This window comes from Streptomyces sp. KLMMK (genome assembly GCF_036961605.1).
Taxonomy (GTDB): Bacteria; Actinomycetota; Actinomycetes; order Streptomycetales; family Streptomycetaceae; genus Streptomyces; species Streptomyces telluris.
Window position 1 is genome coordinate 1 of record NZ_JBAMDC010000010.1, and the last position, 57,671, is coordinate 57,671.

Here is a 57,671-nt window from a genome sequence, read left to right on the forward strand (position 1 = left end):
GCGGGCGCAATCCGCTACGACCCCCTCAGCGGCACCGGTACCGCCCAGGCCCTGCGTACAGCCGTCCTGGCCGCCGCCGTGATCGACTCCGCCGCCGCAGGCACCCCGGCGGACCGGTTGTGCGCCCACTACACGGCCCGCCTGCGCACCGCGTTCCGCGACCACCTGGCCACCTGCGCCCGGTTCTACCCCCAGGCGTTCGTCACCCCCGCATGGCAGCACGAGCTCGACGCCTGCCGGCCGGGGTGACGGGAGCCGGCCTGGCTGATCGGCGGCATACGCATACGGTTTCCGCTGCACCATGAACTCGCGGTCCGCTACGCGGCTACCGTCCTCGTTGCCGCCGTCAACGAGTGGTTGTGACGTACTGGTCCGACGACAACTCGAACACCCGTACTCGCCGGCCGCAGGTGGGGTTGACGGTCTCACGGACCGGATACATCCCCAGTTTGGTCATGATCCGTTCAGAGGCGTCGTTGCCCACTTGAGCGATGCTGACGATCCGCTCCAGCCCTCGCTCTTCGAACCCGAACCGTACGGCGGCCGCAGCGGCCTCGGTGGCCAGACCCTGCCCCCAGTGGGAACGTCCCAGCCGCCAGCCGACCTCAACCGCCGGCAGTACCTCCGGCAGGAAGTGGGGCACCGAAAGGCCGGTGAACCCGGCCAGCTCGCCAGTGGACCGGATCTCCACGGCGAACAGGCCGAAGCCCTGTGACTCCCACTCGCTCTCCCATGCCCGGATCCCGCCGCGCGTCTGCTGTTCGTCACGGACGCTGCCGTCACGGATCCACCGCATGACCTCGGGGTCGGCGTTGACGGCAGCCATGGGCGCCACGTCTTCCTCGCGCCAGCGACGCAGGATCAAACGGGGAGTCTCAAGCGTGACCATCCAGTCATTGTGGATCACAAATGAGCTCTCCACCATCCTCACCAGGCACGTTCGATGCCGGTCTGCGGTGCCGCGCACGTGTGCCGCCGCAGACCGGTGAGGCTCGGTGACTGCTGGTCAGTTGGTGGTCTCGGTGTCTTCGAAGTAGGAGTCGAGCGCTGTGTCCAGGTCCGTCACCCACTGCTTGAGGAGGCTCCGGCTGGGTGCCTCGATGTGAACGTCGTAGCTGCGGCGGCTGGTGGTGTACACACTGACGGAGAGCCGGCGGCCGAACCGGGGGGTGTTCGTCTCCACCGCGCCGATCTCGGACCAGTCGAACTCGGCCGTCTCGTCGTCCAGCCGGAATGTGACGCCGGTTCCGTCGACGGTGATCGAACCGCGTCGGTCGGACACCTCGAAGACCGGGCCGTCGGCAACCGGTCGCGGTTCCTGATCGGCGGCAGCCGTCTCCGTTTCCACCTCCGTTTCCACCTCCGGTTCTGAAGCAGCGCCGACATCCGCTGCAGCGTCTGCCGCATCCGCTACGTCGTCCGCTGGTACCGCTGTACGCTCCTTCGCCTCGGCCGGGCGCGGCGGGGTCAGGCCGGGGACGAACGCCGGATCGGTTCCGGCGGCGTGCACGGGCGGGGTGTTCTGGCCTATACGGTGCTCCACGGCGGGCAGTATGGCCGATGAAGCTGTGCAAGCGGTAGCCGGGCCCGGGTCGACGCGCCGCCCGCACTCCGGCCTGGCGTACGTGCAGCCGCGTATCGCCGGCCCGGACACCGGTGTCACCCTGCGCCGCTGGGTGCCCCGCCTGCGCGCTGACGCCACCGGTCCGGGCACCGTCCCGTCATGGCACGCCCTGCGGACCCGTCAGCGGTGGGCGATTCCGCGGTACCGGGCCGTGGCCCATGTCATGGCGACGGCGACGATGGCGAGTGAGCACAGCGTGCCGTACAGGAGGGCGTGCTGGGCCGGCCATCCGGCCGGCTGGGCCAGGTTCGGGGGCGTGGGGTTGCCGAACAGGGCGCGGGTGGCGTTCGCCAGGGCGGTGACCGGGTTCCACTCCGCGATCGTGGCCAGGGGCCGGGGCATCGCGGCGACCGAGACGAAGCCCGACGAGACGAAGGTGACCGGGAACAGCCAGATCAGGCCCAGGCTCTGTGCCACCTCCGCGCTGCGGGCGACCAGGCCGATGACGGCACCGGTCCAGGACATGGCGAAGGCGAAGAGCAGGAGCAGCGCGTAACCCATGACGGCGTCGAGGGGAGGGCCGTGGACGCGCCAGCCGACGGCGAGCCCGCACATGCTGGTGACCAGCAGGCTGACGGCGTTCATCGTCAGATCGGACACGGTGCGCCCCATCAGGACGGCGACGCGTGACATCGGCAGGGAGCGGAACCGGTCGATGATCCCGGTCTGGAGGTCCTCGGCCAGGCCGACCGCGGTGAAGGAGGCGTTGAAGGCGACGGTCTGGACGAAGATGCCGCCCATGAGGAACTCGCGGTAGGAGGCGCCGCCCAGGCTGCTGCCGAAGACGTATCCCAGCAGCAGGACGAACATGACGGGCTGCACGGTGCTCGCCAGGACCGCACCCGGCGTGCGCCGGATGGTGAGGAGGTTGCGCCAGGCCACGGCCCCGCTGTCCGAGGCGACGCGCGCGAGGGCGTTCACCTGCGCACCGTGTCCCGGCCGCGGCGGCCGGTCTGCCCGGCCTGCCGGGCCTGCCGGGCCTGCCGGGAACGGGTTGCAGGCGGGTCCGGTGGTGTTCCGCCGGGCCCGCGGTCGGGCGACGGCGGCTTCCCGGTCAGGGTGAGGAAGACGTCCTCCAGGGTGGCGCGGCGGAGGCCGAGGTCGAGGACCCGGATGCCGGCGGCGTTCAGGTCCTGGGCGACGGCGGCGAGCGCACGCTGGCCCTCGCCGGGCCCGACGGTGAGCTCCAGCCGCCCCGCGCGCCCTTCGGCCGGCGAGCACGTCGTCCCCCGGGCGGTCAGGATCCGCCGTGCGCCCTCCGCGTCGCGGGGGGTCGGAGACGACGACCTCGACCCGCTCACCGCCGGTGACCGCCTTGAGCTGGTCGCTCGTGCCCTCCGCGACGACCCTGCCCCGGTCGAGCACCGCGATCCGGTCGGCCAGGTGGTCGGCCTCCTCCAGGTACTGGGTGGTCAGGAGCACGGTCGTGCCGTCGCGGACGAGGTCGCGGACGACGTCCCACGTGTCGAGGCGGCTCTGCGGGTCCAGGCCGGTGGTGGGCTCGTCGAGCACCACGACCGGTGGCGCGGCGACGAGGGCACCGGCCAGGTCGAGCCGCCGGCGCATGCCGCCGGACCAGGTCCCCGCCGGGCGGTCGGCGTCGTGGTGGAGGCGGAACCGTTCGAGCAGCTCGCGCGCGGTCGCCGTGGCCCGGGCGCGCGGCATTCCGTACAGGCGCGCGACCAGACGGAGGTTCTCGAAGCCGGTCAGCTTGTCGTCGACCGCCGCGTACTGCCCGGACAGGCCGATGAGCCGGCGCACCCTGCCGGGGTGCCGGACGACGTCCGTGCCGAGGACGAGGGCCTGTCCGGCGTCGGGGCGCAGCAGTGTGGTGACGATCCGCACGGTGGTTGTCTTGCCGGCGCCGTTGGGGCCCAGGAGGGAGGTGACCCGGCCGGCCGGGATGTGCAGGTCGAGCCCGTCGAGCACGGCCCGGCCGCCGAAGGTCTTCCGCAGCCCGCCGAGTTCGACGGCGTTACCGACGGTGTCGGCGGCGGCGTTCGCTTCCGCTGTCACCGGCCGTTCCCCGGCAGCGGAAGATGGGAGAGGGGCCGGTCCGGCCGGGCGGCCGCGCTCTCCAGGAAGGCGAGGAACCGCTCCTGGTGGGTGGCGATGTCGTCCTCGGTATAGAGCGTGGCGTTGCCGAGGAATTCGATCTTCATGCTGTCCGGCTGCGGGCCGGGGCCCGTGGGCCCGTCCCGGCCGGCCGGGGTGCGGTAGACCTTCAGGGCCAGGTCGGGGATGAGACCGGCGGGCAGCTGCCGGGGAGTGGTCGTGCACGACCCGAAGCGGAACTCCCGCCCGAAGGCCATGACGTTGACCTCGGGACCGACAAGGGCTGCCGAGTCGGCGGACAGACCGAGGTCGGCGCGGAGGTGCGCGGTCGGGTAGCGCTGGTGCCGGATGATGTGCCGGATCTTCGTCCCGGCCTCCTCCACGAGCCGGGCGAAGGTCGTCGCGGGGCCCACGGGCAGCCGGAGCGGCAGCACGTTGGCCAGCATCGCAGGCGTGGCGAGGGCGGCCCGCGAGTGCCGCGCCGCCATGGGCAGGCTGGTGATGACCTCCGGGTGGCCGGTGAGGCGGTGCGTGTACGCCGCGGTGGCGGCGACGATCGTGGCGGACCAGCGTCCGACGCCCGCACCGACCGTGCCGAGCAGCGTGCTGAGCTGTTCGGGAGCGAGCAGTGCGGTGCTGTCCACGGTGCGTCCGGAGGACGCGGCGCGCCCGGTCAGCGGGGTGCCCTCGGGCGGTGCGGCGAACTCGTCCCGCCAGAACGCGGCGTCCGCGGCGCGGTCCGGCGAGGAGAGGTAGGCGGCTGTCTCGTCGAGCAGCCTGACCAGCGGGGCAGCGGCGGACGGCGCCGGATCGCGCCCGCTCTCGTAGGCGGTGTACAGCTCGGCGAGGCGCCGGCAGTGGAGGTACTGGCCGAAGCCGTCCAGGGCGATGTGGTGGTACCGGAAGTAGAGGAGGCTGCGCCGGGGGCCGAGGACGAACAGGACGTGCGTGCAGGGGGCCTCGACTGCCAGGTCGGTCGCGGTGCGCAGGTCCTCCTCCATCAGCTGCTCGGCCGCGGCCTCCGGCTGGGCGTGGCCGGAGAGGTCGACGACGCCGAGCAGGCCCTTCCCCGCCTCCTGCTCTTCCGCCTCCTCTGCTTCCTCCCCGGTCTCACCTGCGGGTTCCACGGTGAGGCCGGCGCCGTCGCCTGTGGCGTGGAAGCGCGTCCGCAGGGTGTCGGCCTCGGCGACCCCCCGTGCCACGGCGCGGCGCAGGGCGTCGTGGTCGAGCGTCCCGTCGAGGGCGATGGCGACGGCGCAGTTGTAGAGCGGGTCGTCCGGCGCCTGTTGCTGTGCGGCCCAGATGCCGGTCTGGGCGACGGTGGCGGGGCGGAGGACGGTGGGGTCGAGGTGACGTCGGCGATGGCGGTGGTCGGACACGTGTCCCCTTCACTCGGTGGTGTCACGGGCGGGGGTTCCGGGCGTCCCGGAGGTGGCGGACATCCCGAACACAACGGGGATTCCGGTCACGTGCCCCGGGTGAGTTCCTTGGTGACGGCCTCGACGAGCGCGTCGATCGTCGGGTTGTCCCACATCATGGTGGGGTCGACGTCGATGCCGAAGCGGTCCTCTATCTCCGCCGCGACGGACAGGGCGTAGACGGAGTCCAGGCCGTAGTCGCTGAGCGGGACGTGCGACGCGATGTCCTCGCGGGGCAGCTGCACGTGCTCGGCGACCAGGCCGAGGAGCCAGTCCCGGAGGGCGTCTCTGCCGTGCTCGGCCTTCGGATCAGCCATGTTCTCTCCCTTTTCACGGGTTTCAGCGGGGGACGGGGGCGCCGTGCGGGACACCGGGGTGCCGTGCGGGTCGGCTGCCCGTGTCAGGTGGTGGCCGTGCGTGGGGTGCGCGGGAGCAGCCCGTAGCCGAGCGCGTGCTCGTGCCGGTGCAGCAGCCGTTCCCACAGGGCGTCCTCCAGGTACGGCGGCAGCGTGGGGGGCGCGGCGCCGAGAGGGGCGCGCAGCCGGTGCAGCGCCGCGGCCGCCCAGACGGGGTCCGCGAGACCGGAGTCCGCAGGGGCGGGGGCCTCGCGACAGCCCTCCGCGAGAGCGGAGTCCATGACACCTGCGCCACCCGCCGCACGGCTGAGCCGCGCCTCGCGCCAGGTTTCGAAGCAGGCTGCGGCCACGAGCACGTTCACGTAGCGCGTCGTGAGGTCGTAGCTGGACGACCGTGCCATGACGGACAGTTCGCCGGGCCGGAGCGCCGCGCACTCCCCGGCCAGCGCGGCGAGTTCCGCGGTGAAGTGCTCCCCGTGTTCCGCGAGCGCGCGGTGGGCGGGGCCGTCGCCGTCGGGCATGGCGGCGAGCCCCCTGGCCAGTGAGGTGCTCAGACTCTCCCGCCCGCCGGCGGTGAGGGCCAGGGCGCGGAAGTCCATGGGCGGCAGCTCCGCTCCCGGCCGGAACAGTCCGGCGGGAGCGGCGGGAGCGGCGGCGCCGCGGAGCCAGGAGCGGCGGGCCAGCAGGGGGAGCTGCGGCAGGAGCGACACCTGGCAGGCGGCGCGCGCCGCATGCCCGAACCCGACGGGCTGGAGGTCGCGCAGCAGCTTCTGGAAGATCGCGCCGGGGCCCTCGCGGAGGTAGAAATGGGCGCCGAGGACGGAGGCGAGCCTGTTCACGGCGTCCATGAGCGCTTTGGACACGAAGTACTTCACTGCTTGGGCGTGGACGGCGGTCTCGGCGGGCAGCAGCTGCAGCGCACGGGTGGTGACGGTGGCGAAGCAGTCCGCGGTGAGCAGGTCGGCGAAGGCCCCGGTGAGGACGGAGCGCACGTGGGGCAGGTCGGCGGCGGTCCTGCCGTAGAGGTGGCGGTTGCGGACGTGGCGCAGGGTGACGTCCAGCGCCGTCTCGACGACCGCCGTGGACATGGCCGCGAGGGTGGTGCGCGTCACCTGGAACGAGCGCAGGGCCGTCTCCAGGCCCAGCCCCTCACCGCCGAGGACGGCGCGCGCGGGGACCGGGCAGTTACGGAACTCGACGCCGCCGAGCTGGACGCCGCGCATGCCGGTGGTGCGGTAGCGCGGCAGGTAGGTGACGCGCCGGGCGGGCAGCCGGGACTTGTCGACGTAGACCTGGGAGTGGCTGCGGCTGCCGTGCGCCGTCGAGGTACGGGCGAAGACCACCACCGCTTCGGCGCGCCGGAGGTTGGTGACGACTTCCTTGCGCCCGTTGAGGAGGAGCGTCGTTCCGTCGCCGCGTGGCAGGGCGCTGAACTCGGTGCCTGCCATGTCGTTGCCGTGGGCCAGCTCGTGGTAGGCGACGGCGATGCGCCCGCCGTCCCGCAGCAGGTCCGCGGCCGCCCGGCAATGGCCGTCGCCGCCCGCGGTCCAGATGTTGACGCCGGCGATGAAGGAGCTGGCGCCGTAGCCCAGACCCAGGCAGGGATCGCGCCGGTAGACGGTACGCATGACGTCGACGAGCCGGTCGAGGCGGGCGAGGCGGCCGCCGAACGCCGTGGGCACGAACTCCTCGTTGAGGCCGAACGCGTCCAGGGCCTCCTCGCCCGCCGCGAGCATCTCGCCGCGTTCGTCGGCCGCGAGCACGGCGGCGAAGCCCAGGGGGTTGCCGGGGTCGGCGGGATCGCCGAGGATCCGGTCGAGCGCGTGCGCCCGGTCCGTCCGGGCGGCCGCCGCAGGAGTCGAGGTCATGAGACGCCCCTTCGTACGGGCCCGCGTCGTGGCGCGGCCGGTGGAGTGCCGTCGGCAGCCGGTGGCGTGCCGGTGGCTTCCGACCGGGTGGCTTCCGACTGGAGGGCTTCCGGCTGGAGGGCTTCCGGCCGGGCGGCGCCGTCGGCCCGCAGCGGCGGCGGCTGCTGCTCGCCCAGCAGCCGGTCGGCCAGGCGGTCGAATGCCTCGGCGCGGTCCTCACCGAGGGGATGACCGAGGCGGTTGAGGACGAGAGCCAGCCCCGCGGACAGCCGCAGGACGTCGTACGGAGTGCCGGCACCGGCCAGGTACAGGTGGATCAGGGCCGTTCCGGCGAAGCACAGTTCGTACTGTTCGGCGAGGTCGAAGGCGGCTTGCGGAACGTTGCGAGGAGCGCGCTCCTGCTCGCCGAGGCGGGTGTGGAGCGCGTCTGCGAAGGCGGCGAGCTCGTCGGCCGCGCGGGACGCCTCCCACGGCACCAGGCCCTCCCCGGCCGCGCGCCTCAGCCGCTCGGCGGCCTCGGGGAGCAGCTGGACGAGGCTGCAGCCGCGGGTCGACAGCATCCTCAGCCGCGCCGGGTCGAAGGGAAGGACGGGGGCGCCCGGTACCGTCCGGGCCACGGCGTCCCGGTCGGCCGTCCCCTTGCGCCAGGCCCGGGACAGGGCGGGGAAGTGATCGACGAGCAGGTTGCGGTTGACGGCGGTGCTGCCGTCGAAGACCGCCACGATGCGGTGGTCCCGCTCCAGCTTGGCGAACGCGCCGTCCGCGTAGGACTCGCTCAGGAAGCCGCGCACGCCCAGAAGTTCGGCGAGCGTGTCCAGGCTGTCCTGGACGAGACCCGGGACGAGGGCCTTGGTGACGGCGGAGACGACGCTCAGCTCGGACGGGAGCGTGTGGATGCTGCGGGCCGCGACGTCCACCACCGACTCCGCGACGGCCAGGGTGGCGGCGGCCCGCCCCAGGATGCGGCGGACGCGCGGCAGCTCGGCGAGCCTGCGCCCGTACAGGACGCGGCTGCGGGCGTAGCGGACGGCGATGTCCAGGCCGTGGTCGAGGGCGCCGAGCGAGAGGGAGGTGCACAGGGTGCGGGTGAGCTGGAGGGACGTGAGGACCGTCTCGATACCGGCGCCGGACTCGCCGACGAGCGCGGTGCCGGGGACGACCGCCCCGTCGAAGGCGATGCCGCTGATGTCCGCGCCCTGGATGCCGTGGGTGCGCACCTTCGGCAGGGTGCGGTACGAGCCGGGCGCCAGCCGGGTCTTGTCGACCAGGAACAGGCTGAAGCCGCGGGGGCCGCCCGCGTCGGCCGTGCGGGCGAGGACGCACAGGTATCGACCGCGCGTCGCGTTGTTGATGAGCCACTTCTCGCCGTCGAGCCGCCATCCGCCCTCGCAGGGGCGGGCCGTGAGCTCCCCGGCGAGCAGGTCGCTGCCGTGGTCGCGTTCGGTGAGGGCCCAGGAGACGACGGCGCCGCTGCGGACGGCCCGGGCGAGCCGGGCCGCCTGCTCCTGTGCCCCCGCGACCCAGACGGGTGCGGCGCCCAGGAACGTCTTGCCGTGGGCGACGGCGACGGTCAGGTCGCGGCGCGCCACGATGCGCTGCAGCTGGACCAGCTCGGCCATGTCGCGCATGCGACCGCCGTGGCGGACGTCCACGTAGAAGGAGCACAGGCCGAAGGAGTCGAGGGCGGCGCAGGCGGTGGCGGGGAACTCCTCCCGGCGGTCAAGGGCGGAGAGCGCGGCCCGGGCGAACGGGGTCTCGCCGGCCCAGGGCCGGTCCAGGAAGGCATCGAGGGCGATCACGGAGTCATAGGTGGTCGCGAGGCCGTAGGAGGCCGAATGGTCATGGGGCACGGTGCACGTCCTCCGGTAGCGTGCCGGCCCTGCTGCCGACCGGGCGGGCCGGGTCCTCCGCGCCCAGTGGCACGGTGCGCGCCAGGGCCGGGCCGAGCGCGGTGTGCACGGGCCGGAGCCCCCCGGAGCACAGCAGTTCGCGGGTGCGCAGCCGCTGGATCTTCCCGCTGGTGGTGCGCGGGACGGTACCCCGGCGGACGAGCACCAAGCCGCCCAGATACGCCCCGAAGCCCTGGAAGACGGTGTTCCTGACCGAGGCGGCCAGTCGTTCGAGATCCGCGCGGTCGTGACGGCCCCGGATCTCGTGCACGAGGACGAGGGCTTCGTTCTCTTGCCGGCCGCCCGGGCCCCCGGAACCGCCGGCGGGCACGGTGAAGGCGGCGCCGCACAGGCCCCGGAGCGGGGCGTGCCGGTCGCGGACCTCGTACTCGATGTCCTGCGGGTAGAGGTTGCGGCCGCGCAGGATGATCATCTCCTTGATGCGGCCGGTGACGAAGAGTTCGCCGTCGAGTACGGCGCCGAGGTCCCCGGTGCGCAGATGGGCCTCCGCCCGGTCCGTCCCATCCGTGCGGTGCCCGGTGGCGGGGGAGGAGCCGTCGGCGGGCCCACCGGCACCGGTCACAGGTTCCGCGAGCGTCGCGCGGAAGACCCGGTCGGTGGCCTCCGGGGCGTTCCAGTAGCCGCGGGCGACGCTGTCGCCGCGCAGCCAGATCTCACCGACCGTCCCGTCGGGCACCGGCCGCAGGGTGGCGGGGTCGACGATGGTGACCTCGAAGTCGGCGGGGTAGCCGCAGGAGACGAGCTCGGTGGCGGCGGCCCCGGCGCCGGGCGTCGCGCGCGTCCGCCCTGCGTCGGCGGCGGGGACGAGGGCGCCGGTGGCCAGGCGCGCCTCGTCGAAGCGGCGCACGACCGGATCCCGGCCGACGGGGGTGCTGACGAAGACCGTGGCCTCGGCCAGGCCGTAGCTGGGCTTGAAGACATCGGCCCGCAGCCCGGCCGGTGCGAAGCGCTTGGCGAAGTCGGTGAGGGTGGCGGGCCGCACCGGCTCGGATCCGTTGCAGGCGATGCGCCAGCGGGACAGGTCGAGCCCGGCCAGTTGCTCGTCGGTGACCCTGCGGGTGCACAGCTCGTAGGCGAAGTCCGGGGCTGCGGAGACGCTGGCGCCGAACTCGTCCATCATGCGCAGCCACTGGTGGGGCCGCTTGAGGAATCCGGTGGGGCCCATCATCACGGAGGACGCGCCCAGGGCGAGCGCGGGCAGGACCATGCCCAGGAGTCCCATGTCGTGGTAATGCGGGATCCACGAGCCGAAGACCGTGGTGCGGTCGACGCCGAACGCGCGCCTGATGCTGTCGGCGTTGTGCAGGAGGTTGCCGTGGGTGACGACAACACCCTTGGGGTCGCCGGTGGATCCCGAGGTGTACTGCAGCAGGGCGACGGTGTCGTGGTCGAGAGCCGGAGCCGGAGCCGGACACGGAGCCGGCTTCGTGTCCACCCGTGCCCCGGCCGCGTCGGGGCGCACGGTGGTGGCGAGGCCGTCGGTGAGGAGGATGGCGCAGCGCTCGCCACCCGGGCCCTCCTCGTCCAGGCCCTCCCCGCCCAGGACTTTTCTGTCCAGGCTCTCCGCCCACGCGGTGACCTCCGGCAGGCTCGCGGTGCTGGTCAGCACGATGGCGGTCCCCGCATCGGTGGCGATGGCGGTGACACGCCGCTGCTGCGGCCGGAACCGGCCGGGCAGGGGCGAGGGAACCGCGATGACACCCGCGTACAGGCATCCGAGGAAGGCCACGACGCACTCCGGCCCCTCGGGGTGGAGCAGCAGCGCGCGATCGCCCGGAACACACCGCTGGAGGAGCGCGGCCGCGATCGACCGCGCTCGGAGGTCCAGTTGCTCGTACGTGAGGGACGTGCGGCCGTCGGCGGCGTCGAGGTCGTGTACGAACGTCACCGCCGTGCGGGTGCGGATGGAGCGGTCGGCGGCCTGCCGGCGGATCGCGTCGGCGTAGTTCCGGTGCACGGCGTCCTCACGACCCGGGCTCCGGAGGTCCCGGCGGTTCCTCTCGCCCACCGTCACCCCTTCGTGCCGCGGGGCGCGGTGGCTGCGGGCGCGGCCTTGTGCGCTGATGACGTGCCCGCGGAGGAGGCGCGCGCGCCGGCCGACGACGGGCCGCCCGCCGGGTCGGCGGACTGGGCGAAGTCGTAGACGGTCCGCTCCTCGGCACCGAGGTGGGTGGAGCTCAGGTTGGGCCCCTGCAGCCAGCCGAGGATGCCGATGATCTGACCCGGGTCGTCGTAGCGGGAGAAGACCCCGACCTGGACGCCCTCGCCGGTGGCGGGGTCGAAACCGGCCAGCAGGGGTCCGCCGCTGGTCCCCGGCGACAGCGCGCCGCGCATCACGTCGCTGTAGTAGACCGGGTCCGCCCACGAGGTGCCCTGCGCCACCATCAGGGAACGGCCGTCGAAGGTGCGCTGGAGGCCGGAGGACACGTTGCCGGGACGGTAGTAGTTGCGCTCGTTGATGGTGGGGTAGCCGAACACGTGGTGCTGTTGGCTCTGCGGCTGGTCGAAGGCGATCCGCTGTGCGCCGGTGACTTGGGCGATCGGCCGCGGCTCGTCGGGGTTGTCCACCAGGATCGCGGCCATGTCGTGCCCGAGCAGCCAGTCGGCGCTCTCACTCCAGGTCTTGGTGAAGAACTCGCGCGTCACGCCCCAGACCCCGTACGGCGCGATGTCCTTGCCGGGAAGTGCGGTGCTGGTGGTGCCGCGCGGCAGGTTCGCTCCGTTGAACCCCGGCACGAAGACCATGTTGGTGACGACCGTGTTCCCCCATCCCAGGCCGAAGGGGGTGTGGACGCGTACGCAGTGCGCAGCGGTGAGCACGGTGCTTTCGTTGGCGCTGGTCACCACGTTGCCGGAGCACGAGGACCGGGCGACGGTGCCGTTGTCCAGGTCCTTGGTCTCCATGAAGATCTTGCCGGCGGTGCGGGAGATCAGCCCGGCCTTCCGCGGCCACGGCTTGCTGAGGTCGTCCCAGCCTCCCGGCGGCGGGGACGCGTCCTGGTCCTCGTGGTTGAGGCCGGCGGCGGCCATCCTGTCCAGGGTCCAGTACTCGACCTCGGCCCTGAGGCGCTGCGCGTAGTCCGCGCCGGCCGGGACCAGCGGACGCAGCTCGAACGCCGGCACGTCGGCACTGGCGGGCGGTGCGGTCGTGAGCAGCGCGGCCATCATCCCGAGCGCGCCGAGCACGCTCGTTCTCGTACGTCGTGACCATCTCGTGCGTCGTGACCATTTCCCGAGGGACATCGTCTTTCCCTTCGAAGGGTTCCGGGGATTCCGGGGACTCCGGAGGTTCCGGAGATTCCGGGGTGGTCGTGCGGGCGGGTCAGGCGGCCGAGGCGAAGGCCGCTTCCAGGCGCGGTACGTAGTCCTCGAGGTCCTGCGCCCAGCAGCCGAAGTTGTGGCCGCCGTCGCATGCTTCGCCCCAGCCGGAGCCGTTGCCGTAGTCGACGTAGTGGTACGGGTAGCCGAGCCGGTCCAGGCCGTCCTTTGCGTGCTGCGCCGCCGACCTGACCCAGAACTCCGGTTCGGCGGGGTTGCCGTTGCCGTCACCGGTGTAGAGCGCGATGCCCATGCCCTGCAGACGGTCCATGTGGGAGGACGGGTCGGCCTCGTTCCAGAGCCGGTCGGCGTCGAGGATCGGGTACGGGGAGCCGAAGATCGCGTCGCTGGAGACCGTAGGTCCGAAGTCGAGGGAGCAGGTGGGGCCGCTGGAACCGCACAACGCGGTACCGATGTTGGTGAGGGTGGCGACGACGGCTCCGCGCATGACGAGGTGGTTGGCGGAGAGGTCGGTGGCGCCGGAGAGCGAGGCGACCTGGCCGAAGAGGCCGGGGTGGCGCTGGGCGTAGTGGAGGGCGCCGAAGCCGCCCATGGACAGGCCGGCGACGGCGCGGTTCTGCTTGCCGGTGAGGGTACGGAGGTTGGCGTCGATGAACGGGATGACCTGGCTGATGTGGAAGGTCTCCCAGTTCTGGGCGCCGGCGGCGGTGTCCTGGTCGCGCCAGTCGGCGTACCAGCCCCGGCGGCCGCCGTCGGGGATGACGGTGATCATCGACTGGGCGGCGGCGAGGGCGGGGTAGGCCAGGTTCGGGTTGCCGGGGTCGTCGGAAGCGCCGTGCAGGAAATACAGGACCGGGTAACGGCGGGTGGCCTCGGCCGTGTAGTCGCGCGGGAGCAGGATACGGATGCGGTGCTCCCCGGCAACCTGGGGTGTGGTGACCGTGACGACGAAGTTGGTGGCCGTGCCGGTGACCGGGCCCGTCAGCGTGAGGCCGGAGCCGTCGTGCATCGGGGGCGGCGGGGCCGGGGCCTCGGCGGCGTGGGCGGCCGGCAGCGGCAGGCCCACCAGAACGAGAACCGCGACGGCAACCGCGGCAACGACGGCGGTCACGGCATCCACCGCCCTCCGCACGCGCGGCAGCGGAAGGAGACGGAAGGAAGGCCGGAGCCGGGACGACAGGAGCCGGGAACGCCGGAGCCGGGAACGCCGGAGCCGGGAAGGCAGAAAGGAAGAGCGCAGGAACCAGGAGGGCAGGACTGATCTCATCGGAGTCCTCGCGGTGGGCCGGTGTCGGGGAACAGTGCTTCGGCCGGACACCGGGAATCTCATCGCAGCGACCGGCCCCGCGCCATACGAGAAGGCGGCCTACTTGGGCCACTGGCGCAGGTGTGCCACTCCCGCTGTAAGGTTCGACGGTCGGGACGTCCGGTGTTCGAGTACGGCGAGGGGAGAGTCGTGCACGACGTGTTGGACCCGGCCTCCGACCGCGGACGGGTCTACCGGTCCCTGGTCGGTCATCCGGGCGAGCCCCTGGGGCGGCTGGCGGCCCGGTCCGGTCTGAGCGAGTCCGCCGTCACCGCGGTGCTGGAGGAACTCGCCACCGAGAACATCGTCATGGCGACGGGCTCCGCTGCCGGGGAGACGCTCTGGGAGGCGTTGCCGCCCACGCAGGTCGTCGAGGTGCTGCTGCAGCGCGACGCGGCGCTTCGGGCGGCCCTGCGCCGGGCCGGTACGGAGCTGGAGCAGCTCTACCGGTTCGCCCGGCGGGAAGCCGGTCACTACGGCGCGCTGGAGGTCGTCGAGGACCCCGTGCGCCTGCTCATGACCAGTCGGCAACTGCAGCTGGCAGCACGCCGGGAGCTGCGGGTCATCGACGTCCCGCCGTACTCCGGGTCGCCCGACCACTACCTGGAGCAGGAGGCGATCCAGCGCGAGCGCATGGCCGCCGGAGTCGTCTACCGCACCATCTACCACGGCACGGCGTTCGCCGACCCGGTCGCGGGGCCCAACATGGCGCGCATGATCGACGCCGGCGAGCAGGCGCGGGCCCTGGACGACCCGCCCATCAAACTCGCCATCCGTGACGGCGACCTCGCGGTGGTCACCGTCATCGCCGACGACCACCCGGGCCTCGTCTCCCTCCTTGTCCGCCCGTCCGGCCTGTTCCAGACGCTGTCCAAGGTGTTCGAGTCCCTGTGGAAGCTCGCCGTCCCGGTGTCGGCGGCGGGCATCGGCCCGCAGCTCGACACCCGCGACCGGCAGATCCTCACGCTCATGGCCAGTGGTGCCACGGACGACGCGATCGCCAGGCGCCTGGGCCTGGGCCGCCGCACCGTCGTGCGCCGGGTCTCGGCACTGCTGACCCGGCTGGGCGCCACGACCCGCTTCCAGGCAGGCGTCCAGGCGGCTCGGCGCGGCTGGCTCTGAGCCACGGTCTCCGCGGCTGGGCCCCGTGGCCGGTCCGGATCCGCGGGGTACGGGGCTCAACGGGCACGGGGCTCAGCAGGGGGGCTCAACGGGCCCGGGTTCAGCGCACGAACTTCCAGGTGATGCCGTTGACCACGCCCCGGTCGAGCGGCGCCAGCTTCTGGAAGGCCGGCCGGCCGAGGTCGATGTGGGTGCGGTCGCAGGAGAGGCACTTGTCCCTGACCGGCACCCTGATGGTCTTGCCGTTGTAGCTGACCTCGATCGATATGCCCTTGCAGAGAGGGTCGTTGTTGGGGTTGGCGGAGGTCCACCACGCGGGCGAGACCGCGACCAGGTCCTGGGAGTTCGCGTCGATGGCCGTCCCGCAGGCGCCGAATCCCTGGTCGGTGTAGTAGGTCATCTTGCCGTTCATCGGCTGGCCGATCGGAACGTCGGCGGCCGCCGGTCCCGCGGCGACGGCAATTCCGGTGGCTGCGGCGGCCAGAACGACGGCTGCGGAGCGCGCAGCTCTGCTTCCACGCATAGTTCTCTCCTCGTACAGGGGTAATGGAGGGCGGATGGTGGGCGGATGTACTCCACGGACTCGTGGAGCGAGCGCCCCGGAAACCGGCATTGCAGAGCCGTCACGACTCGCCGGTCAGGAAGTCCAAGGGAAGTCCGGGGGAAGTCCAAGGACAGCGGCAATTCTTCGGCACGCGTCCGGCTTTCGGTCCATGAGTGCCATGCGGGACGACGCCGACGCAAGTCCCTGCAGCGACAGTTGTCCGGAACCGGGTGCCAAATGCGCCTGGTTTGGCTGCCCATGATGCGTGTCATTGACAATGAAGTTGAAGAGTTATTCACTGCGCAAGGGCGACGGCCGCAGCGTCCACCGCCGGCCCCGTCGCGCTTTGAGCAAGCGAGTGTCACCTCAGCGATCCGATCCCGTAGGAGCCGCCGTGAGAACAAACCGCTTCGTCACCTTGCTGCTGTCCGTACTGGCTCTGGTCGGTACGGTCCTCCTCGTGCCGTCCGGCACGGCGAGCGCCGCCGGCCCGTGCGACAACGCGCCCAACTGGACGGCCGGCACTTGGTATCCGGCGAACACGGTCGTCCGGTACACGGACGGGAAGTACTACATCGCCGAGCACGACAATCCCGGCTACGACCCGCTCATCAGCACGTGGTACTGGGACCCGTACACTTGTCAGGGCGGCGGGAACCCGGGGGACGGAAAGTTCCCCGTGACGGAGACCCAGTTCCAGCAGATGTTCCCGGGCCGGAACTCCTTCTACACGTACAACGGGCTGATCGCGGCGCTGGCCGCGTACCCGGGATTCGCCGGCACCGGCAGTGACCAGGTCAAGCGTCAGGAGGCCGCGGCCTTCCTGGCCAACGTCGACCACGAGACCGGGGGCCTGGTCCACATCGTGGAGCAGAACACCGCCAACTATCCCCACTACTGCGACCGGAACCAGCCCTACGGCTGCCCGGCCGGTCAGGCCGCCTATTACGGCCGCGGTCCGCTCCAGCTCAGCTGGAACTTCAACTACAAGGCGGCGGGCGACGCCCTCGGAATCAATCTGCTGAACAACCCGTCGCTCGTCCAGACCGACGCGGCCGTCTCCTGGAAAACCGCCCTGTGGTACTGGAACACCCAGCGAGGCCCCGGCACCATGACGCCGCACGACGCGATGGTCAACAGCCGTGGATTCGGGCAGACCATCCGCAGCATCAACGGCGCCGTGGAGTGCGACGGCCGCAACCCCGCCCAGGTACAGAGCCGGGTGAACAGCTACCAGCGGTTCGCCCAGGTACTGGGTGTGGCTCCGGGCGAAAACCTCTACTGCTGAGCCCCGGGGAATGTAACCGACGGGCCGGCTCGCGGTGCCGCCCTTTTGCGAAAACCAGTGGACGGGCGGCCGGTAATCACCGGCCGGACCGTTCCGATCGGATCGGGCAGCAGTCCGGCAAATGGACGTCGACCGTTTGTTGATCGCCGGTTTCTAGCCTCCCCGAGGTAAACACCCCGGGCGCGCCGCGTCCCGGGGTCACTCGAGGAATGAGGAAACGGGACCCATGCAGACGTCGACCAAGAAGTCCCCCATCACGTTGCTCAAGACGTCCCACATATGGGGCGCCCTGGCCCTGGCCGCGGTCGGTGTCACCGCCCTGCCGGCACCGGCGCAGGCGGCCGCGCAGGCGGGTCCGCTCGTCGGGCTCGCCGGCAAGTGCCTGGACGTCCGTGGCGGTGTCCGGGACAACGGCACCCCGGTTCAGCTCTACGGGTGCAACGGCACGGAGTCCCAGCAGTGGATGTACGTCGAGCAGCCCGGTGAGATCGGTGCCACGATGACGGCGTTCGGCAAGTGCCTGGACGTCGCGTCCAGCGGCACCGCCGACGGCACCCCCGTCCAGTTGTGGGACTGCAACGGCTCGGGTGCCCAGAAGTGGGTCCGCTACCAGGGCGACGTCCTGATCAACCCGCAGTCCAGCAAGTGCCTGGACGTCCGCGGCGGCAACGTGAACGACGGCACCCCGGTGCAGATCTACAGCTGCAACTACACCGCGTCCCAGGTCTGGAAGTTCTCCGGCGGCGGCAGCCCGGACCCCAGGCCGAACCCGGGCACCGGCACGCTCCAGCGCCAGGTCTTCGACCTCATCAACGACTACCGCGCGCAGCACGGCAAGGCGCGCCTGGAGTACGACCCCGTCGTCGAGCGCGCCGCCCAGGACGAGGCCGACGAGCAGGCCCGGCGACAGCAGCAGGGCCACTACCTCGATGTGACGGCCTCCGTTCGCAAGTACGGCTACTCCCGTCAGATCAGGGCGGTCGGCGAGAACGCGGCGGGCGCCCGTGGCTTCTGGAAGGACGCCCCGTCGGTGGTCGACGCCTGGATCAAGGAGCCGCTGCACGAGCAGATCCTCCTCGACGACAAGTACAAGTACACCGGCGTTGGCGTGACGATCGACTCGAACGGCACCTACTGGTGGGCACAGGACTTCGTCGGCTGACGGTTCCCGCTGCCCGACGACGCCGTCGACACGGCCGCCGAGGCGCTGTGGCCCGGGGAGCCGGCCGGCGGGTCGGCCTCGTAGGATCGACGGCGAGGCGCCCCGTATCTGTGATTCCCTCTCACCGGAGGCCCGCGAGGAGCGCGCGCGTCTGGTCGGCGTCCGCGTGCGCCTGACGCTGTTCGAACAGTCCGAGCGCGGCTTCGAGGCAGGTGCGGGCCCTGGCGCGCTGGCCGAGGTGGTCCAGGCCGCGGGCGAGGGCCCGCAGCAGGCTCGCCTCGAGTATGCCGCTCGTCGTCCGGGCCACGGGCAGGAAGGTCTCGGCGACTTCCGCCGCCAGGCGGTGCCGGCCGGCCTGGACATGGAGGTCGGCGATCAGGGCGCCGGTGGCTGCTTGGAAGGCCGGCACGTTCAGGGAACGGAACAGCTCCAGCGCCTCTTGGGCGCGGTGGAACGCCTCGTCCACGTCGTCGCACAGCCGCAGCACGCGGGCCAGGTAGTACAGGCCGATCGCCTTGGACACCGAGGGCTCCCGGCCCACCAGGCGCGCGCCCTGCTCGGCTGCGGTGCGGGCCTCGGCGAGCCGCTCCTGCCGGGCGTAGTTGAAGGCCAGTTCGCCCAGTGCGGTGCCCTCGGCGGTCCCGGCGCGCGAGGAGCGGAAGAGCCGTACGGCGGCCTCGCCGTGCTCGACCGCCTCGTCGGTCCGGCCGCGGACGCGCGCGCCGGCGCACAGGGTGAGGTGGGCCCAGCCGCGCAGCCGCGCGTCACCCGCGCCCCCCGCCTCGCCCGCGTCGTCGCACAGCGCGATCGAGCGCCGTAGTTCGGATTCGGCTTCGGCAAAGGCGTTCGTGTGCCACAGGGCGTTGCCGCACACGTAGCGGGTGAGGGCTTCGGACGTCCGGTCGCCGCGCGCCGCTGCCACCGCGGCGACGTGTCGGGCCTGGGCGATCACGCCGGTCTGGTGGGCTGTGCCGGGCAGCACGTTGTTCAGCTTGTCCACGAGGTCGGCCGCCTGGGCCAGGGGCAGGGACTCGTCCGCACAAGCGCGGTCGATCAGCGCCTGCTGGACGGGTATCTCCTCGTGCATCCAGTCGGTCGCCGCCTGTGCGCTGCCGAAGCGGAGGCCGGCCGCGGTCACCGGCACGTTGATGAGGCGGCGCTCCGCGGGGTCGACGGAGTGCGAGGCCGCGTCCGCGGCACGTGCGGTGGCCAGGCAGAAGTCCAGCAGCCGGGCGAAGGCCCCGGACGTCCCGGCGGGGGAGCCGTCACGGGCGTTCCTGGCCCGCGCGAAGACCCGCACCAGGTCGTGGAAGTGGTACCGGCCCATCCGCCGGGACTCCACGAGATTGAGGTCGACCAGCGACTCGAGGATGTCCTCGGTGCTCTGCGGGTCCCGGCCGAGGAGCGCGGCGGAGCAGTGCAGGCCGAGATCCGGCGCCTCCACGGTGGACAACAGCCGGAAGGCACGACCCTGTTCGGGGGAGAGCTTGGAGTACGAGAGCTCGAAGGTGGCTTCGACGGCGAGTTCGCCGGTGGACAGCTCGCTCAGCCTCCGGTGCTCGTCGGCCAGCCGGCGAACCATGCCGGAGAGGGGCGTACCCGGCTCCGCGGCCAGGCGCGAGGCGACGACCCGGATGGCCAGTGGAAGCCGGCCGCACGCGGCCACGACGGCTGCGGCCGCCTCGGGCTCGGCCGCGCAGCGGTGCTCGCCCACGATCCGGCCCAGCAGTTCCAGCGCTTCCGCGGGCGGCATCACGTCGAGCCGCAGGTGCTGCGCCCCGGTCAGCCCGGTCAGCCGGGCGCGGCTGGTCACCAGGACGGCGCTGTCACCCGACCCGGGCACCAGCGGTTGTACCTGGTCATCGGAGGCGGCGTTGTCGAGCAGCACGAGCAATTGGCGTTCCGCCATCAGCGAGCGGTAGAGGGCGAGGCGTTCGTCGCCGTCGGCGGGGATCCCGCCGTCGGCCGTGCCGAGGATGCGCAGGAACGACGCCAGGACCGCTTGCGCAGCCAGGGGCTCGCGGTCGGCGCCGCGCAGATCCGCGTACAGGCATCCGTCCGGAAAGCGTTCCGTGACCTGTCGCGCCGCGTGGACGGCGAGGGCGGTCTTGCCCACGCCCGGAACGCCGTTGACGGCGGAGACCACGATGGCCCGTGTGCCGGGGTCCGTGAGCATGCCGGTGAGGGTGCCGACCGCCTCGCCCCGGCCGGTGAAGTCGTCGATTCCGGGAGGCAACCGGTGGGCCCCCGGGACGCCGTCCGCGGTGCGGGCCGGATGGGCCGGCCCGCCGGCCCCGGGCATGGGTTCCGCGCGCAGGATGCGCTGGTGCAGCTCCCGCAGGGCCGCGCACGGCCTGCGCCCGGACGGCGGGAGGTGGGCCAGCCGGTCGTCCAGGAACCTCCGGGTGTCCTCGTAGACGCTCAGTGCCTCGGCCTGCCGGCCCGCCTGGTAGAGCGCGAGCATCTGGACGCCGCGCAGCCGCTGGCTGGCCGGGTACTCGATGACCAGGTCGCCCGCCTCGGCGTGCAGGTCCGGCCGGTCCCCGATCTCCGCATCGAGCTCCAGGCGGGCCTCCAGCAGTGACTGCCGGACGGCGTCGAGACGGTCCCGCTCCGCCCGGGCGTGCGGGCCGTGGAGGCCGGCCAGCGGCTCGGCCGACCACAGTTCGAGCGCGCTCGTCAGGGTGTCCCGGGCCTGTTCGGCCGTGCCTCCCGCGGCCCGGATGCGCTTGGCCTCCGCCTCCGCCTGCTCGAACGCCCAGGTGTCCACGGCGCCGGCCGGCACGCGCAATGCGTAGCCGTCGCCGACGGTCATGAGCAGCGGCGTCTCGGGGGAGTGCCCCAGCACCCCGCGCAGCCGGTACACGTGGGTGCGGACGGACTGGTCCGGTCTGGACGGCCGGTCCGCCTCGTCCCAGACACCCTCCGCGATCAGGGGCAGAGACACCGTCCGCCGCGCGGCGCCGAGCAGGATGGCGAGCACCTCGCACTGCTGGGGTCTGCCCAGGCGGATCTCCACGTCGTCACGCCAGGCCCGGACCGGGCCCAGCAGAGAGAAGCGGAATGCCGGTGCCACTGCAGCGGAGGGCCGACGCCCCGCAGGGGAATTCCCGTGCGTCTCCATGGCTTGCTTCCTCTCTCGCGGGCTAAGTTCCATAGGGAGTGCGTAGGTACGCAGGTGCGTAAGTGCACATGTGTGATGGGATGTCGGTTGTCCGGATTGCTGTGGTGACACGGCCGGCTTGGGGCGAGAAGTGACGGTTCGATTTCAGACACTGGGACCGCTGCGCGTACGACGGGACGGCACCGAGACCCCTGCGGGACGGCCCCAGCAGCAGGCCGTCCTCGCGGCGCTGCTGGCGGCCAGGGGCAGACCACTGACGGCCACTCAGCTCCTGCACGCCGTATGGGGAGAGGACGATGAGCACTGGCCGGCCCGGCCGAAGCGGATCCTGGCCACGCACGTCTACCGCATCCGTCAGATGCCGGCCTTCTCGCCGGACGGTGCCGGCGCGGTCCTTCTCCAGGCCGGTGAGGGGTACCGGCTGGCGGTCGAGGACGGGGCCGTCGACATGCACCGCTTCGACGACGCGGTGCGGGCGGCCGCGGCGGCCCGCAGGAACGGCGATCCGGACGGTGCCCATGCACTCCTGACCCAAGGGTTGGACCTGTGGTACGGGACTGCTCTGGAGGGAGTGCCCGGCCCGCTCGCCGGACGGATCCGGCAGCGACTGACGGTCAGTCGCACGGCAGCCCTGGAGACACGGCTGTCCATAGACGTGGCCCGCGGCCGGCACGCGGAGGTGCTGCCGGAGATAGCCGCTCTCGCGGAAGCCCCGGACGCCTCCGGGCAGGTGCTGTCATTGCTCGTCCTCGCTCTCTTCCGCAGCGGCCGGCGCGACGAGGCCCGCGCCGTCCTCGACCGGGCCCGGGACCGGGCCGGGGAACTCGGCCTCGACCCCGCGCCCGAACTGGAGCGGGCGCACCAGGAGATCCTCGGCAGCCCCGCCGGACCTGCCCGGTCCGGTCCCCGCGGCCCCGTCCGCCCGTGCCACCTGCCGCCCGACACCGGTGACTTCACCGGGCGCACCGCCGAAACCGGCCTGCTCCTGGAAACCCTGGCACCCGGCGGCCGGGCCACCGGGCGGCCGGCGGTCGTCCACGGAGCCGCCGGGACCGGGAAGACCGCCCTCGCCGTCCACGTCGCGCACCGGTTGCGCGACGTCTACCCCGACGGTCAGCTCTACGCCGCCCTGACCGGTTCGCACGCGTCGCCGGCACATCCCGGCCGGGTCCTCGCCGCCTTCATCCGGGCGCTCGGCGGGGACGTGCCCGAGGACGAGACGGACATGGCCGCGGCCTACCAGGCGGCGCTCGACGGGCGCCGGGTCATGGTCGTACTGGACGACGTGGAGGATCTCGACGGCATCCGCCCGCTGGTTCCCCGGCACCAAGGGTGCGGGGCCCTGGTCACCGGCCGGGCGCTCACCGGGCTCCTGCCCGGCGCCCGGCTGCTGGCCCTGGGCGCCCTCTCCCCGGACGACGCACTCGGCCTGCTCGTCCGCGTGCTCGGCACCTCACGTGTCGAGGACGAACCGGACGCCGCACGGGCCCTGGCCGAGGCCTGCCGGCACCACCCGGCGCTGCTGCGCACTACGGCGGCACGGCTTGCCGCCCGGCCGCACTGGTCGCTGGCGAGCATGGTCGACCGGGTGACGGGTGACGGGTGACGGGTGACGGGTGACGGGCGACGGGTGACGGGCGACCGGGCCGGGAAGGAGGATGTCAGGATTTCCAGAGCACGTCACAAGGCAGGGGCATGCTGTACGGGGCCGTGCTGTGGCACCGTCTGCCGTTGTCACCGTAGATAAGCATGTCGCCGGTGGAGTCCAGGAAGAGCTTCACCGGGTAGGGGCGATCGCCCCGCTGGGTCCCACTGGCCCAGCAGGCGCGCCCGTCCTGTGCGTAGACCACGAGGTTCCCGTCGGTCTGCATCACGGTCTTGTAGCCGCAGCCGATGGTGTTGCTGGCCCAGCGGGCGTTGCCGTTGACGTAGACGACGAGGTTGCCGTCCTTTTGCATGATGAGCCTGGCGGGGCCGTTGTCCAGGTGCCAGTCCCCGTAGAGGGACTCGTCGTTCCAGATTTCCGTGTGCTCGGGGTTGATGTCTGCGTGCGCCGTGCCTCCGGCGAAGAGCAGGCCGGCCGTGGCGACCACCGCGGATGCTGCGAGAGCGGTGAGGCGGCGGGCTGCCGAAGGACGCTTGGTGCTCGTGGATGTCATGACGGTCCTATCTGCGGGACGGGGACGAGGGATTAAGGCGCAACGTCTCCCACGAGCATGTCCTGCACCGGTGAAAGGAGATTCAACAAACGATAAACGGTGAGGTGGGGGATACCAGGAGGAACTTCGTGACCAGTGCCTCCTCAGTGGGAAACGGCCCGAAGTGATGTTCGTCGGATGGATGAAGCGAAACAGCAGATAGGGAACCGTGCGCCGGCCCACGGGCGCACCGGTAGCCCGGGCGGGTTTCTTGATCTCAAGTGCGGTTGAGCTTCTAGGGTCGTCAGCGACGAAAGGAACTCAGCTGTGACGACATTGGTTACGGGTGCCACCGGGAACACGGGTCGGCATGTGGTGGCGGAGCTGGTCCGCCGAGGAGAGCATGTCCGGGCACTGACGCGGAATCCGGCTGCGGCCGCGGGAAGGTTTCCGGCCGGGGTGGAGGTGGTGGCCGGTACTCACACGGCACCGGAGAGGCTGGACGCCGCCCTCGACGGCGTCAGCCGTTTGCACATCACGGTGACGGCGGGGCTTGCCGAGGTCGGGCCCGAGTTGGTGCGGCGGGCGGTCGGTGCGGGTGTACGGCGCATCACTGTGGTGTGGGGTGGTGGTGTGGGCCCGGTCGAGCAGGCCGTGGCGGACTCGGGTGTGGAATGGACGCGCCTGGAACCGCAAGAGTTCATGTCCAACACGCTGAACTGGATCGAATCGGTCCGGGCCGAGGGGATCGTGCGCGAGCCGTACGACTTTCCCAGCGCACTCGTCCACGAGGCCGACATAGCGGCAGTGGCGGCGGTCGCGCTGCTCGACGACGGCCATGCGGGGCGCGCCTACAACCTCACCGGGCCCGAATCGCTGACCCCGCGTGAACGGATCGCCATCCTGTCCCGGGCGGTCCGGCGCGACATCGCTTTCGTCCCGATCACGCACGAACAGGCCCTCGACAGGCTGATGGCCACCGGTGTGCCCCGGGCGGATGCCGAATATGTCATCGGCTGGTACTCCGCTCCCAGCGAGGACTCCACGACCGTCGTGGACACCGTCGAGCAGGTGACCGGCCGCCCGGCGCGTACGTTCGCACAGTGGGCGGCCGAGCACGCGGAACGTTTCCAGGCGCCCCGCGGCGGTTCGGCCACTAGGTAGGCCGGAGCTTCGCAGCGGTCGGCGCCGCTCCCGGCCGGGCTCCCGCGCGGTGTGGTCTCCTGCGCCAGTGGACCACGGTCGTGGCGCCGGCTCGGGACCGCCGCGGCCGGGGAGGTCAGTGACCCAGTGCAGCCATGGCGGCGTTGTGGCCGGGGATGCCGCTGACCAGGCCGCCGCGTGCGGCGCCCGACCCGCAGAGGAGGACGTTGGGGTGGGCGGTCTCCACGCCCCACCGGGCCGCGGTTCCTTCCTCGCTGCTGTCGGCGTAGGGGAATTCGAGGGCGGTGTGGAAGATGTTGCCGCCGGGCATCCCGAGGTCCCGCTCGACATCGAGGGGGCTCTTGGCCTCGATGCACGGGCGGCCGTCGCTGTCGACGGCCAGGCAGTCGGCGAGCGGCTCGGCGAGGTGGGAGTCGAGCTGTTCCAGCGTGGCCCGGAGCAGCCGCTCGCGGGTGGCGTCGTGGTCGGCGGTGAACAGCCGGGCGGGGGTGTGGAGTCCGAAGAGGGTGAGGGTGTGATAGCCCTCGCGGGCCAGTGCGGGGCTGAGGACGGAGGGGTCCGTCAGGGAGTGGCAGTAGATCTCCGAGGGTGGGGCGGACGGGATCCGGCCGCCGGACGCCTGCCGGTAGGCGGTCTCCAGCTCCTCGTAGCCCTCGCTGATGTGGAAGGTCCCCGAGAAGGCCGCGCGCGGGTCGACGGCTCCGGCGCGCAGCCTCGGCAGACGTCGCAGCAGCATGTTGACTTTGAACTGGGAGCCCTCGGACGGTGGCGGTGGCTGCTCGCCCAGCAGCCGGGCCAGCTCGTGAGGGGAGGCGTTGACCAGGACGTGTTGTGCCGCGAAGGTGCCTTGCGTGGAGGTCACTTCGGCCGTCCGGCCGTCCGTGGCGATGTGCGTGACCTCGCACTCCGTGAGGAGGTGCGCACCGGCGGCGCGGGCTGCGTCGGCGATGGCATCGGTCAGTGCTCCCATCCCGCCCACGGGGACGTCCCAGTCGCCGGTGCCGCCGCCGATGATGTGGTAGAGGAAGCAGCGGTTCTGGTGCAGGGTGGGGTCGTGGGCGTGGGTGAAGGTGCCCACGAGCGCGTCGGTGAGCACCATGCCGCGCACGAGCTCGTCACCGAAGGCGGCCTCGATCGCCTCGCCGAGGGGGCGCTCGAAGAGCGCTTCCCAGGCGGGCCGGTCGTCGATGAGGGCGCGGAGTCCGGCGCGGGTGGGAAGCGGTTCGGTGAGCGTGGGGAAGACCCGCTCGGCCACGTGCCGGGTCATGCCGTGGAACCGCTGCCAGGAGTCGAACTCCTTGTCCGAACCGGTGAGCCGGGCGAACGACGCGCGGGTGCGGGCCGGGTCACGCTCCACCAGAAGGCCGGTGGGCCGTCCGGCACGCACGGTGGGTGAGTAGGAGGAGACTGCACGTTTGCGGACGCTGAAGCGCAGCCCCAGGTCCTTCACGATCTTCGGGGGCAGCAGGCTGACAAGGTAGGCATAGCTGGAGACCCGGGCGTCGAAGCCGGGGAAGAGGCGAGTGGAGACGGCCGCACCACCGGTTCGGGCGAGGCGCTCCAGGACGATCACGCGCCGCCCGGCGCGGGCCAGGTAGGCGGCCGCGACCAGACCGTTGTGACCACCACCGACGATCACCGCGTCATACGCCCTGACGGCCTGCCCGGCCCGGGGGCGGACTCCTGTCCGGTGGGCGGCGTCCGGCCTCGTCTCGGGGATGCCCCTCGATGTCGCCATGCCTCTTCGTAGCACGCGTCGATCCGGGGTGGCCAGACCTTGGCGCGGCGAGGCGGATCGTCCGGGGCCGGCGTGCCACGGCGCCGCCGGACTACCCACGAGAGTATCGGCGCCCCGCCGTTTACGCCGTGGGGGAGAGGGCCGGATGGATTAGCCTGCCGAGGCGGTGTCCGGCCATACCGATGGGATGGTGGTGCACATGGTGCGCGTGGTCGTCCTGGGCGAGTTCCGTGCGGACCGGGTGGTTCTGCCCCTGCGGCAAGGCGGTGCGGAGGTCACCGTGCTGGGGTTCACCGACCTTGCCTCGTTCCTCGGGCCCGGGGTCGCGTGCGCACAGCTCCCCGCTGTCCTCGACGAGGATGCGCTGCTGCGGCTGCTTGACGTCTGCCGGGCCGATATCGCCTTGCCCAACATGGGGTGCCATGGGCAGGAGCAGTTCCTGCCCGTCTACGCACGCGCTGCGCCCCGGGTGCGGGAGGCAGGCTGCCGGATGCCCGTGCATGGTGAGACGTTCGCGCTGCTGGCCAGCGACAAGGTGGTGCTTCACCGTCTCGCGGGGGAGCGGGGATGGCCTGTGCCCCGGGGCGTGGTGTGCGAAGCCGCAAGGGGAATGAAGGCCGCTGTGGAGGAGCTCGGCTTTCCTGTCCTGGTCAAGGAAGCCAGAAGCGAGTTCAGCTCGGGGCGCCACTATGTGGAGGACGGGGTGTGCCTGGGCCGGGTGTCTGCCGAGGTGACGTATCCGGTGCTGGTCCAGGAAGCCATCGAGGGGGAGGAGTACGCGGTCGAGCTCCTGTCCGGTTCGTCCTCCACGGTAGCGTGGCCGGTCGCTTCCCTGGGCCGGCTCGACGGCGGCTGCGACCCGGGCCGACGGGTCAGGGTCGCTCCCGTGGCACTGCCCGCTCCTGCCCGAGGGGAACTGGCCGCAACGGTCGCCGACATGACGGAGGCCTTCGCGCCGAGGGGGCCTTGGCAGATCGACTTCGCCGTCACGGACGACGGCCGGCTGAAGCTGATCGAAGTGAACGGCCGGCTGAGTGGCGTATCCAACATGAGCTGGGCGAGTACGGGCACTGATCCGCACGCGGCATTCGCACAGGCCGCTCTCGGCCGGAAGCCTCGCAGCCCGAAGGCCGGCCGGATCGCGCTCGAGCTGCCCGCACCCAACGGCGCGGTGCTGCCGCCCGCACCGGACGGGACGGAGCTGCTGTGCTTCCCGGGGAGTCCGCTCAATCCCGCGCCTTGCGTCCGTGGGTTCCACCGGCCGGTGCTCAAGGTCCCCGGCCGTCTCGCAGACGCGGCACGTACCTGGCTGCGGGCCCTGCGCCCCGGCGCTCTGCTGGACAGCACCGCCGACGAGGCGGTCTCCCAGTTGGACCGGGGCCTGCATGCTCTCCGGCAGGGCGGCCGGGCGCCGTCGTGACCATCTCGCACCCTGCTGCGCGGGGCCGGGCGGCTCACGCCAGGAGAGTGGTGATGAGCTTGCGTACCCTGCCTTCCTCGACGCGCCGGACCCCGTGGACCAGCTGGATGCCGTAGACGACGGTGGTGCCGGGCTGCGGGCTGCACGTCCAGCGGGTGTGCGGGGTGTCGGCCAGTTTCACCGGGCCGGTGCGGGCGGTGATCTCGTGCACGAATCGCGTCCCGGGCACATAGGCGCTGCTGCCCGTCGCGGTGACGTCGCTCCACAGGGCGTCCGCGGAGCAGGTGTCGAGGTGGAACTCGCCGCCGCGTTCGGCGTTCTGGAGGTCGAAGCCGACCCGGGCGATCCGCTGCGGCCGGGCCTGCGGGTCGCCCACGCCGTGTACGTGCGGACGGATCTCATCGCCGGGTTTGAGGTCGTGGTACAGCCACGGCTCGATGCCCGTGGCGGAGGGGAAGACCCGGCGGACGGCGGGCAGGGCGCGCTGCAGGGCGGTGTCCATGATGGTCTGCGCAGCCTCGGGCGCGGCGAGCCCCTGGCTGGGGCGTGCAGGAGCCCAGCCGGTGGCTGCGAGGTGCTCGTCCAACACCTTGGTGAGCTCTGCGGTCTCGTCGGGCGTGAGGAACCCTTCGATGGTCTGCACGGCCAGGGTCTCGGTCATGTGGATCACGAGCGGACTCCTCCCACGACTTCCCGTCGGACCTCCGACATTCCAGTACGGGGCCGCGGCGCCGCCAAGTCCGGGCCCGGCCATTCCCGTCCGGGCCCGGCCATTCCGGGGAACACGCCGTGCAGGAGGGCGTCTTGACGGGTGGCCATCCGCGCCGAAAGGTGGGGGCGTGACGTACCCGGGCTCGGATGAGGACACCGGCGTCCTCGTCGTGGGCGCCGGTCCGACGGGGCTGCTGCTGGCGTGCGAGCTGGCCTTGGCGGGCGTACGGACCACGGCGATCGACAAGCGTGCGAAGCCGCACCGGGAGTCGCGGGCGCTCAACCTTCATCCCCGTAGCATCGAGCTGATGGACATGCGCGGCTTGGCGGGCCGGTTCCTGGACGCGGGCCGTACGGTGCCCGGCTGGCAGTTCGCCGTCAGCCTCAAGCGGCCGCTCGACTTCACCGCGCTCGACACCCGGCACCCGTACGCCCTGCTGCTGGCGCAGGCCGGGACCGAAGCGCTGCTGGCCGAGCGGGCCCGTGAACTGGGCGTGGAGATCCGTCGCGGACACGAGGCCGTCGCCCTCCGGCAGCACGACCATGGAGTCGAGACCGACGTGTCCGGCCCGGCCGGGCCCGTCACGATCCGTTCCGCGTACGTGGTGGGCTGCGACGGCGGGCGCAGCCTGGTCCGGCAGACGGCCGGTATCGGCTTCCCCGGGACGGGGGAGACGATGAGCGCGGTCGTCGGGGACTTCGCCGTCGCCGACCACGCATACAACGAGCAGGCCCGGCGGCACGGCGTGCTCGTCGCCCGCCTGGAGGCCGGATCGACACGGTACGTGATCATGGACCCGCAGCGGATCCGGGTACCCTCCACCGAACCGGTGACGCTGGAGGAATTCCGCACCTCGCTGATACGGGTCTGCGGAAGCGACTGCGCCATCGGCGAGCCGCGGTGGCTGTCGCGCTTCGGCAACACCACTCGCCTCGCCGAGAGCTACCGGTGCGGCAGGGTGTTCCTGGCCGGCGACGCCGCGCACATCCATTTCCCCGTCGGCGCCCAGGGGCTGAACACCGGGCTGCAGGATGCCATGAACCTCGGCTGGAAACTCGCCGCCACCGTCCGGGGGTGGGCACCGCCCGGCCTGCTGGACACCTACCACGCCGAGCGCCACCCGGTCGGCCACGCGGTCACCACCGGCACCCGCGCCCAGACCCTGCTGGTGGAACTCCCCCTCACCGAACAGTACGCGGGCCCCGCGGGGCACCTGTGCGAGCTGCTCGACACGCTCCTGGGGATGGAGGACGTCAACCGGTACCTGGCCGGCCGGATCGCCGCCCTGGACACCGTCTACCCTGCCACCGCCCCGGACGCCGACCCGCTGACCGGCCGGCGCATGCCCGACATCGGCCTCACGACGGCGTCAGGACCGGCCCGGGTCTACGAGCTGCTGCACGACGGCCGCTTCGTCCTGCTCCGCTTCGACGGCGGCGGGAAGCACTTGCATGCCACCACCACCCCTGCCTCGTCCGACCGCATCCGAGTGGTCAGCGTTCAGGAGCACGGCGACCACCGGGACCTGAAGGACGTGAGCGAGATCCTCATCCGGCCCGACGGCCACATCGCCTGGGCGACCCGCACCACAGAACCCCGCACCCTTCACTTCGAGAGGACCGGCGCACTGACCGCCTGGACGGGTTGCACCCCGGCCCCATAGTCACCTTTACGGGTGATAGGACGCATGCCCCCGCAAACCATGGGGAGGGTGAGGAGCATGTTCATGGTTCCCCAACAACCCACCCCACCCGTCGCGTTGATGTCCTCACCCGGTTGATCCGCGCATGCATCCCCGCACGCGGGCCGCCGGGCGACTGGTTGCCCCGATCCTTCTCGCCGGCTGCTTTCTGACCGGCTGCGCACCATCGCAGGCGCCCCGTCATCCGGCCGAGGATGACGTGATCAAGGCAGCCGGCCAAATACTCACCGACTCCTGTCTCACCCGTCAGGGCCTGAAGCCCTCGCGGCCGGGACGACGTACGTCGTCTCCCGCGCCCGAAGAGGCGAAGGTCGCCGAGGCGCTCTTCGGTTCGGGGAGGCCGGAACTGTCTGTTTCCCTGTCGACCGGCCATGTCGTGAGCGCGCACACGGACGGCTGTCTGGCCGCCGCGCAACAGCGGCTGTACGGCGATCAGCCCCGGTGGTTCCGGGTGTCGACGATCGTTAACAACCTCGGGCCGGAAGCCCGTCACACCCACCGCTCCCTGGACGAGCTCCGCGCGAAGCACCGTGCCGAGATCGCGGACTGGATGCGGTTGCGCACGCATGCACTGGCCGAAGCGACGGCACTGCTCGACGACCCATCAACGAAGGGACATCCACGCCCATGAAGCGTCTCACCGCTCTGCTCGCTGCTGCTCTGATCTCCGCCGGCGCTGTGACGGCCACCGCCTCATCCGCGTCGGCGGCAGAGTGTCGTCGTGGCTACTTCTGCGTCTGGACGCACGCCAACTTCGACGGCATGAAGATCGACCACAGCGGCGACGACCGCTGGTGGGAGGGCAACATGTCGAACCAGGACTCGTCGTGGGCGAACCACGGGGTCTCCGGACCAGGGGTCCCCGACCACGTGAAGATCTACGACGGCCGTGAGCTGACCGGCGGGGTCACGCTCTGCCTCGCGCCCGGGCAAGAGGTCAGTTACCACCCACGGGCGAATGACCACGGCAGCTCCCACACCTGGGCGAAGGGCTGCTGAGACCTCCACGCGGAAGCGGCTGCGCACCGCGGGCGGCCCATGCCCGCGGTGCGCAGCCGTACTGCCTGCTGTGTGCCCAGGTGGGCGGGGTGGATCCTGCCGGGACCGCACCGATCCAGCTTGGCAGACGGTCTACGGGCTCCGGGTGTGTCTCCAGCCGGGGGGAGGAAGCCGGTGCCGCGCAGGGGAGGTTCTGAGATCGCCTGTTCTTGGGCAATGCGGGTGTCATGGGTGATGACGGATGCGACCTGAGTGTGAGATGAGTGTGCCAGGGGGTACTTCCCTCGGGTGATGCCCCGCAGTGGGACTGATGTCTGCGTCACCGTCGTCCGCGTTCTCCATGCGGCCGACGGGCGCGACGCCGGGTTCGTACGGTGCGCCGCCGCCCTGCCCGGCGATCAGGAATGGTGATGGAGGCCATGGACCGCGACCCGCACCACACCGACCCCGCACACGATCGTGCTCATCAGAGCGGTGCCGGCCACGGAACCAGCCGCGGCGGGGCATCGTGGCCCATGGCGGCAAAGGCGACACTGCACTGCCTGACCGGATGCGCCTTCGGCGAGATCCTCGGCATGGTCATCGGCACCGCCCTGCTGTGGGGCAACGCGCCCACCATGGTTCTCGCCATCATCCTTGCGTTTCTCTTCGGCTACTCGTTCACGCTCTTCGCCGTCCGGAGAGCAGGCCTGGGCTTCAAGCCCGCGATCAAGGTGGCACTGGCCGCCGACACCGTCTCCATCGCCGTGATGGAACTTGTCGACAACGGCATCATTGCCCTGGTGCCGGGCGCGATGGACGCCCACCTGACCGATGGGCTCTTCTGGTCCGCCCTTCTGGGAGGATTCGCCGTTGCATTCCTGATCACCACCCCCGTCAACAAGTGGATGATCGGCCGCGGCAAAGGTCACGCCGTCGTCCATGCCCACCACGGACTCTGAAAGCACTTGCCACGAGGAGAGTGGACCGGGCAGGGCCCTCACTCCAGCAGGCCGTGCCTCATCGCCTCGGCGACGGCGGCCGCACGGTCCGAGACCCCCAGCTTCTCGTAGAGCCGCTGCGCATGCGTCTTCACCGTGCTCGCGCCCAGGAACAGCTCCGAGGCCAGCTCGGGGATGCTCTGCCCCTTCGCGAAACCGCGCAGCACCTGCCGTTCGCGCTCCGACAGCACCACGGCGTCGCGCCCGGCACGCAGCCGGATCTCGCCGGCCAGTCCGTCCGTCAGCTCCTCGCCCACCACGCGCTTGCCGCGCGCCACCTTCAGCACCGCGTCGACGATCTCCGAGCGCTTGGCGTCCTTCGCGAGATATCCGCAGGCACCTTCCTCGATGGCCTTGTAGACGACGGCGCTGTCGGTGGTGGCGGACAGCAGCAGAGTGCGGGTCGGGAGCCGGTCGCGGACCACCGCATGGATGACGGCGATGCCGTCCAGCTTGGGGATCCGGTAATCGATCAGGGCGACGTCCGGCTCGTGCTCGCGGATGGCTTCGAGCGCGGCTTCGCCGTCGGCCGCTTCCGCGACGACCTCCACCTGTCCGCTCAGCTGCAGTCCGCGTGTCATGCCCTCGCGGAAGACGGGGTGGTCGTCGGCCACGATCACCGTCACGCGCTCGCTCGCACCGGGCACGCCCATACCGCCTGCTCCCGCCTCCTGCCACGCCCCCGCACCGTCATGCCGGCGCTTTGTGTACAGAGCCGTATCCGACGATAGGCAGGTTTCCGTTCAACCGCTCTCCGGAGCCGCCGTCCACCGGGCCGGAGGAAGCGAAGCCCGTACGGCTGCTCCACCGGTCGGCCGACCTCTTTCCGAGGTCGTCAGCGGAAAGCCGGCCGGAGGCCCAGCAGCTCAAGGCCCTCGAACGTGCCATCGGCGCCCGCTTGCTCGTGCGTGGCCGCGACGGCATACGCCCCACCCCCGCGGGCGAGGCGCTCCTGCCGCACGCCCGTACAGCACCCTCCTCGACGGCATCCTCCCTGCCGTACCGGCTTGGGCGCTCGCACGGCCGCATGCCCGTCTGTGCGTCGCCGTGCACGAGAACGGGCGGTCACTGGAGGAGTCCGTCGCCTCGGGCGCCGCAGACCTGGGCATCGGGCCGCAGCCGGAGGGGTGGTGCGGGCAGGTGTGGCCCTGGTGCACCGAGGAGCTCGTCGTGGCGTGCGCCGAAGACGATCCCCTGCGCGGCGAGACGGTATCCGTGCGAGAGCTGCTCGGTCGCCGGTGGATCCGCTGCCCGGACGACGGGCTGCAGCCGGTCCCGCTCCTTGCCGCCGCTGCCCATGAGGCATCCGTTGACGCCTCCGCTGACGCCGACGAGGCCACGGCCGATCGTCCGCCTCCCGTGCTCGACGTGCCCACGCTCGGCGCCGCCGTGACCCTGGCGGCATCCGGCACCGGTATCGCCGTTACTCCCCTCGGCTCCCTGCCGCCCGGGCGACGCTAGTGGGCCATCCGGCTCGACCCACCGGTCACCATGGCCCGCATTCCCCACAGCCCCCGCATCCGGTACGTCCCGCCCGTCCCGTACCGATCAGGAATGACGGGTCCGACGCGCACGATCGGGTAGCGTCACCCACGTAATTCGCCCCATAGCGCATCCCCTGTGTATCCCCATGTGCCTGTCCCGCTGAGAACCCGTGTGCGGTGCGATGACGACCCGGTGGCGTGAACAGCAGATCAGCGGCGTGACCGAGCTGACTACCCGCTACGTGGCATGGCTGCGCCTGCCCTTGCTGGTCCCGATCCTCCTCGCCGCAGTGGAACCGCCGGAGTCCCTCAAGGCCCCGTGGTTCCACGGCACGCTCGTGGCCTACGCAGCCTGGTCGGTCGCCCGCCTCGTGGCCGTTCACCGGCACCCGCTGGCGGGGGCCCACGGCGCGGTGCGCGCGGCCGCCGTCGACGTGGTCGCCGTCGGCGTCCTCTCCGCCCTGTCCGGGGGACCCGATTCCGCAGTGCGTTACGCCTACTTCGTCCTCCCGATGGCCAGCGTCCTGTGGCAGCTGCCGGTCGTGACGGCCTGGCTCGGCGCGGCCTGCATGGCCGCCTACGCTGCCATGGCCCTGCCGCACCTGCTCTCCCACGCGGCACCGGCCGTCTGGCCGGTCGTCGTCGACGAGGCGTACCTGCTGTGGGACGTCGGAGCCGCCGTACTGATCGCCGCGCTGCTGGAACGACGCAGCAGCCGGGTGGCGAAACTGCTGGACGCCAGGGAGGCGTTGCTACGGAATGCGCTCGACGCCGAATCCCGGGAACGAGCGGTCCTGGCGGACGCGCTCCACGACAGCGCCGTACAGAACCTGCTCGCAGCCCTGCACGAGCTGGAGGAAGCTGCGGAGGACGCCCCTTCGCCCGCCCTGGCACGCGCCGAGGAGGAGGTCCGGGGCACGGTCCGGGAGCTGCGCGAGGTCATCTTCGACCTCCACCCGCAGGTCCTGGCCTCGGCGGGGCTCGCGGCCGCCCTGGAATCGGCGGGGGAGCACGCCGCGCGCCGCGGCGGCTTCACCGTCCACGACGACCTGCGGCTGGACGGTCGCGTCCCCGGCCAGACGCTGCTGTACTCCGCGGCCAGGGAACTCCTCGCCAACGTCGTGCAGCACGCCGACGCGAGCAACGTCTGGGTGACCCTGGCACGGGATGGCAGCGACACCGTCATGACGGTGCGCGACGACGGCAAGGGCTTCGACACGGATATCGTCCGGAAGCGCCTGGAGGCCGGTCACATCGGCCTGGCCAGCCACTACGTGCGGATCGAGAGCGCCGGTGGCCGCTTCAGCGTGGACAGCGCGCCGGGACGTTCCACCACGGTCGAGGTGCGATTGCCGTACGAGACCGGGGCCGCGAACAGAGTCCCTTGACCTCCTGCCCGGCAGGCCGGTGGATGCCGGCGTCCCCCACGCGATCCGCCACTCGGAGGACGGCAGGAACACCGTGCGGCTGCCTACGGTCGAGAGCGAGACCGAGACCGAGACAGCGACTGGGACCGAGACAGCGACTGGGACCGAGACAGCGACTGGGACTGGGCCCAAGGCCGAGACCGCTGACGCAGCCCGACGGGGAGGTCCGCACGTGATCACGTTGAATTCCGCACGGGGCAGGCTCGTACTGACGATCTGCTGCCTGGCCACGCTCATGGTGGGGGTCGACAGCACCGCGGTCAGCGTCGCGCTGCCGGCGCTCGAAAGAGGCCTCGGTGCCTCCGTCCGCGGCATGCAGTGGGTCATCGACGCGTACAACCTGGTCGTGGCGTCGCTGATGCTGCTCGCGGGCGCCATGGGCGACCGATTCGGCCGCCGTCGTACGCTCCTGGCGGGGTACGCCGTCTTCACCGTCGGCTCGGCCCTGTGCGGGGTGGCGTCCGGCCTGGACGGTCTCATCGGCTTCCGGGTGCTGCAGGCCCTCGGCGGCGCGATGCTCGGCCCCGTCTCGCTCTCGGTCATCACGCACACCTTCACCGGCAAGGGGGAGCGCGGCCGGGCGATCGGCACGTGGAGCAGTACGTTCGGCATCGGACTGGCCGCCGGGCCGCTGGTCGGCGGTGCGCTGGTGGCCGGCGACGGCTGGCGCTCGGTCTTCTGGGCCAACGTGCCGATCGGGCTCGTCGCGCTGCTGCTGACCGTCCTATGTCTGCCGGAGTCGCGAGAGGCGGCGTCCCGCAGGGCCGATCCGGTGGGGCAGCTCCTCGTCGTCGTCCTGCTCGGCTGCCTGACGTACGCCGTCATCCAGGCACCCCGCCAGGGCTGGGGGACGCTTCCGGTGGCCGGCGCTCTCGCGGCCGCCGCCGTCGCCCTCATCCGCCTGGTGCCCTACGAGCGCCGGAGCTCCCATCCGCTGATCGACCCGCGGTTCTTCCGCAGCCTGCCGTTCAGCGGCTCGGTGGCCGTCTCCCTGACCTCGTTCGCGGCGCTCGGCGGCTTCCTGCTCATCAGCAGCCTCTACCTCCAGGACGTCCGGGGCCTGTCCGCCTTGTCCGCCGGCCTGTGGCTGCTGCCGATGCCGGTCATGACCGTGCTCCTCGCGCCGGTGGCGGGGCGGCTGACGGGTGGCCGAGAGGCGCGGCTTCCACTGCTGCTCGCAGGGACGGCGATGGGGCTGGCCGGGCTGATGTGCGCCGCGTTCCACGCCGACGAATCCGTCGTTCCTCTGCTCGTGGCGTACGCGCTGTTCGGTGCCGGCATCGGGCTGGTGGACGTTCCCGCGACGGCCCTCGCGGTCTCCGGCATGCCGCGCTCGCACGCGGGGGTCGCCTCGGGGGTGACCATGGCTACATGCCGGGTGGGGGCGGCGCTGGGGGTGGCGGTGTTCGGTGCGGTGCTCTCGTCGGGGCTGCACGGCGGCTCGCCAGTGGGCGCGGGTACGGCCGGGTTCGCGGACGCGGCCCGCCCCGCGTGGTGGATCATCACGGGCTGCGGTGCCGCCGTGGTGATGCTGGGTGCCCTCGTCACAGGACGGCGGGCGGAGCGGAGCGCCCGTGAAACGGCCGTCCGGCTGTTCCCCGACAGCGAGCCGGCCGAGAGCTCGTCCGCCCCCTGCGGCACGGCCGTCGAGCAGTGCGGTCGGCAGCAGGCCCTGACGCCCGCGCCTCGACGTACGACGGACGACGCCTCGCCCGGCCCCGCCGCACGATCCACCAAGGGTCCGCCCGGTACGGTCACGCCGTGACGGGCGTGGCGATCGCGGGGCCCGGGTGTGCCGACGGTCCGTTCGTCCGCCGCGGTGGCGGGCAGCGCAGTGGCGCCGACCGCCATGGCCGAGGCTGCCGTGGCCAGGAGCAGCATGCGCTTGCCGCGGGTGATCCGGATCTTCGTCATGGGCGTTACCTGTGCCTTCTGGAGGGTGCGGAGGTGCGAAGGTGCGAGGGGCTTCTGGGAGGGGAGTCGGAGTGGGAGCGGGGGCGACGGCTCCAAGGGCAGCAGGCTCAGCCGTCGCTGCCCGCAGCCTGCGTTCGTAGCGCAGCGGTAGAGCCCGACCTGGGCACGGCTGCCCACCCCGCCCTTGGCGGTCGCCGATCCCATGACGTGGACGGGCGTAGCCGTGCTGCTGACCGGCTCGGGTCCGGACAGAGCGCTCCAGCCTTCGCCGGCGTCGTACCGGGCCCCGATCTCCAGCCGTCCGTCGGTGTGTTCCTCGGCGTCCACGGCGATCGTGCCGTCGGCCGAGACGTCGTAGAAGTAGTCGACCTTGAGACTGAGGACGATGGGCACCGGTCCCAGCCACACCGTCTTGTCGACGTTCACCTCGGCGGCCGGGATCCGCAACGGCTTGTGCCCGGTGTCGTAGGAGGCAGTGCTCTTGGCGTGAACCTTCACTCCGTACTGGTAATCGGCCGCCATGCCGATCCGTGCACGCGACGGCTGTACGCCGTACCAGTGCGCGCGCTCGTAGGAGAAGAGGAACTCGGGGCTGAGGCCGAGTGATGCCGACAGGGCGGACGTGTGCCCTTCGGTCGGCTTAACGCCGTCCGGGACGGGAACGTCGACGTCCAGCCGGACCCCGCGGCCTTGCGGTCCGGCACCGGCGGTGACCTTGCCGCCGGAGGCGAGCGGCTTGGTTTTGAGATCGCCGGGAGTCAGCGGAACCGAGGCGTCGACCTTGGCGTCGCCGAGTGCGTCGGCCGGCGTGGCGGGGACGGTGTCCACGGCCATCGAACCGTTGCCGTTCGCGTGCACGGCGGCCACCTTCACGGGCACGCCGTGCGGCGTGTCCGGAGTCGCAGGGCCGGCGATCACGTCTCCGGCGTGCACCTGGGCGAGATCCCCCGGGGCACCATTGGCCGGTGACCGGGCCGGGGCGAGGACGAATCCGCCTGATGGTGCGCGGACGGTCAGGCGCGCGTCACCCACCGGGACGGGGGTGACGGAACCGTCCGGCGCCGGGCGCGTCACGGCGACCGCTGCCTTGTCGGCGGGGCCGTCCGTCAGCCGGAGCACGGGCGGCGCCCCGCCGCCGCCACCGTTCGCCCCCTCGGGGGCGGCAGCGAAGGAGACGGAGGCGGGGACGACCGTGCCGAGCAGGGCCAGTGGGACGGCCCCGGCCGTGCGCCGTCGGCGATCTGACGAGACAGCACCCTTCCGGCGCCTGTGCGCGGGGCTGCGCAGCCCGCTGCACCGTTCACACGGCCGGGCGGCTCATGAGGTCTGCTCGCTTTCGAGGAACGCGGCGACCAGATCCTGGGCCGTGTTGTTGTCGGAGCCGATCTCGTAGAGATCGGCACCTCCGAAGGCCGTGATCTCGGCGCTGCGGGGGAACATGGCCTGCTCGTACTGGGTGAGCGCGGCCTCGATGTCGTCGGGGTGCGCGGCGAGGGCCGCCCCGAGTTCGGCGCCGTCGAGCATGGCCAGGTTGGCGCCTTCGCCGTTCGGGACCGCGAGGTGGGCGGCGTCGCCGAGCAGGGTCACCCCCGGCACCCGGTCCCACCGGTGCCCGGTCGGCAGGGCGTAGTGGGGGCGCAGGACCGGCGCGGTGTCGCCGTCGGTGATCAGGGCGGTGAGTTCCGGCGCCCAGCCGTCGAACTCCCGCGCGATCCGCGCGGTGGCCGCGGCGGCATCGGTGAAATCGATGGTGGCGAACCAGTCCTGCGGCCGGGACAGCATCACGTAGGTGTGCAGGGTGTCGCCGCTCTCCCGGTGAGCGAAGATCTCCGCGCCCGGCGCGGGCGCCATCATCGACCCGCCGCCGACCGCCTTCGCGGCGGCCGGGTGCCGGGTGTCGGCGTCGAACAGGTAGGTCTCGACGCATGATGTGCCGGCGTACTCGGGCACGGTGGCGGAGAGCAGCGGCCGGACCCGTGACCACGCGCCGTCCGCGCCGACCAGCAGGCTGGTGACGACGGTGCTGCCGTCGGCGAAGGTCACCTCGTGGCGACCCTCGCCGAGGGCGCGGGTGCTGCCGGCCTTGCAGCCCCACCGGACGGTGCCGGCCGGGAGCGAGTCGAGCAGGATCTGCCGCAGGTCGCCGCGCTGGACCTCGGGGCGTCCCCCCGTGCCGTCGTCGGCCTTGTCGAGCAGGACCGTGCCGTCCCGGTCGAGGACCCGCATCGCCTGGCGGCCCTCCAGGACGATGGCGTGGAACTCGTCCATCAGGCCGGCCGCCTGGAGGGCGAGCTGCCCGTTGTAGTCGTGGATGTCGAGCATCCCGCCCTGCGTGCGGGCCGCCGGGGAGGACTCGGCCTCGTGGACCGTGACCGGGATTCCGTGGAGGTGCAGGACGCGGGCGAGTGTGAGTCCGCCGAGTCCGGCGCCGATGATCGTGACAGGGGTGCGCATGGTGGCTCCTTCGGGATCGGGGCCGCCCGGTGAGCTCCGGCCGGCCGTCTCCCGAAAAGGTGCCGGACCCCGTCGACGGGACGCCGACACCGGACCGACAACCCCCGACAGACGACCGACACTTCACGGCTCGCGACGTACCGCCCCGACTGCGCACGAGGGCGTGATGCCGGGCGGAGGAGCAGATCCGGCCGCCCCGTTCCCGGCCGGAGCGGGTTCGGTGAGGCCGGCGCAGGTGGTGGCCGGGCTCTTGTCCTTGGAGAGGAAAATGGTCTGCGCCATCATCCGGTACCCCGACATTCCCTCGCGCAGCGTCTCGATGGATTCCTCCGGGTGTACCGAGTCGATCACCGCGTTCGGTCCCACCGCGTTGAACTGGTGGGACACCCCGCGCGGGATCTGCATGTCCACCCAGGAGTTCGGCGGCACGATCACGTTGTGCCGGTCCCGGTGCACCCCGGCAGGGGTGCCGGGCAGCGCGTCGGTGAACGTGCTCAGCGGACCGGCCCAACCCGCCGCCGCGGGGCGCACCGTGATCGGGGACAGGCTGGAGACCCGGATCGTGGTCTCCGGGCCCGTCATCATGCGGACGAACCGCAGCCCGGTGTGCAGGTGCATGCGCGAGCACATGTCGCGTTCGGTGGTGTCGTAGAAGTCCATCAGGTAGCGGTCGGCGAAGAAGCCCTCGAAGGGAGGCTCCAGCATGAAGACGTCGCCTTCTTCGAATTCCTGCGCCTGTTTGAGCGCACCGGCCGGGGTCGGGCCGGCCCCCTCCGTGCGGTGTGCCGCCCGGACCAGACCGGCGAGGGCGTCGACCACGGCCAGGGCGACGTCCGGGGGCAGCATCACCACCGGGGTCAGCTGGTTCCTGCCGGGATCCTGGTGCCGCCGGACGTCGAGGATCTCGTCCTCGTGGTCGGGGGACTGCTTCATGCGTCCGGTTGTTTCGGTGCGGTGTGTCATCCAGTCGCTCCAGCGCGCTCGTTCGGTCCGGAATCCGGCTGTCGTGCCCACAGCACGCCGCCCAGGTCGTGTCGCCCGGCGCGCAGGACCGAGCAGCCCGTGGCCGGGAATCCGCGGTCGCGCAGCCGGGCGAGCCACGTCCAGCGGTCTGTCCCGCCGTCCCCGGCGGAACCGTTCAGGAAGGACAGCAGGGGGCCCAGGGGCCACACCGGGCCGCCGGCCGCGGGCCCGTGCGGGAGTACGAGCAGCGAGCCGTCCCCGAAGCGGGCCTCGGTGCCCAGCGGCACGGGCGGTCCCTCGAATCCGTGGCGGGCCGCCACGTCCGCGGTCAGTTCCGCGTGCGCTGCCAGGGGCCACTCGGCGAGGAGTGTCCTGTGCCAGCGGGCCTTGGCCCGGGACAGTTCCCCGCCGTCCTCGTCGCCCTCGTCGCCCTCGTCATGCCAGTGCTCCCGCATGAAGTCGAGGGCGCCGAAGACGACTTCGCCGCTCGCCCGCGGGGCGCGGTCCCCGGGGGAGGCCCACGCGGCCAGCGAGCGCAGGCCGGGGTGCTCGGCCCCTGTGTGCAGCAGGTCGTGCGCGGTGGCCGCGGCGTGGCGCAGCAGCCGTTCGTACCGTGCGGGAGCCAGGCGGCGTACGGCGAGGCCCCGGCTCATCGCGGTGCGCCGGGGTTTGCCGGTGGGGGTCGCCAGGAACCCGCCGAACTGGATCGCCGCCGGCCGCAGCGGCGCCCGTTCGTACAGTTCGCGTACGGCGGAGACCGGCTGCTCCGTGACGACCAGTCCGATGTCCTGGCCGAGCGTGGGTTCGTCCACCGCGACGGCTGCGAACCGGCCGGACAGCCCGGCCTCGCGCCAGCCGTGCTCGATGTCGAGCGGGTAGTGCTTCTCCCCGCCCCGGTTGATCCGCTCCCCGGCGCGGCCCCGGAGGACCAGCAGGCCGTCCCGCAGTTCGGCCAGGTCGCCGGTGCGCAGCCAGCCGTCGTCGGTGATCGCGGCCGCCGTGGTGCGGCTGTCCTGCCAGTAACCGGTCATCAGGTCCGGCGTTCTGATCCACACTTCACCGGATTCCAGCCGCAGCTCGGTCTCCGGTAGCGGTACCCCGACCGGGGGCGTGTGCTCCAGGTACTGGTCGCGGAAGTCGGCGTCGTCGAGCCGGGGCATGGTGAAGCTGAAGTTGACCGCCTCGGTCAGGCCGTAGCCCTGCCGCAGGCGCGGGCCGTAGCGGCGGTGGAACCGGCGGGCGAGGTCGCTGGTCAGCGGGGCGGCCGCGGTGATCAGGTACTCCAGGCCGTCCGGCCAGTCGGGACCGGCCTCCAGCAGGTCCGCCAGCAGGGCGGGCACGATCGAGGCGGTTCGGGCCCCGGCGGCGTCCAGCGCCGCGAAGTAGCCGGCCGGATCGAAGACGGCCGGATCGAGGACGGCCGGGTCGGAGGCGGCCTGCAGGGTCAGCGGCGCGCCGGTGAGGTGCGTGCCGAGCAGCGACATGATCAGTGCGTTGCAGTGGTACAGCGGCAGGCAGGTCCCGTGGGGGCGTTCCGGTGTCAGCCCGTGCAGGGCCGCGGTTTTGGCGGCGTTGCCCAGGACGGCTCGCCGGCTGAGCATGACCCCCTTCTGCGGGCCGGTGGAGCCGGAGGTGAACATGATGAAGGCCAGGTCGTCCGGGGCCGTGCGGACGTCGGGCAGGCCGGTGCGGTGCAGCCCGCGGAGGTCCACCAGGGCCGCCGCGGAGACGCGTTCGGCGATGCCCGCGACGGCCCGGTCGGTGGTGCGGGGGTGCAGGGGGACCGCGACGAGGCGCAGGTCGAAGCAGGCGAGCAGCACGTCCGCCAGTTCGCGGCCGTTGGGCAGCCGGATCACCACCCGTGCGCCCGCGGGCAGTCCGGCGAGGGCACCGGAAGCGGAGCGGGCGCAGGAATCGGTGGGGGCGCCGGAATCGGTGCGGGTCAACGCTGCCTCCTCAGCAGGTCACGGAGCTGGATCCCGACTTCGTGCACGTGCTGCGGCTGCATCGCCCGGTAGTGGCGCGCAGAGACGTACCCGACGGTCAGGTCGCCGCCGACACGAGGCCGCCACAGTTCGTGATTCGGGACGGGACGCGGCCCGTCCCCCGTCGCCTCGATGTAGGTCGCGTCACCGGGGTAGTGCGGGGGCCGGTAGGCGCGGGCGAGCTTGTCGTGGTGACGCGACACCGCGATGACACGGCGGATGTCGTCCTCGGTGAACCGGGCGAACACGCTTCCTTCCCGGCGCAGCAGGGCCGAGACGGTGGCGAAGTCGAGGCCGGTCGCGGCCCAGCGTGCGTCGTCCAGGCCGGCGGCGGTCAGCAGCACCCGGTGGACGCGCTGGTCGTTGATGGGCTCTTCCGGTGCGGCCGTGGCATCGGCGGCCGTGTCCACCAGACACAACGCGCCGGCCGGCTCGCCCAGCTCGTGCAGCCGGACCGCCATCGCGTAGGCCACCAGCCCGCCGAAGGACCAGCCGACGAGGTGGTACGGGCCGCGGGGGCGGACCGAACGCATCAGGTCCACATAGCGCTCGGCCATCGCTTCGACGCTGCCGGGCAGATCGCTGACCCCGCCGGGTCCCTCGGCCTGGATGCCGTACACCGGGTGGTCCCGGTCGATGTGCCGCAGCAGCCCCGCGTACAGCCAGCTGATCCCGCTGAGCGGGGGCGCGCAGAACACCGGCGCCGCCGGCCCGCCCGTGCGGAACGGCACGAGGTGCGTGGCCCCTCCCCCGAGCTCTCGGCTTCGCTCGAGCAGGGCGGTACCCCCATCCGGCGACGCCCGGTTCAGGAGACGGGTCAACGCGGCGGGGGTGGCCGCCTCGAAGACGTTCCGGATCGTCGCTTCCAGCCCGAGCACGGCCCGTACCCGGTCGGTCAGCCGCGCAGCCAGCAGCGAGTGCCCGCCCAGTTCGAAGAAGTTGTCGCCGGGACCGACCCGGGGCAGGTCCAGCACGTCGGCGAAGAGTCCGCACATGAAGTGCTCGTTCAGGTTCTCCGGAGGCGCCGGGTCTCCTGCGGGGGCCCAGTCCGGTTCGGGCAGCCGGTCGCGCAGCAGCTTCCCGTTGGGGCTGAGGGGGAGCTCGTCCAGCCCGAGCAGGCGGGCGGGCAGCATGTAGTCCGGCAGGTGCGCGGCCAGGTGCGCGCCGACGGAGCGCAGGTCGGCGCCGGCGGGGACGACGTAGCCGACCAGGCGGCGGTCGTCGGCCTTCCGGTCGTGTACGGCCACCGCGGCGGCGTCGACGTCGTCGTGGCGGGTAAGCACGGCCTCGATCTCGCCGAGTTCGACGCGATGGCCGCGGATCTTCACCTGATCGTCGGTCCGGCCGTGGAAGCGCAGGACACCGTCGGAGGTCCATGACGCGAGATCGCCGGTGCGGTACATCCGGTGCCCCTGCGGCCCGAAGGGGTCCGGGACGAATCGGGTCGCTGTCAGCGCAGGCCGGTGCAGGTACCCCGTCGCCACACCGGCGCCGGCCAGGTAGAGCTCGCCGGTCACGCCCGGCGGCACCGGCTGCAACCGGGCGTCGAGGACGTAGCACCGGGTGTTCCACAGGGGACGCCCGAGCGGCACCGTGGCGCCCGCCGCGCGGCCGACCGGGTGCGTGGTGGACCAGACGGTCGTCTCCGTCGGGCCGTAACAGGCCAGCAGCGACGCCGTGCGGCCGGACAGCGTCGCGGCCAGTTCCGCGGGTACGGCTTCGCCGCCGATGACCGCGCGGATGTGGCGCAGCCTCTCCGGCCGCCGGGCCACGAGGGCCTGCCACAGCGAAGGGGTCGCCTGCATCACGGTGACCCTGTGCCGGTCGAGCAGCGCGGACAGCTCGTCGGGCTCGCGGAGCGCTCCCTGGCCGGCGAGCACCATCGTGGCGCCGGTGACCAGGGGCAGCCACAGCTCGGGCTGGGACATGTCGAAGCCCGCGGGCGCGGCGGCCAGGATCCGGTCGGCCGCACCGACCGCCAGCTGCTCGCGCAGCGCGAGTACCAGGTTGGTCAGCGCGCTGTGGGGCACGACGACGCCCTTCGGCCGCCCGGTGGAGCCCGAGGTGTACGTCACGTACGCCGTGTTCCGCGGCACGACCGCCGGTTCCCGGGCACCGGTGGTGACGGTGAGCCCGTCGTCGACCCCGTCGTCATCCACCGCGTTGCCCACCACCAGCAAGGGGCGGGCGTCCGCCAGCAGCGCCGCCTTCCGCTGCGGCGGCAGCCCGGGGTCGACGGGCAGCCAGGCGGCACCGACCGACTGGACCGCGAGCAGCGCGGCGGGCAGGCCGGGGTCACGCCTGAGCTCCAGTGCGATCAGACTGCCCGGGCCGGCTCCGCGGGCGCTCAGCTCCGCCGCGATCAGAGCCACCCGCTCGGACAGCTCCCGGTAGGTGCGCACGCTCTCCCCGTGCCGTACGGCCGGCGCGTCGGGAGCGCGGCGCGCCTGTGCCGCGAACAGTTCGGCCACGGTGGTCGAAGGCACATCGCGGGCGGTGGCGTTCCAGCGGACGGTGATCTGCTCCCGCTCGCCGGCGACGAGGACCGGGAGGTCGGCGACCGGGCGGTCCGGCTCGGCGACCGCCGCCCGCAGCAGCCGTTCCAGCCGTGCGAGGAGCAGACGGGCGGAGGCGGGGGTGAACAGTTCGGTGTCGTACTCCAGCTCGCCTTCGACGCCGGCTGCCGCACCGTGGTCGCCGTGGTGCGGGCGCAGGCTCCACAGCAGGTCCATGCGGGAGGCGCCGCCGGGCGCGGCGACCGGCTCGGCGCGCAGCCCCGGCAGGTCGAACTCGACGGGCGGCGTGTCCTGGAAGGCCAGCATCACCTGGAAGACGGGATGTGCGGACAGCGAGCGCGGCGGGTTGACCGCCTCGACCACCGCCTCGAACGGCACTTCCTGATGGGCAAAGGCGTCGAGATCGGTGGTCCGGACCCGCTTCAGCAGTTCGGTGAACGTCGGCGTTCCGCTGAGGTCGGTGCGCAGCACCACCGTGTTGACGAAGCAGCCGACGGTCTCGTGCAGCGCCTCGTCGTGCCGCCCGGCCACCGGTGTGCCGATGGGGATGTCCGCACCGGCGCCGAGCCGTGACAGCAGCACGGCGATCGCAGCGTGCATCACCATGAACAAGCTGGTGCCGGTGGACCGAGCGAGCCGGTCCAGCTGCGCGTGCAGGCCGGCGTCCAGGGTGAAGCCGACGGTCTCCCCGCGGTGCGCGGACACCTGGGGCCTGGCGTGGTCGAACGGCAGCGGGAGCGCCTCGGGGGCGCCGCGCAGCGTCTCCGTCCAGTAGGCGATCCCGGCGCTGAGGTCGGTGCCGTGCTGCCGGAGGGCGTAGTCCGCGTACTGCACGGGGCGGCCGGCCCACTGCGGGGCCCCGCCCGCGGCGCGTGCCCGGTACGCGGTCGACAGGTCGCGGGCCAGGGGAGCCAGGGACCAGCCGTCGGCGGCGATGTGGTGCAGGAGGACCAGCAGCACGTGCTGCTCGGGTGCGGTCTCGAAGAGCACGGCCCGGACGGGGAGTTCGCTGCCGAGGTCGAAGACGTGCGCCGCCGCTTCGGCGAGCAGGCCGGGCAGCTCGGCCTCCGAGGTGGTCACCGTCGCGAACGGCAGCGCCTCCGCGCCGCCGATGTGCTGGTGCGGCTCGCCGTCGGTCTCGGTGATGGTGGTGCGCAGGCTCTCGTGGCGGACGAGCACGTCGCCGAGGGCCGCGCGCAGGTGCCCGGCCGCCAGGGGGCCGCTCAGCCGGGTCGCGAAGGACATGTTGTAGACCGAGTTGGGGCCGGCGAACCGGCTGAAGAACCACAGCCGGCGCTGCGCGGGCGAGAGCGGGATCCGCTCCGGCCGCGCGGCTGCGGCGAACCCGGCAGGCGGGGTGCCCGCCGGCTCCGGCAGGCGCCGCGCCAGGTCGGCGACGACCGGGGCGTCGAAGAGGGTGCGGATGCTCAGCTCGGAGCCGGTTTCCGCCCGCACCCGGTTGATCAGGCGGGTGGCCAGCAGCGAATGCCCGCCCAGATCGAAGAAGCTGTCCTCCGCGCCGACCTCGGGGACCCCGAGGGTTTCGGCGAACAGCGCGCACAGGAGCCGTTCCCGCTCGTTCGCCGGCGGGCGGCTCGCCCGCACCGCGGACTCCGGTCGCGGCAGGGCTCTGCGGTCCAGCTTGCCGTTGCCGGTCAGCGGGATCTCGTCGACCGGCAGGATGAACGCGGGCACCATGTGCGCGGGCAGGACCGTGCGGGCGTACTCGCGCAGCTCGGCGGGTGCCGGCTCTCCCTTCGTGACGGCGTAGCAGAGCAGCCGGCCGCCGTCGGCATCCGTGTCCGCCAGCACCACGGCGCGTTCCACCGCGGGGTGTTGTTCGAGGACGCGCTCGACCTCCCCGGGCTCGATCCGGTATCCGCGGATCTTCACCTGGTGGTCCGTCCGGCCCAGGTACTCCAGCGTGCCGTCGGCCCGGCGCCGCGCGAGGTCCCCGGAGCGGTACATGCGGGTGCCGGGCGCGCCGAAGGGGTCGGCGACGAAACGGCTCGCGGTGAGCCCGGGGCGTCCCAGGTACCCTCGCGCCACGCCGGGACCGGACACGTAGATCTCACCGGGGCAGCCGGGCGGGACCGGCCGCAGCGCGTGGTCCAGCAGATGCAGCCGCAGGTCGGGCAGCGCGGTGCCGATGACCCCGGCGGTCTCGCCGGGGTCGGTCAGCTCGGCGTAGGTCGCATGCACGGTGGTCTCGGTGATCCCGTACATGTTGACGAGCCTCGGCCTGCCGGGGCCGTGCCAGGAGCGGATACGCGTGGGTTCCAGCGCCTCACCGGCGAACACGACGACCCGCAGCGCGGGCAGGGCGCCCGGCTCCGCTTCCGCTTCGGCCTGCGCGAGCTGGTAGAACGCCGACGGGGTCTGGCTCAGCGCGGTGACCCGCTCCCGGGCGAGCAGCGCCAGGAGCTCCCGCGGCGACTTGGCGACGTCGTCCGGCACCACCACCAGGCGGCCGCCGCGACCGAGCGCCGTCCACATCTCCCACACCGAGACGTCGAAGGCGTAGGAGTGGAACAGCGTGTGCACGTCGTTGTCACCGAAGCCGAACCGGGCGTCGGTCACCGCGAGCAGCCGCCCGACGTTGCGGTGCGACACCACGACGCCCTTGGGCGCTCCGGTGGAGCCCGAGGTGTAGATCGCGTAGGCGACGCCGTCGGGGTCCACGGCCCGGCCGAGGTCGTCCGACGGGTAGCGGGCGGCCGGATCGGTGCCGTCGAGCACGATCTGCGCGTCCGGCACCGCGAGCGGCCCGGAGGTCACCACGAGCACGGGAGCGGCGTCGGCCAGCACCTGCCGCACCCGCTCCGGCGGGAGCGCCGGATCCAGGGGCAGGTAGCCGGCTCCCGACTTCAGCACGGCCAGCACCGCGACCACGAGGTCCGGGGAACGTCCGAGCACCAGGGCCACCAGGCGTTCCGGTCCGGCCCCGTGCGCGACGAGGAGCCGCGCGAGACGGTTCGCCCGGGCGTTGAGCTCCCCGTACGACAGGGTGGCATCCCCGCAAGTGAGGGCGGGGGCCGCCGGCCGGCGGCGCACCTGCTCCTCGAACAGTACGGGCAGGGCGTCCGCCGCCGTCCGCACCCCGGTGTCCGCGGGCTCCTCGCGTTCGTCCGGGAGCAGCAGATCGAGCTGCCCCAGCCGCGCCTGCGGATGCGCGGTGATCCGTTGGAGCAGCACGCCGAGGCGGTCGAGCAGGCGGCGGGCTCCCTCCTCGTCGAACAGGTCGGCGCTGTGGTCGAGGCGGAGCCGCAGGCGGCCGCGGCCCGGCATGGCGATCAGCGTCAGGGGGTAGTGCGTGCCGTCCCGGCCCTGGACGTCCCGGATGTCGAGGCCGGGCACGAGATCGCGCAGTGCGTCCTCGCCGATCGGGTAGTTCTCGAAGACCACGACGGTGTCGAAGAGTTCGGCGTGCCCGGCGATCGACTGCAGCCGCGTCAGGTCGGCGTGCTGGTGGTCCAGCGTGGACAGCTGCTGGGCGCGCAGCTCGGCGAGGGACTCGGCGACCGAGCGGCGTGGATCGAGGCGGACCCGCACCGGCACCGTGTTGATCAGGAGGCCGATGATGCCTTCCGCACCGGGCAGTTCCGCCGGTCTGCCGGAGACCGTCGCACCGAACACCACGTCGTCGCGGCCGGTCATGGCGCCGAGCAGGACGGCCCACGCCAGCTGGACGACGACGTTGGCGGTCAGCCCGTGCTGCCGTGCCACGGCGTCGATCCCTGCGCTCGTGATGTCGTCCAGCTCCGCCGTCAGCCGGTGGCGGGCCGCGGCCGAACCGCGCCGTCCCGCGGTGCCGACCAGCGTCGGGCCGTCCACGGAGGACAGCAGCGCGCGCCAGGCGGCCTCGTCCGCGCGGGAGTCCCTCGTCGACAGCCAGTCGAGGAAGTCGCGGTACGGCGTCGCGGGCGGGAGCGCGTGACCGGCGTAGAGGGAGAACAACTCCTTGATCAGGATCGGCATAGACCAGCCGTCCAGCAGGAGGTGGTGCGTGGTCAGGACGAAGGTGTGCCGCGCGCCGGCGTGGTGCAGCAGGGCCGCCCGGACCAGCGGGGGGCTGGCGAGGTCGAACCGTCTCCTGCGGTCGGCGTCGAGGAAACGCTCCAGGTCCTCGTGCGCGGGTATCTCCTGCCATTCCACGGTGAAGTCCGGGACGACCACCTGGACCGGACGCCCCGACGGGCCGTGCCGCACGCCGGCGGAGAGCTGGGGATGGCGCAGCAGCAGGCGGTGGAGCGCGTCGCGCAGCGCGGCGGGGTCCAGCGCTCCGCCGAGCTCGAAGACGAACTGGACGAGGTACGGGTCGGCGCCGTCGTGGTCGTAGAGCGAGTGGAACAGCAGACCCTGCGCCAGCGGCGGCAGGGGCAGCTCGCCCGTCGCCCGGGCCCGGCCCCGCCGCGTCAGGGCCTCCAGCACGTCGAACCACCGGCGTGCGAGCCCGGAGATCCGCTCTTCGGTGAGCAGTTCGCCCGGCCAGGACCAGTGCGCCACGAGCCGGGGCCCGTCCGGGCGGTCGGTGATCACGGTGTCGAGTTCCACGGTGTGGGCCATCGCCAGCTTGCCGCCGGTGGCGGGGCCGAGCACCGAGGAGCCGGCCGGCACCGCCCAGTCGCCGGCGCCGCCTACGTCGAACCGGCCCAGGTAGTTGAACGCGAACTGCGGCGAGGGCCGGGCGGCCAGCGCCGGAGCGGTCTGCGGGTTGCCGTGCCGCAGCAGGCCGTAGGTCAGGCCGGCGCGCGCGGCGTCCCGTACGCAGGACCGCACCATGGCCACCGCGCCGTCCAGCGCGGCCGGATCGGTGCGGGCGTCCGCCCAGGAGCAGCCGGGATCGAGCACCACGGGGCACAGGGTGGTGAACCAGCCGACCGTGCGGGACAGGTCCAGGTTGGCGGCGAACTCCTCGCGCCCGTGGCCTTCGAGGTCCACCAGCAGCGCGTCCGGTCCCTCCCGCCAGTCGGCGGCGGCCAGCGCGAACGCGGTCAGCAGCAGTTCGTGCACCGAGCAGTCGAAGGCCGCGGTCGCGTCGCTCACCAGACGCGCGGTGAGCGCGCCCGGCAGGGTGACCGAGTGCCGGCGGCGGGTGTCCTCGGTGTCCACTGCCCCGTCCAGCGCACGGCCGGCGACGGGGGGTTCCTCGGGTACCGCCGGCCAGCGGGAGAAGTCCCCGAGGACGGACGGGTGGTGCGCGTACTGGACCAGTGCCTTCGCCCACTGGGGGAAGGAGGTTCCCGTCGGTTGCAGCTGCGGTGTGCGCCCGTGCCGTACGGCCTCCCACGCGGTGCGGAGGTCTTCCTGGAGGATGCGCCAGGAGACGCCGTCGACGGCGAGGTGGTGCACGGTGAGGGTCAGTTCGCCCGGCTCCGCCGGCCCGGGGTCCCGCCAGCTCGCACGGACCACCTGGCCGTTCCCCGGGTCGGGCATGGTGCCCGGCCGGGTCAGCTCGACGGTGGCGTGCGGCAGCACTTCCAGGCTCCACAGCCCGTCCACCGCTCTCAGCGACAGCCGCAGCATGCCGTGGTGGTCGACCAGCGCCTGCACCACCGCGCGCACCTGTGCTTCGGTCATGCCCGCCGGAGTGCGCACGGTCAGGGACTGGACGAAGCCGTCGACGGGTCCGCCGCGTTCGCGCAGCCAGTGCATGACGGGTGTGAGCGGGACCGTGGGGTCGTCCGCGTCGCCCAGTGCGATCCGGTGCCCCGGCTCCGGCACCGCTCCGATGCCGTCGGCGAGCGCGGAGACGGTGGGCGTGCGGAACACGTCCGGGGTGCTGACGGCCAGACCGGCCCGCTGTGCCGCACCGGCGAGCTGGATCGCCTTGATGCTGTCGCCGCCGAGCTGGAAGAAGTCCTTGTCGAGCGGGACGCTCTCCAGGCCGAGGACCTCGCCGAACAACTCGGCCAGCCGCCGCTCGACGGCGGTGCGAGGAGCCCTGGCCACGTCCGTGCTCCCGGCGTCCGTGCTCCCGGACTCCGGAGCGGGCAGCGCGCGCCGGTCGAGCTTGCCGTTACGGGTCAGTGGCAGCCGGTCCACCGCCACCACGGCCGACGGCACCATGTACGGGGGCAGCCGGTTCGCCACGCCGCCGAGCAGCCGTGCCGTGTCACCGGACGCGGCCACGTAGGAGACCAGCCGCCGCACCCCCGGCCGGTCCTCGCGCAGGATCGTCGCCGCCTGCCGCACCCCGGGCTCGGCCAGGAACGCGGCGTCGATCTCCCCCGGTTCGATCCGGTACCCGCGGAGCTTGATCTGTCCGTCGGCCCGACCGGCGAACTCCAGCCGCCCGTCGCGGTTCCAACGGGCCAGATCGCCCGTGCGGTAGACGCGGGCGCCGGGCGGACCCGACGGGTCCGGCACGAAACGCTCGGCGGTCGCGGCCGCCCGACCGACGTAGCCGCGCGCGACCCCCACGCCCCCGAGGTACACCTCGCCCACCACGCCGGGCGGCACCGGCCGCAGCGCGTCGTCGAGCAGCAGCACCCGCTTGCCGTCCAGCGGCGTACCGATGGGCACCGAGCCGGCGTCCTCCGCCAGGCCCCCGATGGCGAACCTGGTTCCGAACACCGTGGTCTCGGTGGGCCCGTAACCGTTGACAACGGTGAGTTCCGGCAGCGCGGACCGCACGGCGCGCACCGCCACCGGGGACACCACGTCACCACCGGTCCAGACCTGGCGCAGCCCGGCCAGACAGGCGGGGTCCTCGGTGGCGAACGCGTCGAACAGCCCGGCGGTCAGCCACAGTCCGGTGATCCCGGTGGCGGCCGTGATCCGGGACAGTGCGGCCGGGTCCAGCCTCCCCGGCGGGGCGACGACCACCTCGCCGCCGGTCAGCAGGGGCACCCACAGCTCCAGGTTGAACGCGTCGAAGGCGTGCGGCGAGTGCAGCAGCACCCGGTCCGCGCCGCCCTCGGACCACCACCGGTCGGCCGCGAGCGCGGCCAGGTTGCCCTGGGTGATGGCGACGCCCTTGGGACGCCCCGTGGAGCCGGAGGTGAACATCACGCACGCCAGCGCGTCCGGTGTCGCCAGGGGCGCAGGCGTGTCCGGTGTCGCCAGGGGCTCACCGGCCGCGGTTCCCCGTGCCCGTACGTCCAGCTGCCGCACACCACGTTCCCGTGCCGATGCGACGATGCGGTCCCCTACAGTGGTCCGGTCGGTGAGCAGTACCCGTGCTCCCGCGTCGGACAGCATGGCCTCCTGCCGGGAGACCGCGTCGTCCCGTTGCAGGCAAACATAGGCCGCGCCCGCCTTCACCACGGCGAGCACCGCGACGACCAGCTCCACCGATCGTTCGAGCAGCAGCGCGACGGTCTGCTCCGGGCCCGCGCCGGCCGCGGCGAGCGCGGCGGCCAGCGCCGAACTCCGCGCGTCCAGCTCGCGGTAGGTCAGCCGCTCCCCGGTCCCGGCCGAGTGGACCGCGACCGCTTCGGGTGTGCGGGACGCCTGTGCGGTGAACCGGCCCACGGCGGTGCCGGCGGGCGGGCCCGCCGGCCGCTCACCCGTGCCCAGAGCGGCGGCGTGCCGACGCTCCCCGGCCGTGGACGCCGCCATCCGCGCCGGCGGTGTCTCCCGGTCGGCCTCCGTCGCTTGCCGCAGCACGTGCAGGAAGCGGTCGGCGACGTCCTGCAGCAACTCCTCGCTGTGGTTGTCGGGATTGGCGTCGAAGTCGAGGCGCAGCACGCCGTCGCCACGGTCGTAGGCGACGATCGAGAGGTCCTCGGACGGCGGCGCCTGCAGGTTGTGGGCGGTCGCCGTCACCGGACCGAACCGCAACGGCCGGTCGAAACGCTGGATGTTGAGCACCGGGCCGAAGAACTTCCGGCCGTCCTCGGGGTAGCCCAGCTCGCGTCGCAGATGCTCGCCCCGGTACCGCTGGTGACGGCGTACCAGCCGCAGCTCGTCGGCGACCCGGTCGAGCAGGGCGCCGAGGGGGGCCGCCGGATCGACGTGTAACCGCAGGGGGAGGACGTTGGCCGACATCGCGGGCACGGTCCGGGCGAGCACGGCCGGACGGCCGGCGACCGGCAGGCTCAGAACGACGTCACGGCTGCCGGTCACCGCGTGCAGGTAGACCGCCGTCGTCGCGGTGAGCAGCCGGGTCCAGCGGTGCCCGAGACGCTGCGCGCCGTCCCGCAATCCGGCGAACTCCTCCGACGTCAGCACCTTGGTCAGCCGCAGCGAGCGGGCCGTGGCCGGGACCGCATGGGTGCCGAGGCTCAGGAAGTCCGGCCGCCCGGCCAGTCGCTCCAGCCACCAGTCCCGGTCCGCGGCGCGTTCGGCGGCTTCCCGGTAGGCGGCCTCGGCCTGTACCAAGGGACGGAGGCCGGCCCAGCCGCTCTCCGGAACGGCGCGCCCGTCGTACAGACAGCTGTAGACCTCGGCGACGCGTTCGGCGAAGAGGGCCATTCCCGCCCCGTCCAGAGCGATGTGGTGAACCCGGTGGTACACCAGGGAGCGGTCGTCGGCCACTCGCAGCACGGCCCCCAGGAACAACGGCCCGGCGTCGCTGCCCCCGGCTTTGCCCAGCTCGGCCCGCATCCACTCCAGTGCGGCGGCGTCGGGGGCGGGCGTTCCCCGGAGATCGACCACTTCGACGGTGTGTTCCGGGTCGCGGAGGAGCCGTTGCACCGGTGAAGAGCCCGTCGCTTCGACGATGCGGACGTTGACCGCCTCGCAGTCGGCAGCTGCCCTGGTGACCGCGGCGGCCAGGAGACCGACGTCGGTATCGCCGTCAAGGACGAGGTATTCGGCCCATTGGTAGGCGCCGGGACGGCTGTGCCCGGCACGCTCCGCCAGCCAGACCCCGAGTTGAGCCTCGGAAAGGTGTGATTCAGGACAGCCTTCGGGCATGAGTATGAGCATCCCTATCGGTCTTGCCGACGTGACGCCGGCGACTGCCGTCGGATGTGCGCGGTTGATCAAAGTGGCCCGCTCCATCGAAACACAGCAGGCAATGGGAGAGTAAAGGCGCGGCAATATGGTCTATCTCACGTTTACTTGAAAGACCTTTCCGACGTGCGGAGGGGAGAGCGCGGCGCTCGCCGTCCCGGAGGTCGTCATACGCCGATTGCCGCCGCGGGGAGGGGAGGACCGGTGGACACCGCGCGCCGGGGCGTGGGAATGTGCAACGCGTCGGTGAGACGTATCGCGTAGACGGGGCGGGCCAGTTGTTCTGCGTCCTTGCCGCCAGCGGTGCCGGGGCCGCCTGCCTGCGGTGTCGGCTTCGGCAGAGCGGGACGGTGCGGAGCACGGGCCCGGGCGGCGCGTTCCGGCAGGCGTTCGGCGCCTCCGTCGGCCACGGGTCCGTCACCATGATGAAGACATGGCATTCGCTGAGAGTGAGAGGGAGTGACCGGATGAGCAGCAATCCCTTCGAGGACCCGGACGGCACATACCTGGTCCTGGTCAACGACGAAGGACAGCACTCGCTGTGGCCCTCATTCGCCGACGTTCCGGCGGGCTGGCGGACCGCCCTTGAGGAGACCACTCGCGAGGCGGCACTCGAGTACGTCGACACCCACTGGACTGACATGCGCCCCAAGAGCCTCGTTCAGAGCGTGAAGGACTCCAGCTCGGCCTGAGCTGAGCCGCGCCCGGTGAGGCCGGCGTCCTCGGAGACCCCGGTGACCCCGGAAGCCTGGTGGTGCGGCAGCCCGTATGTGGTGCAGCGGGGCCAGGGCTTCGCTCCTGCCGGCAGCCCTGGTCGCTCGCGGTCACTGCGTCTCCGTAATCCTCCGTCGCAGGCGTGCTGCCATCTCGATCCGCTGTTCCGGGGTGTGCGCCAGGATGCCGTGCTCGGCCATCAACGCGTGGAACTGCTGCTGGTCGTAGGGAACGCCCGGTGGCAGGCCGGCGATGTGCCAATGCAGGTGCGCGTTGCCTTGCCGGCTGCCCAGCGACAGTAGATACGTCCGCTCCGGCGCGAAGACGTGCTCCACCGCCAGCGCCACGGTCCGTACCACCCGCATCAGCCTCAGATAGGCGGCTTCATCGAGGTCACGGACCACATGTTCGACGTGTGCCTTCGGCGCCACGAGAACCTTGCCCGGCAGCGTGGGCCACCGGTCCAGGAAGGCCACGTGCTCATCGTCCTCGAAGACGGTTTCGTGGGCGAAATCCGGGTCCCCGCTCAGGAAGGCGCACACGAAACAGGGGCCGCTCTGCGCCCGGGCGGAGTAGGCGCCCAGATCCATCGGCTGCCGCTCCGCCCGGTCCGCCGGCCCTCCAGGAACCGCCCTCGCCCCTTCCTTGGCCGTGACCAGCTCGGCCGGCTCGCCGACATGCCTCGCGAGCCCGAATCTCCCCACGTCCACAGCTGCTCCACCCTCCCGTCGAGCCCCTGCCCCGTCGATGATCCGACGCGAATCACCTCTGAGCAGTTGCACGCCAAGGCGCAGGGGGCTCCTTTCCGGCCACCTCTCCGAGTCAGGTGTGCAAGCTGAAGTCTCTCGGCTCCTGGGTGCGCGCCTGGAGGGAGAACTCATGGCGCATGAGCCCGCCAGGGATACGTAGCATGTACATGACGCGCACGACGCGGCCGAGAAGGGGCTAGACACGCTCAGACGGCTGTTCCCCTTGGCCGGGTATTTCTGTGAGAAGGAAGAACACATGCATCGCCGCTCCAACAAGGTCCTCTACGGGATGTTGACCACCGCACTGGGAATCGCGCTCACCGCCTGCGGCGGTAATGAAGGCGGTAAGGAAGTCGGCGCCCCCCAGGAGAGCGCGGCGAAGAGCGGGAGCGGCGAGGCGAGTCCGGTCGTGAAGGCGGAGTGGAGCCCCGCGCTGGCGATGGGGCAGTCCGCTCCGGGGCTGTACGAGCCCCAAAATTCCGGGGGCGGGAAGTTCCAGGTGGCGGCTACGAAGATCGTCAAGGGAACCCAGAAGCAGTTGAAGGACGGCCACTACATCGATGCCGATCGGAATCTGGAGGGCGGTACCCCGTACTTCGTGTACGTGACGTACACGCTGAAGGAAGGGAAGCCGAGCGTAGTCAATTCCGACCTCAATGCCCATGCCGTGATCCTCGACGAGAACGGCGAAAAGGCAGCGGATCGACCTGTCGTCCACACGGGCTACGTCGAGGGCGGCTGCCCGGCGGGGGAGATCTACATGGGCTGGGACGTCGGTGAGAAGCGCACTCGGTGCTCGATCTACATCGCGAAGGCGGGGGCGACGCAGCCTGCCCGACTGGCGTGGAGCATGGACGCGACGACTGCCGACGACTATAAGAAGGGCGTCTCTTGGGGGTGGACCACCACCCAGTGACCGGCTGCTCGACGAACTCGAAGCCTCCTGGGACGGGCAAGCACTGCCGTAAGCCCCGCCCTACCAAGGGCTTGACGAGCTGCCGGAGCCGCCGGGCCGGAAACCGCTCCGTCTCGCGGCTCGGAGTGGGCGGATGAGCGAACCCCGTCCATCGGTTGTTGAACGGGCTGCCTCAGAGTCCTCTGCAGCGCGGGAAAGGCCCGCGAAACCGCAAGGAATGAGGTTCCTCATGCGTCACATCGCCCCCAGACTGATGGCGACGGCCGCCCTGGCCGCGATCGGGCTCGGCGTCCTCGGCGCCGGCACCGCCTCGGCCGCCGGCACCGCCTCGGCCGCCGAGGTCAGCGTCAACGCCGCCCGGAGCACCCAGGTCAAGTTCCACAACGGGACCGGCTGCCAGCTGAACCGGCAGAGCTACGGCCTCGACCATGGCATCTGGAGCCAGGGGCAGGAGCCGCCGGTCACCGTCCACAACACGTCGGACGTCTCCTGGCAGTCGGAGAGCAACGGGTTCATGACCGGCACCGAGGGTTCCGTCACCTACCGGACGTCCAACTGCGAGGAAGGCTGGCGGAACGACCGGACCATCCGCTTCCACTGGAACAACCCCTACGTCGGCAGCAACGGCTACGACACGAACGGCACGGACAACACTTTCCGCAGCGTCATTGAGGGCGGCGGCGGCAACAATGCCCTGGTCACGTGGGGCGAGTACAAGAACTGACCCTCGAACGAGGGCTGCAAGGAGCGGCCGGGGCCTGTCCGGCACCGGCCGCGGTCCCGCCCCGCTCGAAGGGGGCGAGGGCTGCCTGCACGTCGGCCTTCGCCCTCTCCCCGGTTCCAGATGCCGCTGGTCCGATGGTCCGGCGGGCCGGCGCCATGAAGGCCGCTCCCGTACCGCCACGCCCGGATGCCGAAGTAACCCCCGCCGTCCAACCCCTCTTCCGCCGCGTGATGGCCGCCCGGCGGCACGGATGGGCATCCCGGGAGTCCCTGGTGACGGCCGGGTACCGATGGCCGGTCCGTCCCGACACTGTAGCCACCGGGCAGATCGCCTTCAGCTACCAGCGGCTGGCCTGGCTGGGCGTGCCGGAGGACTCTCTCGCCTCCTTCTCCGAGGAGTTCCGGGCCGGCACGGCCGCCCGTAAGGAGGTGCTCGGCGACCTCGGCACCGATGACCCCGGTCACTGGATCCCCCCCCGATGGGCGGCCCCGATGTGCGCCTCGGGGTGATGATCACCGCGAGGGCCCCCGAGGGGCTGCGGGAGCGGTGGACGAGGCCGGGCGTCTGGCCGGGGTGAGCCCGGTTTACCGGCTCGACGTCGGCGTCCCGGTCACCGGGCGCGAGCACTTCGGGTTCCGGGACGGCATCTCCAGCCCGCACCTGGTCGGCAGCGCCGATCAGCCGCTGCCCGGTCAGGACGCCGTCCAGCCCGGTGAGTTCCTCCTCGGCTACCCGGACGAATCCGGGGCGCCGCCGAAAGGGCCGGCCCCGGACGTGCTCGGCCGCAACGGTTGTTTACCTGGCCGCTCGTCGCAAAGTTCGTCGGTCGCTGGCGCAGCGGCGCGCCGCTCGCGCTGGCGCCGGACCATGACGATCCGGAACTGGGCGCAGATCCGATGCGCAACAACGACTTCCGCTACCAGGAAGACCCCCGGGGCCAAGGACATCACCAAGACCTCGCGGTGGCCGCCGTGTTCGACGACCTGCTGGACGCCGCTCAGGACTGACCGCCCCG

40 protein-coding genes and 1 pseudogene are annotated in these 57,671 nt (G+C 72.1%); 19 read left to right on the forward strand and 22 right to left on the reverse strand.

Annotated features, from left to right (window positions below; all coding sequences use genetic code 11):
* Window positions 1–249: hypothetical protein (locus tag V7793_RS03400; protein ID WP_335581376.1), on the forward strand; the 249-nt coding region annotated here is incomplete at its 5' end.
* Window positions 250–346: 97 nt separating this feature from the next.
* Here the strand turns inward: V7793_RS03400 and V7793_RS03405 are convergent.
* The 11 genes and pseudogenes from V7793_RS03405 to V7793_RS03460 all read right to left on the reverse strand — a co-directional run bounded on the left by V7793_RS03405 (window position 347) and on the right by V7793_RS03460 (window position 13,621).
* Window positions 347–889 (reverse strand): GNAT family N-acetyltransferase, encoded by a 543-nt coding sequence (locus V7793_RS03405; RefSeq protein ID WP_335581377.1) that lies wholly within the window; start codon window positions 887–889, stop codon window positions 347–349.
* A gap of 117 nt (window positions 890–1,006) precedes the next feature.
* Window positions 1,007–1,543 (reverse strand): hypothetical protein, encoded by a 537-nt coding sequence (locus tag V7793_RS03410; protein WP_335581378.1) that lies wholly within the window; start codon window positions 1,541–1,543, stop codon window positions 1,007–1,009.
* 201 nt (window positions 1,544–1,744) lie between these two features.
* Window positions 1,745–2,545 (reverse strand): ABC transporter permease, encoded by an 801-nt coding sequence (locus V7793_RS03420; RefSeq protein WP_335581379.1) that lies wholly within the window; start codon window positions 2,543–2,545, stop codon window positions 1,745–1,747.
* A pseudogene (locus V7793_RS03425) lies at window positions 2,542–3,640 on the reverse strand (ATP-binding cassette domain-containing protein). The gene V7793_RS03420 and the pseudogene V7793_RS03425 overlap by 4 nt, the downstream one beginning before the upstream one ends.
* Entirely contained in the window at window positions 3,637–5,058 is a 1,422-nt protein-coding gene (locus V7793_RS03430; RefSeq protein ID WP_335581380.1) for a condensation domain-containing protein, read from the reverse strand. The pseudogene V7793_RS03425 and the gene V7793_RS03430 overlap by 4 nt, the downstream one beginning before the upstream one ends.
* Window positions 5,059–5,144: 86 nt before the next feature.
* The gene (locus tag V7793_RS03435; protein ID WP_335581381.1) at window positions 5,145–5,414 is read right to left on the reverse strand and encodes an acyl carrier protein; all 270 of its coding nucleotides are present in this window, start codon (window positions 5,412–5,414) and stop codon (window positions 5,145–5,147) included.
* An 83-nt stretch (window positions 5,415–5,497) separates the two neighbouring features.
* Complete coding sequence (locus V7793_RS03440) at window positions 5,498–7,321, reverse strand: acyl-CoA dehydrogenase (RefSeq protein ID WP_335581382.1); 1,824 nt, start codon at window positions 7,319–7,321, stop codon at window positions 5,498–5,500.
* A complete protein-coding gene (locus tag V7793_RS03445) occupies window positions 7,318–9,171 on the reverse strand; it encodes an acyl-CoA dehydrogenase family protein (RefSeq protein WP_335581383.1) in 1,854 nt (617 codons plus the stop codon). Before V7793_RS03445 ends, V7793_RS03440 begins: the two co-directional genes overlap by 4 nt.
* Window positions 9,161–11,188, reverse strand: a complete 2,028-nt coding sequence (locus V7793_RS03450) for a fatty acyl-AMP ligase (RefSeq protein WP_335581384.1) — start codon at window positions 11,186–11,188, stop codon at window positions 9,161–9,163. Before V7793_RS03450 ends, V7793_RS03445 begins: the two co-directional genes overlap by 11 nt.
* Before the next feature lie 53 nt (window positions 11,189–11,241).
* Window positions 11,242–12,417, reverse strand: coding sequence for a trypsin-like serine peptidase (locus V7793_RS03455; RefSeq protein ID WP_335581385.1), 1,176 nt, complete (start codon window positions 12,415–12,417; stop codon window positions 11,242–11,244).
* Window positions 12,418–12,553: 136 nt separating this feature from the next.
* Window positions 12,554–13,621, reverse strand: a complete 1,068-nt coding sequence (locus V7793_RS03460) for an alpha/beta hydrolase (protein ID WP_335581386.1) — start codon at window positions 13,619–13,621, stop codon at window positions 12,554–12,556.
* Window positions 13,622–13,966: 345 nt separating this feature from the next.
* Here V7793_RS03460 and V7793_RS03465 point away from each other — a divergent pair, with 345 nt between their 5' ends.
* The gene (locus tag V7793_RS03465; protein ID WP_335581387.1) at window positions 13,967–14,938 is read left to right on the forward strand and encodes a helix-turn-helix transcriptional regulator; all 972 of its coding nucleotides are present in this window, start codon (window positions 13,967–13,969) and stop codon (window positions 14,936–14,938) included.
* Between the two features lie 100 nt (window positions 14,939–15,038).
* Here V7793_RS03465 and V7793_RS03470 read toward each other — a convergent pair whose 3' ends face one another.
* Window positions 15,039–15,461: a cysteine/serine endopeptidase inhibitor gene (locus tag V7793_RS03470; protein ID WP_335581388.1), complete on the reverse strand. Its 423-nt coding sequence runs from the start codon at window positions 15,459–15,461 to the stop codon at window positions 15,039–15,041.
* Between the two features lie 415 nt (window positions 15,462–15,876).
* Between V7793_RS03470 and V7793_RS03475 the strand changes: the two genes are divergently transcribed.
* Together V7793_RS03475 and V7793_RS03480 are read left to right on the forward strand one after the other, a co-directional pair.
* Window positions 15,877–16,770 carry a glycoside hydrolase family 19 protein gene (locus V7793_RS03475; RefSeq protein ID WP_335581389.1) on the forward strand — a complete coding sequence of 298 codons (894 nt, stop codon included), beginning with the start codon at window positions 15,877–15,879 and terminating at the stop codon, window positions 16,768–16,770.
* A 226-nt stretch (window positions 16,771–16,996) separates the two neighbouring features.
* Window positions 16,997–17,932, forward strand: a complete 936-nt coding sequence (locus V7793_RS03480) for a CAP domain-containing protein (protein ID WP_335581390.1) — start codon at window positions 16,997–16,999, stop codon at window positions 17,930–17,932.
* A 121-nt stretch (window positions 17,933–18,053) separates the two neighbouring features.
* Here V7793_RS03480 and V7793_RS03485 read toward each other — a convergent pair whose 3' ends face one another.
* Window positions 18,054–21,008: an AfsR/SARP family transcriptional regulator gene (locus V7793_RS03485; RefSeq protein WP_335581391.1), complete on the reverse strand. Its 2,955-nt coding sequence runs from the start codon at window positions 21,006–21,008 to the stop codon at window positions 18,054–18,056.
* A 178-nt stretch (window positions 21,009–21,186) separates the two neighbouring features.
* Between V7793_RS03485 and V7793_RS03490 the strand changes: the two genes are divergently transcribed.
* The gene (locus V7793_RS03490; protein ID WP_335581392.1) at window positions 21,187–22,662 is read left to right on the forward strand and encodes an AfsR/SARP family transcriptional regulator; all 1,476 of its coding nucleotides are present in this window, start codon (window positions 21,187–21,189) and stop codon (window positions 22,660–22,662) included.
* A gap of 55 nt (window positions 22,663–22,717) precedes the next feature.
* On the opposite strand, the gene V7793_RS03495 is transcribed toward V7793_RS03490, so the two are convergent.
* The gene (locus V7793_RS03495) at window positions 22,718–23,215 is read right to left on the reverse strand and encodes a hypothetical protein (protein WP_335581393.1); all 498 of its coding nucleotides are present in this window, start codon (window positions 23,213–23,215) and stop codon (window positions 22,718–22,720) included.
* Window positions 23,216–23,521: 306 nt separating this feature from the next.
* Here V7793_RS03495 and V7793_RS03500 point away from each other — a divergent pair, with 306 nt between their 5' ends.
* Window positions 23,522–24,358, forward strand: coding sequence for an NmrA family NAD(P)-binding protein (locus V7793_RS03500; RefSeq protein ID WP_335581394.1), 837 nt, complete (start codon window positions 23,522–23,524; stop codon window positions 24,356–24,358).
* A 115-nt stretch (window positions 24,359–24,473) separates the two neighbouring features.
* On the opposite strand, the gene V7793_RS03505 is transcribed toward V7793_RS03500, so the two are convergent.
* Window positions 24,474–26,096, reverse strand: a complete 1,623-nt coding sequence (locus V7793_RS03505; protein WP_335581395.1) for a phytoene desaturase family protein — start codon at window positions 26,094–26,096, stop codon at window positions 24,474–24,476.
* Between the two features lie 199 nt (window positions 26,097–26,295).
* Between V7793_RS03505 and V7793_RS03510 the strand changes: the two genes are divergently transcribed.
* Window positions 26,296–27,516 (forward strand): ATP-grasp domain-containing protein, encoded by a 1,221-nt coding sequence (locus V7793_RS03510; RefSeq protein ID WP_335581396.1) that lies wholly within the window; start codon window positions 26,296–26,298, stop codon window positions 27,514–27,516.
* Window positions 27,517–27,550: 34 nt separating this feature from the next.
* Here the strand turns inward: V7793_RS03510 and V7793_RS03515 are convergent, their stop codons facing one another.
* Window positions 27,551–28,186 carry a hypothetical protein gene (locus V7793_RS03515; protein ID WP_335581397.1) on the reverse strand — a complete coding sequence of 212 codons (636 nt, stop codon included), beginning with the start codon at window positions 28,184–28,186 and terminating at the stop codon, window positions 27,551–27,553.
* A gap of 169 nt (window positions 28,187–28,355) precedes the next feature.
* On the opposite strand from V7793_RS03515, the gene V7793_RS03520 reads away from it, so the two are divergent.
* The 4 genes from V7793_RS03520 to V7793_RS03535 all read left to right on the forward strand — a co-directional run bounded on the left by V7793_RS03520 (window position 28,356) and on the right by V7793_RS03535 (window position 31,870).
* Window positions 28,356–29,891 (forward strand): FAD-dependent monooxygenase, encoded by a 1,536-nt coding sequence (locus V7793_RS03520; protein WP_335581398.1) that lies wholly within the window; start codon window positions 28,356–28,358, stop codon window positions 29,889–29,891.
* 124 nt (window positions 29,892–30,015) lie between these two features.
* Entirely contained in the window at window positions 30,016–30,561 is a 546-nt protein-coding gene (locus tag V7793_RS03525) for a hypothetical protein (RefSeq protein WP_335581399.1), read from the forward strand.
* Window positions 30,558–30,929: a peptidase inhibitor family I36 protein gene (locus tag V7793_RS03530; RefSeq protein ID WP_335581400.1), complete on the forward strand. Its 372-nt coding sequence runs from the start codon at window positions 30,558–30,560 to the stop codon at window positions 30,927–30,929. Before V7793_RS03525 ends, V7793_RS03530 begins: the two co-directional genes overlap by 4 nt.
* A gap of 419 nt (window positions 30,930–31,348) precedes the next feature.
* On the forward strand, window positions 31,349–31,870 hold the full coding sequence (locus tag V7793_RS03535) for a DUF4396 domain-containing protein (RefSeq protein WP_443057834.1): 522 nt from the start codon (window positions 31,349–31,351) through the stop codon (window positions 31,868–31,870).
* Between the two features lie 38 nt (window positions 31,871–31,908).
* Here the strand turns inward: V7793_RS03535 and V7793_RS03540 are convergent, their stop codons facing one another.
* On the reverse strand, window positions 31,909–32,562 hold the full coding sequence (locus V7793_RS03540) for a response regulator transcription factor (protein ID WP_335581402.1): 654 nt from the start codon (window positions 32,560–32,562) through the stop codon (window positions 31,909–31,911).
* Between V7793_RS03540 and V7793_RS03545 the strand changes: the two genes are divergently transcribed.
* From V7793_RS03545 to V7793_RS03555, 3 genes are all read left to right on the forward strand, one after another.
* Complete coding sequence (locus V7793_RS03545; protein ID WP_335581403.1) at window positions 32,489–33,370, forward strand: LysR family transcriptional regulator substrate-binding protein; 882 nt, start codon at window positions 32,489–32,491, stop codon at window positions 33,368–33,370. The genes V7793_RS03540 and V7793_RS03545 overlap by 74 nt on opposite strands.
* A gap of 241 nt (window positions 33,371–33,611) precedes the next feature.
* Window positions 33,612–34,781, forward strand: coding sequence for a sensor histidine kinase (locus V7793_RS03550; protein ID WP_335581404.1), 1,170 nt, complete (start codon window positions 33,612–33,614; stop codon window positions 34,779–34,781).
* Between the two features lie 211 nt (window positions 34,782–34,992).
* Window positions 34,993–36,585 carry an MFS transporter gene (locus tag V7793_RS03555; protein WP_335581405.1) on the forward strand — a complete coding sequence of 531 codons (1,593 nt, stop codon included), beginning with the start codon at window positions 34,993–34,995 and terminating at the stop codon, window positions 36,583–36,585.
* 1,466 nt (window positions 36,586–38,051) lie between these two features.
* Here the strand turns inward: V7793_RS03555 and V7793_RS03560 are convergent.
* The 4 genes from V7793_RS03560 to V7793_RS03575 all read right to left on the reverse strand — a co-directional run bounded on the left by V7793_RS03560 (window position 38,052) and on the right by V7793_RS03575 (window position 53,514).
* Window positions 38,052–39,188, reverse strand: coding sequence for an FAD-dependent oxidoreductase (locus tag V7793_RS03560; protein ID WP_335581406.1), 1,137 nt, complete (start codon window positions 39,186–39,188; stop codon window positions 38,052–38,054).
* A gap of 123 nt (window positions 39,189–39,311) precedes the next feature.
* Window positions 39,312–40,121, reverse strand: coding sequence for a hypothetical protein (locus V7793_RS03565; protein WP_335581407.1), 810 nt, complete (start codon window positions 40,119–40,121; stop codon window positions 39,312–39,314).
* A gap of 26 nt (window positions 40,122–40,147) precedes the next feature.
* The gene (locus tag V7793_RS03570; protein WP_335581408.1) at window positions 40,148–42,097 is read right to left on the reverse strand and encodes a class I adenylate-forming enzyme family protein; all 1,950 of its coding nucleotides are present in this window, start codon (window positions 42,095–42,097) and stop codon (window positions 40,148–40,150) included.
* A complete protein-coding gene (locus V7793_RS03575) occupies window positions 42,094–53,514 on the reverse strand; it encodes an amino acid adenylation domain-containing protein (protein WP_335581409.1) in 11,421 nt (3,806 codons plus the stop codon). The genes V7793_RS03570 and V7793_RS03575 overlap by 4 nt, the downstream gene beginning before the upstream one ends.
* A gap of 506 nt (window positions 53,515–54,020) precedes the next feature.
* Here V7793_RS03575 and V7793_RS03580 point away from each other — a divergent pair.
* The gene (locus tag V7793_RS03580; protein ID WP_335581410.1) at window positions 54,021–54,245 is read left to right on the forward strand and encodes an MbtH family protein; all 225 of its coding nucleotides are present in this window, start codon (window positions 54,021–54,023) and stop codon (window positions 54,243–54,245) included.
* A 132-nt stretch (window positions 54,246–54,377) separates the two neighbouring features.
* Here the strand turns inward: V7793_RS03580 and V7793_RS03585 are convergent, their stop codons facing one another.
* Complete coding sequence (locus V7793_RS03585; protein WP_335581411.1) at window positions 54,378–54,857, reverse strand: HIT family protein; 480 nt, start codon at window positions 54,855–54,857, stop codon at window positions 54,378–54,380.
* 415 nt (window positions 54,858–55,272) lie between these two features.
* Here V7793_RS03585 and V7793_RS03590 point away from each other — a divergent pair, with 415 nt between their 5' ends.
* From V7793_RS03590 to V7793_RS03605, 4 genes are all read left to right on the forward strand, one after another.
* Complete coding sequence (locus V7793_RS03590) at window positions 55,273–55,932, forward strand: hypothetical protein (protein WP_335581412.1); 660 nt, start codon at window positions 55,273–55,275, stop codon at window positions 55,930–55,932.
* A gap of 229 nt (window positions 55,933–56,161) precedes the next feature.
* Complete coding sequence (locus tag V7793_RS03595; RefSeq protein ID WP_335581413.1) at window positions 56,162–56,656, forward strand: hypothetical protein; 495 nt, start codon at window positions 56,162–56,164, stop codon at window positions 56,654–56,656.
* 272 nt (window positions 56,657–56,928) lie between these two features.
* Entirely contained in the window at window positions 56,929–57,165 is a 237-nt protein-coding gene (locus V7793_RS03600) for a hypothetical protein (RefSeq protein WP_335581414.1), read from the forward strand.
* Between the two features lie 282 nt (window positions 57,166–57,447).
* Window positions 57,448–57,663, forward strand: coding sequence for a hypothetical protein (locus V7793_RS03605; RefSeq protein WP_335581415.1), 216 nt, complete (start codon window positions 57,448–57,450; stop codon window positions 57,661–57,663).
* Window positions 57,664–57,671: the final 8 nt, after the last annotated feature.

Bases quoted from the DNA above. Each gene is read 5' to 3' on its own strand.
- V7793_RS03530 (WP_335581400.1), top strand. From the start codon at position 30,558: ATGAAGCGTCTCACCGCTCTGCTCGCTGCTGCTCTGATCTCCGCCGGC.
- V7793_RS03565 (WP_335581407.1), bottom strand. From the start codon at position 40,121: ATGAAGCAGTCCCCCGACCACGAGGACGAGATCCTCGACGTCCGGCGG.
- V7793_RS03545 (WP_335581403.1), top strand. From the start codon at position 32,489: ATGCCCTCGCGGAAGACGGGGTGGTCGTCGGCCACGATCACCGTCACG.
- V7793_RS03440 (WP_335581382.1), bottom strand. From the start codon at position 7,321: ATGACCTCGACTCCTGCGGCGGCCGCCCGGACGGACCGGGCGCACGCG.
- V7793_RS03525 (WP_335581399.1), top strand. From the start codon at position 30,016: ATGCATCCCCGCACGCGGGCCGCCGGGCGACTGGTTGCCCCGATCCTT.
- V7793_RS03560 (WP_335581406.1), bottom strand. From the start codon at position 39,188: ATGCGCACCCCTGTCACGATCATCGGCGCCGGACTCGGCGGACTCACA.
- V7793_RS03470 (WP_335581388.1), bottom strand. From the start codon at position 15,461: ATGCGTGGAAGCAGAGCTGCGCGCTCCGCAGCCGTCGTTCTGGCCGCC.
- V7793_RS03585 (WP_335581411.1), bottom strand. From the start codon at position 54,857: ATGGATCTGGGCGCCTACTCCGCCCGGGCGCAGAGCGGCCCCTGTTTC.
- V7793_RS03495 (WP_335581393.1), bottom strand. From the start codon at position 23,215: ATGACATCCACGAGCACCAAGCGTCCTTCGGCAGCCCGCCGCCTCACC.
- V7793_RS03480 (WP_335581390.1), top strand. From the start codon at position 16,997: ATGCAGACGTCGACCAAGAAGTCCCCCATCACGTTGCTCAAGACGTCC.
- V7793_RS03435 (WP_335581381.1), bottom strand. From the start codon at position 5,414: ATGGCTGATCCGAAGGCCGAGCACGGCAGAGACGCCCTCCGGGACTGG.
- V7793_RS03535 (WP_443057834.1), top strand. From the start codon at position 31,349: ATGGACCGCGACCCGCACCACACCGACCCCGCACACGATCGTGCTCAT.
- V7793_RS03505 (WP_335581395.1), bottom strand. From the start codon at position 26,096: ATGGCGACATCGAGGGGCATCCCCGAGACGAGGCCGGACGCCGCCCAC.
- V7793_RS03590 (WP_335581412.1), top strand. From the start codon at position 55,273: ATGCATCGCCGCTCCAACAAGGTCCTCTACGGGATGTTGACCACCGCA.
- V7793_RS03540 (WP_335581402.1), bottom strand. From the start codon at position 32,562: ATGGGCGTGCCCGGTGCGAGCGAGCGCGTGACGGTGATCGTGGCCGAC.
- V7793_RS03580 (WP_335581410.1), top strand. From the start codon at position 54,021: ATGAGCAGCAATCCCTTCGAGGACCCGGACGGCACATACCTGGTCCTG.
- V7793_RS03405 (WP_335581377.1), bottom strand. From the start codon at position 889: ATGGTCACGCTTGAGACTCCCCGTTTGATCCTGCGTCGCTGGCGCGAG.
- V7793_RS03510 (WP_335581396.1), top strand. From the start codon at position 26,296: ATGGTGCGCGTGGTCGTCCTGGGCGAGTTCCGTGCGGACCGGGTGGTT.
- V7793_RS03575 (WP_335581409.1), bottom strand. From the start codon at position 53,514: ATGCCCGAAGGCTGTCCTGAATCACACCTTTCCGAGGCTCAACTCGGG.
- V7793_RS03595 (WP_335581413.1), top strand. From the start codon at position 56,162: ATGCGTCACATCGCCCCCAGACTGATGGCGACGGCCGCCCTGGCCGCG.